The sequence below is a fragment of the Rhodococcus sp. P4_F5 genome (genome assembly GCF_056401315.1).
Genome location: NZ_JBFUJP010000025.1, coordinates 1 through 57,671, shown reverse-complemented (window position 1 = coordinate 57,671; position 57,671 = coordinate 1). Strand labels below are relative to the sequence as shown.

The following is a 57,671-nucleotide window of genomic DNA, read 5'->3' as shown; positions in this document are numbered from 1 at the left end:
GCACCGATCCTCGTGGTCACCGCCGCCGGCCGGATCCGTTCGGTCGACAAGGACGGTGTGGTCACCCCCGGTCAGGACCTCGCCGTCGAGTACGGCACCCGCACGGACGATGGCCAGGTGGAGATACGCGGCCGCGTCGCCCCGATCGACATCGGGCCGTCGCCGTCCTGGCGGAACCTGAGGGTGCCGATGGCGGACATCCCCGCCGACGCGGACGCCGTCCGGCTGGTCGCGGACGACCGCGACCTCACCCCGAAGCAGTGGCTGGCCGTGACGCCGCCGCGGGTGCCGCAGCTACAGACGCTGAACGAGGTGGTCGGGACCACCGCGCCGGTGCTGCTGGACTGGTCGGTCGGGCTGTCGTTCCCCTGCCAGCGCCCGTTCGCGCACGAGTACGGCGTCGCCGAGGTGCCGGAGTACCGGATCCTGCCCGACCGGGTGGGCGCGGACTCCACCAACGGCTGGCAGGACAAGATCGGCGGCGGCCCGCTCGGCTGGATCGACCTGCTGCTGACGTCACGGACCATGCCGAGCTACCTGAACAAGGACTGGGCGCGGGACTGGGGTTCGCTGGAGAAGTACGCCCCGCTCGACCCCGCCGCGGTGACCGGACAGGTCGACACCGAGCCGGTCACGCGGTCCGGACTGTGGAGCCCGGGGCCGCTCGCCGCGCGCTGACCGGGACCGCGAACGCGGGTGCAGGCGACCCCATACACGGGCGCCCGCACCCGCGTTCGCGATATCGGACAATCCCGACGCGGTGTGATCCGCCACGGCCGCTCGCATACCATCGTCAATCGTGCCCGAAGCCGTGACAGCTCCCCCTCGCCCGCCCGCAATATCGACCTCCGTGGACATGCGCGCGAAGTACCGGACCGCCCGGCTCATCGCGATCGTCACCGGGCTGCTCGGGTTCGTGCTCGCGGTCGCGACGCCGTTCCTGCCCGTCAAGCAGACCGCGGCGGCGCTGAACTGGCCGCAGGCCGGGGTGATCGGCAACGTCGACGCACCGCTGATGGCACAGGTGCCCATCGACCTGCAGGCCAGCGTGCCGTGCCGGCTCGTCCGGGACCTGCCGGCGTCGGGCGGACTGCTGCTGGCCACCGCGCCGCCGCAGGGCTCCGAGGCGTCGCTGAACGCGATGTTCGTCCGGGTCACCGAGAGCACCGTCGACGTCCTCGACCGCAACGTGGTGGTCGCCACCGCGCCGCGCGACGCCGTCGCGTCCGGCGGCTGTTCCGCGCTGACCATCGTCTCGGACATCGACCAGACCACCGCCACGTTCGAGGGCCTCACCGTCGACGGGCAGCCGGCGACCGGCACCCTCACCGGCGACCTGCGCCCGCAGCTGGTCGGCGTCTTCTCCAGCCTCGACGGCGCGGCGCCGTCCGACCTGACCTTCACCGCGAACATCGACAGCCGGTTCACCTCGTCGCCGACGTTCGTGAAGCTGGCCGCGATGGTGCTGGCCGTGCTGCTGACCATCTCCTCCCTGGTCGCGCTGGGCCGCCTCGACGGCACCGACGGTCGAGTGCACCGACGCTTCCTGCCTTCCAGCTGGTGGCGCTTCCGGCCCATCGACGCGACCGTCACCGCGGCCCTGGTGCTCTGGCACTTCATCGGCGCCAACACCGCCGACGACGGCTACCTGCTGACCATGGCCCGCGCGTCCGAGCACGCCGGCTACATGGCGAACTACTTCCGCTGGTTCGGTGTCCCCGAGGCGCCGTTCGGCTGGTACTACGAGGTGCTCGCCGCGATGGCGAAGATCTCCACCGCCAGCCCGTGGATGCGGCTGCCGGCGCTGCTCGCCGGAATCCTCTGCTGGATGGTGATCAGCCGCGAGGTGATCCCGCGCCTCGGGCGGGCGGTGCGGCACAGTCAGGCCGCCGTCTGGACCGGCGCACTGGTGTTCCTCGCATTCTGGATGCCCTACAACAACGGCCTGCGCCCCGAACCGATCGTGGCCCTCGGCGCCCTGCTGACCTGGTGCTCGGTGGAGCGGTCCATTGCCACCGGACGCCTGCTGCCGGCCGCCGTCGCCATCGTGATCGCCGCGTTCTCCCTCGGCGCCGCCCCGACCGGCCTGATGTGTGTGGCCGCGCTGCTCGCCGGCGCCCGGCCGATGCTGCGGATCCTGGTCCGCCGCCACCGCGAGGTGGGGCTGTGGCCGCTGCTCGCGCCGCTGATGGCCGCCGGCACGGTCGTGCTGGTCGCGGTGTTCGCCGACCAGACCTTCGCCGGGGTCCGCGAGGCCACCCGGGTGCGCACCCTGATCGGCCCGAACATGAACTGGTACGAGGAGTTCCTCCGGTACTACTACCTGTTCGTGCAGACCGTCGACGGTTCGGTCTCGCGCCGCTTCGCCTTCCTGGTGATGATGCTGTGCCTGTTCACCACGCTGTTCGTGCTGTTGCGCCGCAAGCGGATTCCCGGCGCGGCCGTCGGCCCGTCCTGGCGGCTGCTGGGCGTGGTGTTCGGAACGATCTTCTTCATGATGTTCAACCCCACCAAGTGGACCCACCACTTCGGTGTGTACGCGGGCATCGCCGGTTCGCTGGCCGCGTTGACCGCGGTCGCGGTGTCGGCCAGCGCGCTGCGCTCGCGCCGTAACCGCACCATGTTCGCGGCCGGGCTGCTGCTGGTGCTCGCGTTCTCGTTCTCCGGCATCAACGGCTGGTGGTACGTCTCGAGCTACGGCATCCCGTGGTTCGACAAGACCGTCTCGCTCGCCGGCTTCGAGCTCAACACCGCGCTGCTCGCGCTGTTCGTGGCGGCGATCCTCCTGGTGGGCTGGCAGTACTTCCGCGAGGACTTCATCGGCACCGAGGTGAAGGCCTCCACCGAGAAGGGCCGGCGGATCAAGAAGTTCGCGGCGATGCCGCTGACCGTGGTCGCCGCGGCGATGGTGCTCTTCGAGATCCTCTCCCTCGCCAAGGGCGCGGTCGCGCAGTACCCGGCGTACTCGCTGGCCCGCTCCAACGTCGACGCCGTCACCGGCTCGAGCTGTGGGCTGGCCACCGACGTGCTCACGGAGGCCGACGCGAACGCCGGACGCCTGCAGCCGGTGCTCGACCCGGCGCAGCCGCCGACCGACCCGAACGACCCGCTGGCCGGCGTCGCCCCGACGGGCTTCAGCCCCAACGGCGTGCCGGAGGACCTGACCGCGGACTACACCGAGGTCAAGCCCGGGCAGTCGAACACCGACTCGCAGTCGGTCGGCGCCAACTTCGCCACCGGCTCCAACGCCGGCACCTCCGGCGGCACCGGCGCACAGGGCGTCAACGGCAGCACCGCGAAGCTCCCGTTCGGCCTGGACCCGGCGACCACCCCGGTCCTGGGCAGCTACCAGCCGGGCGTGCAGGAACCCGCGAAGGTCACCACCAGCTGGTACCAGCTGCCCGAGCGCACCGAGGACGCCCCGCTCGTGGTCGTCACCGCGGCCGGTCGGATCTGGTCGGAGACCAAGGACGGCGAGTCCACCTACGGGCAGTCGCTGCTGCTCGAGTACGGACACCGCGACGCCGGCGGCGCCGTCACCGCGCTGGGCACCTACCTGCCCAAGGACATCGGGCCCGCGCCGTCCTGGCGGAACCTGCGAATCCCGCTCGACGAGCTGCCCGCGGAGACCAACGTGGTGCGGGTGCTCGCGCACGACCCGAACCTCACCGGCGACCAGTGGCTCGCGTTCACCCCGCCGCGGGTGCCGCAGCTGCAGACGCTCAACGACTTCGTCGGTTCCACCCAGCCGGTGCTCCTGGACTGGGCGGTCGGGCTGCAGTTCCCCTGCCAGCGCCCGTTCGACCACCTGTACGGCGTCGCCGAGATGCCCAACTACCGGATCAAGCCGGACCGCCCGCTGGCGGTGAGCTCCACCGACACCTGGCAGTCGCAGGAGAACGGCGGACCGCTCGGCTGGACCGAGATGCTGGCCGAGCCGTCGACCGTGCCCACCTACCTCAAGGACGACTGGGGCCGGGACTGGGGCGCGCTCGAGCGGTACAACCGGTTCTTCCCCGACGCCACCGCCGCGACCGTCGACACCAGCGAGGTCACCCGGTCCGGCTTCTGGAACCCCGGGATGATGCGGGTCTACTAGCCCGCCCGCACTTTCCCCAATGTCACATTGGTTGCCCACAGGGTCCCCGATGTGACATTGGGGACCGGGCCGGGCGGGATCCTGGCGCGGGACGGACGGTTGTCCACAGGTCCGGATTCCATCCACAGGGCACCCCGAATCGGGGCTCGACGGACTCGTACCGTGCATCGTCTCGGGCAACCTGAACGGGTGAATCGAGCTGACCGCGAGGCCGAATACGCGAGGATCGTCGCCCACAGCCTCAACCTGGTCATCCGGTCGAGAACTCTGAAGGCACTCGGCGTCTCACCGAAGGCGATCTCCAGTCGCTGCCTACCGGGCGGACCTTGGCAGCGGGTGCTCCCCGGCATCGTCCTGCTGCACAACGGTTTCCCGACGCAGCTCGAGCGGGCGACCGCAGCGGTGATGTACGGCGGCGACAACTGCGTCCTCTCGGGCCACGCGGCCCTCGCTGCACACGGCTACCGACGCTCCGCCTCCATGAATGGGCTGCTGCTGCTGATCCCAGCTGAACAGCACAGGGCAGCTTCTGCTTTCGTCCAGACCGAGCGCACATGGCGGATACCGCAGGCTCCGATCCGGCGAGGCTCGCTCCGCTGCGCACCGGTCACCCGAGCCGTGCTGGACGTCGCGCGCCGCTTGCGACGAAGGGATGCCTGCCGGGCGCTGCTCAGCGAAGTCATCCAGCGGGGCGACACCTCGGTCGAGGAACTGGCGATCGAACTTGCCGAGGGGTCGCGGCGCGGCACCGCGCTGCCACGATCGGTTCTGCGTGAACTCGCGGCCGACGCCCACTCCGTCGCCGAGATCGCAGCGCAGCAACTCTATCGGCGCAGCGGTCTGCCGCCGATGGTCCACAATCGTGAGATCGAAACCGGCACAGGCAGCTTCATCGCGAGGCCGGACGGTTGGATCGACTCCGTCGCGATGGCCTGGGAAATCGACTCCCTCGAGCATCACCTGAACGTCCGCGATCACGAACAGACGCTGATCAGGCGGGCACGGATGCAGAGCCACGGCATCATCGTGCTCACGCACCTGCCGCGGACGGTGCGGGACCAGCCGGACCTGGTGCTCCACGAGCTCCAGCAGAACTATCTCTTGGCGCAGTCGAGGCCCCGGCCCGACGTGCGCCTGCGGCCGGCATCCTGACCGCACTGACCACCCACGTCCCGGTTCCCCGATGTCACATTGGGGACCCTGTGGGTAACCAATGTGACATTGGGGAGGAGAAGGGCGGGACGGTCAGAACGGGATCAGCGCATGCTTCCGCGGGTTCTTGGCGACCGTCTTGCCGCGCAGCAGCGTCAGCGCCTTGCGGATCTCGAGGCGGGTGGTCGACGGGTCGATCACCGCGTCGATGTAGCCGCGCTCGGCCGCGACGTACGGGGTCGCGACGTGCTCGTTGTAGAAGTTGATCAGCTCCCGCCGCACGGCGGGGGCGTTCTCGCCGGCCGCCTCGATCTGCCTGCGGCCGATCACCGCGACCGCGCTCTCCGCGCCCATCACCGCGATACGGGCGGTCGGCCAGGCGAAGTTCACGTCGGCGCCGAGCTGCTTGGAGCCCATCACCGCGTAGCCGCCGCCGTAGGACTTGCGGACCACGACGGTCACCTTCGGCACGGTTGCCGAGACGTAGGCGAACAGGAACCGGCCACCGCGCTTGATGACGCCGATCTTCTCCTGCTCGACGCCCGGCAGGAAGCCCGGAGTGTCCACGACCAGCACCAGCGGGATGTTGTACGCGTCGCAGACCTGCACGAAGTGCGCGGCCTTGTCTGACGCCGCCGCGTCCAGCGCGCCGGAGAGGTGCATCGGCTGGTTCGCGACCACACCCACCGGACGGCCGTCGACCCGAGCGAAGCCGGTGATGATGTTCTGTGCGGTCTGGCTGCGGACCTCGTGGAAGTCGCCGTCGTCGAAGATCTTCAGCAGCACGTCGTGCATGTCGTAGCCGGAGTTGTCGGCGTCGGGCATGAACGTGTCGAGCGAGAGGTCGTCTTCGGTGATCTCCGGCTCGAGACCGGGGTTGACGATCGGGGGCTGCTCGGTGCAGCTGGACGGCATGAAGCTCAGGTACTTGCGCGCGTACTCGAACGCGGCCTTCTCGTCCGGCGCGACGTGGTGCACGTTGCCGTACTCGGCCTGCTTGCGGGCGCCGCCCAGATCGTCGAGGCTGACGTCCTCGCCGGTCACGGACTTGATGACGTCCGGACCGGTGACGAACATGTACGACTCTTCGGTGGCGATCACGACGTCCGTGTTGATCGGCGCGTAGACGGCTCCACCGGCGCACTTGCCGAGGATGATCGAGATCTGCGGGCACAGCCCGGACAGCGGCTCGTGACGCCGGCCCATCTCCGCGTACCAGGCCACCGACGCGACGGCGTCCTGGACGCGGGCGCCGGCGGACTCGTTGATGCCGACGACGGGGCAGCCGATCTTCATTGCGAAGTCGAGGATCGCGGAGACCTTGCGGCCGAAGATCTCGCCGGCCGCGCCGCCGAAGACGGTCTGGTCGTGCGCGAACACCGCGACGGGCCGGCCCTCGACGGTGCCGTGCCCGGTGACGACGCCGTCGCCGTACGGGTTGGCGGGATCGCCCGCCATCCGGGCGAGCTGGCCGACCTCGACGAAGCTGCCCGGGTCGAGCAGCATGTCGATGCGTTCGCGCGGAGTGGGCAGGCCCTTCTCCGCGCGCCGCGCGATGGCCTTCGGGTTGCCCGGGGCCTTCGACGCCTCGAGCTTCTCGCGAAGTTCCGCCAGCTTGTCTGCGGTGGTGGTCACTCAGTTGCTCCGGTTCTCGGCCTCGATCAGGGCCAGCTTCTTGGTCAGGTCAGCCCCCACCTTGGCAATGTACGGCTCGTCGACGATCTGGATGTGATCGCCGCCGACGTGGATGATCTCCAGATTCGAGGCGACCTTCCCCCAGCCGCCGTCGGGTGCACGCGTCCCGAACGCAGGCTCGAGCGCGATCGCGTCGTCGTGGTACCGGTCCGCGAGGTACAGCACCACGTCCCCGTCGTACTTGTCAGGCTTCGCCGTCTGAAGTGCCCGGTTGTCCAGCCACGAGGTGCGCTGGTGCTTGATGATCCCGCCCGGGATCTTCGCGCCACTCATCTTCAGCAGCTCCATGAGGATCTGGATCTGATCCTCGTCGGATTCGGCCGCGGCCAGCTTGTCGTACGGCAGCGGGGCGTCGACGTTGTACGTCTTCTTCGCGAACGCGGCGTACCGCTGCCAGCGCTTGCGGATCTCCTCGGGGGTCTCCTCGACCTCCTCGCCCGCCATGACCGTGTCGATCAGGCCGATGATCCGGACGTCCTTGCCCTCCTCGCGCAGCATCTTGCCGACCGCGTAGGACAGGACGCCGCCGAGCGACCAGCCGTACAGCACGTACGGGCCGTCGCCCTGGATCTCCTTGATCAGCGGCAGGTACTCCGCCGCCCGCACCTCGATCGAGCCCTCGGTGCGCTCGAAGCCGTACATCGGGGTGCCCGCGGGCAGTCGCCTGAGCAGCGGCTCGTAGGCGACGGTGGACCCGCCGGCCGGGTGGAAGACGAAGACCGGTACGGCAGTGGAACCTTCGGGACGCTCGCGCAGGGTTCGCACCAGCCCCTCGATCTTGACGCCGTCCTCGAGGTGCTCGCGCACCTTCTCGGCGAGCTGCTCGACGGTCTCGGAGTCGAGGACGTCGTCGAAGCTCACCTCGCCGCCGGCCCGCTCGGTCAGTCGCGCGGCCAGCTTCTCCGCGGTGTCGTCGTCCAGCACCGGGAGGATGTTGAAGATGCCCTTGGCGGACTTGCCGGTCACCACCGCCCAGGTGGCGAACGTCAGGCGCTCGGCGGCATCGCGCGGCGGGACGTTGATCTCCCCGTCCGACTCGTCCTGCCCCGCCCCGGCGACAGTCTCTTCCGCCTCGGCGACGATCTCCTCGGCCTCGGCGACGGGGCTGGTGGTCTCGTCCGCCAGCGCGGAATCGAGTGCGGCGGCGGCGAGCTCGGCCTCGGCCTCGGCCTCCTTGTCGCGACGCTGCTGCTCGGCGAGCGCCGCTACCTCCTCACGGTTCTCGATCGCGTAGCGCAGGTACTTCTCGACCTCGCGCAGGTTCGCGTCGCGCACCGCCTGCAGCTGCAGCTGCGGGATGTCGAACTCGTACTCGACGCGGTTCTTGATCCGGACCGCCATCAGCGAGTCCAGGCCCAGCTCGATCAGCGGGATCTCCGCGGGCAGGTCCTCGGGCGAATACCCCATGGACTCGGCGACGATCAGCGCCAACCGGTCCTCGAGCCTCTGGCCGCTCTCGGGGTCCCAACGGTCCCCGAACGACTCCTCGACAGCGGGCAGCTCCTCCATCGGCGAGCTGGACCGCTCGGCCGGCGCGGCGACCACGAGCTCGGGAAGCGCCTCACCGGAGGTGACGACGGCGTCGAGCAGCAGCACGAAATCCGCACCCTGCTTGCCGTGCACCTGCAGCGACGCACCGCCGGGGTGCCGATTCAGCGTGGTGGTCAGGGTGCCGGACGCCGGCAGCTCGCCGTGCGCGACGGCGGCCGTCAGCGTGACGTCCGCGAGCACCTGCGCCGCGGCCGCGGCGACCAGCTCGTTCAGGTCGGTGACGGCATCCGCCGCGACCTCCCAGACGTGCCGGCCGTCGGGCAGCGCCACGTGCGCGCCGGGCGGGCGACCGCTGCCGGACGCACCGATCCGGATGTCGAGCCAGTGCTCCTTGCGCAGGAACGCGGTCCGCGGTGGGTTGGCGAAGGCGCCGGCCTCGAACAGCGACGGCAGGTCCACCTTGTGGCCGTGCACGTAGAGCTGCGCCAGGGCGGTGAGGACGCCCAGCTCCTCGTCCTCCTTGCGCTTGAGGGTCGGGATCAGCTGCGCGTCGTGCAGGCCCGCGTCGAACGCGGTCGCCGCCACCGACATCAGCGTGGCCGGGTTCGGTGCCAGCTCCACGAACGTGGTGTGCCCGGCGTCGACCGCCATCCGCACCGCATTGGTGAAGTACACGCTGTGGCGCATGCCCTTGGTCCAGTACTCGACCTGGTGCACCGGGTCGTGACCCGCGCGGTAGAAGGTCTCCTTGTCCACCGAGGAGTACAGCCCGGCCGTCAGCTTGTGCGGCTCGATGCCGGCCAGCTCCGCGGCCAGCTCGCCGAGGATCGGGTCCACCTGGGAGGTGTGGCTGGCGCCCTTGGTCTGCAGGATCCGGCCGAGCTTCTGCTCCGCCTCGGCGCGGGCCACGATGGCCTCCACCTCGGGCTGCGGTCCGCCGATCACGGTGTGCGTCGGGGCCGCGTACACGCAGACCTCGAGGTGCGGGAAGTCGCCGAGGACGGACTCGATCTCGGCGGCGCTGTACTCGACGAGCGCCATGAGGCGGATGTCGTCGCCGGAGAGCACCGACTCGCCCTCGCCCATCAGCCGCGACCGGGCGGTGATGACGCGGACCGCGTCCTCGAGCGAGAGCCCGCCGGTGACGTACGCCGCGGCGGCCTCACCCATCGAGTGCCCGACTGCCGCATCCGCGTCGGCGCCGTGGTGGCGGAGCACCGCGGCCAGGCCGATCTGGATGGTGAAGATGCCGACCTGCGAGGTCTCGACGTCGTAGTCGACCGAGTCGTCGAGGAACTTCTCGGCCATCTTGTAGCCGGCCTCGTACTCGATCAGCTCGTCGACCTCGTCGACCGCCTTCCGGAACACGGCGTTGTTCAGGTAGAGCTGCTTGGCCATCTTGCGGTGTTGCGAGCCGAAGCCCGAGAACACCCAGACCGGACCGTTGGTGGCGGGCGCGTCCGCGGAGAACACGCCCTGACCGGGCTTGCCCGCGGCGACGGCCCGCAGGCCGGTGATGGCCTCGGCGCGGGTGCGGGCCAGCACGACGGCGCGCGAACGGCCGTGGTTGCGGCGGGCCAGCGCGCGGCCCAGGTCGGCGAGCTCGGTGGTGCTGCCTTCCTCGGTCTCGAGCCAGTCGGCCAGGTCCGCGGCGGCCCGACGGCGGCGCGAGGGCAGCGCGGCGGAGACGGCGAGCAGCACCGGCATCGGCTCCGCGTCGACCGACTCTACGGCGACGGGCTCGATGCCCATCGACTCGGCGGCGTCGGCGAGCACGCCGGCGGCCTCGGCCACGACGTCGAGCGACTCCGTCGCCTGTGCGTCGTTCCGGTCGTCCTGGCCACCAAGAGTGCTCACGGGCGGCGCAGCCGCCTCGTACTCGCGAACCACCACGTGCGCGTTGGTGCCGCCGAAGCCGAAGCCGGAGACGCCCGCGACGGCGTGGCCGGTGTACCGCGGCCAGTCGGTGGCCTCGGGGATCACCTGGAGGTGCGCCTTGTCGAAGTCGATGTACGGGTTGGGTCCCGCGTAGTTCAGGGAGGCGGGGAGCTTGTCCTCGCGCATCGCCAGGACGACCTTGATCAGGCCGGCGGCGCCCGCCGCGGCCTCGAGGTGGCCGAAGTTCGTCTTCGCGGAACCGAGCAGCGCCGGCTTGTCGGCGTCGCGACCCCGGCCGACCACGCGACCGAGGGCGTCCGCCTCGATCGGGTCACCGAGGATGGTGCCGGTGCCGTGCGCCTCGATGTAGTCGACGCCGGACGGGGCGATGCCCGCGTCCCGGTACGCCTGCCGCAGCACGGCGGCCTGCGCGTCGGGGTTCGGGGCGAGCATGCCGTTGGAGCGGCCGTCCTGGTTGACCGCGCTGCCCGCGATCACCGCGAGCACCGTGTCGCCGTCGCGTTCGGCGTCCTCGAGCCGCTTGAGCACGACCAGGCCGCCGCCCTCGGCGCGCACGATGCCGTTCGCGTCGGAGGAGAACGCCTTGATCTTGCCGTCCGCGGCGAACATCCCGATCTCGTTGAAACCGAGGCTCGCGGCGGGCGCGACCAGCATGTTGACTCCGCCGGCCAGGGCCAGGTCGGACTCGCCGGAGCGCAGCGACTGCACCGCCTGGTGCACCGCCACCAGCGACGACGAGCACGCGGTGTCCAGCGCCACGGACGGGCCGCGGAAGTCGAAGAAGTAGGAGACGCGGTTCGCGACGATCGCGGTCGAGGTGCCGGTCAGCGCGTACGGGTGCGCGTGCACCGGGTCGCTGACGGCGAGCAGTTGGTAGTCGTTGGCGGAGCTGCCGATGAACACGCCGACCTGCTCGCCCTTGAGCCCGCTGGCCGGGATCCGGGCGTGCTCGAGCGCCTCCCAGGTCAGCTCCATCGCCAGGCGCTGCTGCGGGTCGACGTTCTTGACCTCGAGCGGCGACAGCGCGAAGAACTCCGCGTCGAAGCCCTTCACGTCGTCGAGGTAGCCGCCCTTGGTGTTGGCCTTCGCGATGGCGTCCGCGACCATCGGGTCCGCGGCGAACTCGTTCCAGCGGCCCTCGGGCAGCTCGGTGACGGCGTCCCGGCCCTCGATGAGCAGCTGCCACATCTCGTCGGGTGTCTGCCCGGTCCCGGGGAACCGGGTGGACATGCCGACGATCGCGATGTCGTGCGACTGCGAGGTGTCCTTGATCGCGTAGTACGAAGCATCCTCGGCGACGTCCGCGACCTCCGGCTCACCCTCGACGATCAGGGTGGCCAGCGAGGCGATGGTCGGGTGCTGGTAGACGACGGTGGCGGCCAGCGTGATGCCGACCAGCTCCTCGATCTCGCCGGACAGCGCGACGGCGTCGCGGGACGACAGCCCGAACTCCTCCATCGGACGATCGTCGGAGATCTGACTCACCGGTTGCCCGGTGGCCTCGGCCACCCAGTTCCGTAGCCATTCGCGCAGCTGCGCGACTGTCATCTCTGTTTCAGCCATCACTCATCACGCTACCCGTCGGGAAGGAACTGGAAGTCACACGCTGTCGGGGAAGGCTGTCTGCGTGTATCCGCCGCGCAGGGTGCCCTCGATGTACGCGGCCTTGCAGGCCCGCCGCGCGATCTTGCCGCTGGAGGTACGCGGGATCGAGCCCGCGGGCACCAGCAGGATGTCGCGCGCCGTGACGCCGTGGCGGGTGGAGATCGCGGCCCGGACCGCGTCCGCGATCGGACCCTGCTCCGCCTTGCCGGCGCCCGGTGCCCGCTCCGCGACGAGCACCAGCTGCTCGGACGCGTCGTCCTCGTCGAAGGTGAGTCCGCCGGCACCGGCCTCGAACACCTCCTTGGGGAGCTGGTTGGCGGGAACCGCGAACGCCGCGACGAAGCCGGGGCGCAGCGCGGTGCTGGCCTCCTGGGCCGTCGCCTCGAGGTCCTGCGGGTAGTGGTTGCGGCCGTCGACGATCACCAGGTCCTTGACTCGACCGGTGATGTACAGCTCGCCGTCGACGTAGACGCCGTAGTCGCCGGTGCGCATCCAGGTCGCGTCGTCGGGCGCGCCGGCGGCGTGGCTGCCCCCGTCGAGCGTGGAGGAGAGCCGGTTGTGGAAGGTCTGCTCGGTCTCCTCGGGACGGCCCCAGTAGCCCTTGCCCATGTTCTTGCCGTGCAGCCAGATCTCGCCGACGTGATCGTCGGGCAGTTCGCCGCCGGTCTCGGCGTCGACGATCGCGGCCCACTGGCTGCGCGCGACGTAGCCGCAGGACACCTGGGCGATGGCGCCCGGGGCGTCCTTGTCGACCTTCACCATGCGACCGCGGTTCAGCTCGTCGCGGTCGACGTAGATGACCTTGGCCTCGTCGCTGTGCTTGGTGGAGGAGACGAACAGCGTCGCCTCGGCCATGCCGTAGGACGGCTTGATCGCGGTCTTGGGCAGTCCGAACGGACCGAACGCGTCGTTGAACTTGCGCATCGACGAGGTGGTCACCGGCTCGCTGCCGTTGATCAGGCCGATGACGTTGCTCAGGTCGAGGCTCTCGCCGTCCTTGGGCAGGCCGCGGGCGGCGGCGTGCTCGAACGCGAAGTTCGGTGCCGCGGCGAAGGTGCCCGCACCGTCGGTGATGGCGGCGAGTTCCTTGATCCAGCGGTAGGGACGCGCCACGAAGGCGCGCGGGCTCATGATGGTGATGTACTTGCCGCCCAGCGCCGGCAGGATCACCGTGAGCAGCCCCATGTCGTGGAACAGCGGCAGCCAGGTGACGCCGCGGGAGTCGGTGGTCAGTTCGATGGCGTCGACCATCTGCAGCGCGTTGGTGCCGACCGCGCGGTGGGTGATCTCCACGCCCGCGGGCACCCGGGTCGAGCCCGAGGTGTACTGCAGGTAGGCGATGTCGTCGAGGTCGATCTCCGGGTAGACCCAGGTCTCGCCGACGGTGTCCGGGATCGCGTCGACGGCGATGATCCGCGGCCGTTCCGCCGCGGGCAGGTGACGGAACAGCTGGCGCACGCCCGCGGCCGACTGCGTCGCGGTGAGGATCGCCGACGGCTTGCAGTCGCCGAGGACGGCGTAGAGACGGTCTCCGTGACCGGGCTCGTCCGGGTCGAACAGCGGCACCGCGATGGTGCCCGCGTGCATGGCAGCGAAGAAGGAGACGACGTAGTCGAGGCCCTGCGGGGCCAGGATGGCCACCCGCTGACCGGGCTCGGTGACCTGCTGCAGACGGGCCGCGACCGCGCGGAGACGGTGACCGAACTGATCCCAGGTGAGCTCCTGGACCTCACCGTCGCGCTCGCGGGAGTAGTCGATGTAGCGGTATGCCAGCTCGTCCGAGTTTTCCCGGGTGTGCCGTTCGACGTGGTCGACGAGGGTACTGCCAGGCATCATCCTGATCTGACCGTCTTCGTCGATGTAGTCATCGAATTGCTGGTTCATACCTTCTTCTCCTCCAAGGCAAGCCCTCGGTGCGACGTGGTCCCGACAGGCTCATCCCCACGGGCCGCGGGGGGATCGTGCAATCGTCTCTACTGGTTGTTTCGCATATCTCGTAACGGTAACGAATCGGTTCGTAGTCCAAACCAACAGCATGTTACAGACACCGCGCGGTGCGAGGGCGAATCTGCTCACTCGCCCTTGAGCTCGGTGATAACTGGCGCGAAGGCTTCCATCTGCGTCGGGAAGATGCCGACGTAAGACATCGAGGTACGGGCGCGAACCGCGCGAATCTGGTCGGCGATTTCCTCGTAACTGCCGAATGCCAGGTACGGCGAATTCAGAATGTCCTCGACGGTGAGCTTCACGTCGACCTCGATGTTCGGCGGGTAGCCGTTGTCCAGGGCGGCCAGCGCCATCTCCGCCATCGCCTCCCGATCGTCGGTCGGCACGATGGTGGTGATCGTCCAGTTCAGCTCGATGTCGTCGAACCGGTCGCCGGCCGCCTCCCGGATCTTGTCCACCCGGGCGGCGGTGGCCTCCATGGTGATGCCGGACAGCAGCATCTTGCCTTCCTTGTTGCTCGGGGCGGCCACCGAGATGATGTCGGCGTACTTGGCCGCCAACGCGAGCATCTTCGGGCCGCCGCCGCCGACCACGATCGGCGGGCGCGGGCCCTGACGCGGCCGCGGGCTGCCCTTGAGCCCGTTGATCTGGAAGTACTTGCCCTGGAAGTTGCACTCCTGACCACGCAGCAGGGTGTCCAGGATCTGCAGCGTCTCCTCCAGCTTGGCGATACGCACGCCGGGGCTGTCGTAGGCGATGCCGCCCTTGTCGAACTCTTCCTTCATCCAGCCCGCGCCGATGCCCAGTTCCAGCCGTCCACCGGAGAGCACGTCGATGGTCGCGGCGTCCTTGGCCAGGACGGCGGGGTGACGGAAGCCGTTTGCGAGCACCGCGGTTCCGATGCGGATCTTGTCCGTGGCGACGGCGAGCGCGCCGAGCGCGGCGATCGGCCCGACCTGGTTGCCCAGGTGGTCGGGAATCATGAAGCTGTCGTAGCCGAGTTCCTCGGCCTTCTGCGCCAGCTTGACGAATCGGCGGGCCCCGCCCTCCTCGGCGTTGCCCTCACCGCCCGCGGCGAACCGGAACTTGCGCGGCGCAGCGGCGTCGGCGGAACTCATCGATCACTTCTCCTGAAGACTGGGCAGAACGGCGGGGGCCAGGCCTGGCCGTGGCAGGTGGCCGACTGGTCACTCTATCGGGTCCGTGTCCCCCGGTCGCTAATCGTGCGCGGGGGTCGGCGCGGATCGCACCTTGTCGGCGGCCCAGTCTGTCATCCAGACCGTGGCCGTGGTGCCGCTTTGATCCACCACGAAGGTGTTGTAGAGGGCGTGGACGGGATTGTTCACGTACTCCCCGATCCGAGCCAGGCTCGCGAGCATGTTGCCCGGCTTGAACGCGTTCGGCGGGGCGTCGCAGATGCCGTCGGTGGGCGCACATATCTGCACCACCCGGTCGGCCAGCGCACCGAATCCGCCGGGCCGGGGGCCGGTCATGGTGATACCCGGCACCTTCAGCCCCGCCAACGAGAGCTCCGCGCCGACACCGGCCACCGGCGGGCCGATCGTCGGGGCGGCCACCGGGTCGCGCCTGCCGTCGGCGATCACCCCGACACCCAGCACCAGGTCCTGCGGGACCGGGCCGTTACCGGCCCCGATGCTCGCCGCGAGGTCACCTGCGATGACCGCACCCTGCGAGAACCCCATCAGCACGAAGCTGGTCAGCGGGCACTCGGCATGCATCGACGCCATCACCTCGGTGGCCTTCGCCGTGCCCTCGCCGCGGCTCTTGTTGTACGACATCTGGCCGTCCGGCGGCAGCGCCACCGGGTTCGAGAACTGCGCCACGTACGGAACCGTGTAGACCTGCGCGCGCTGACCGGGGAACTCGGCCTCCAGCGGGCGGGTGACGTTGAGCATCAGCGAGGCCGGGTTGGCCGTCGGGTTGAACGGGTCGTCCACGGAGCTGGACTCCCAGGTGCCGGGGATCGACACCACCTGCACGTCGGGACAGGACGCCGGCTGCGCGCTGGGCCGTTCCGGCGGCGCCGGCGGTCCGGGCGGCGGCGACGGCACCCGGCCGGCCAGCAGGTACCAGGCCACCAGCGCCACGAGGGCGACCAGGAGCGCCACGATGACCACGACCAGCAGTCGCAGCAACCGGCCCCCTGCCGACTTCCGGCCCTTCCTCGCGGCGCCCATCGTCGACTACTTGCAGTACGTCTTGGTCGCGGCGGCGATGTAGACGCCGGCGGCCCGCGCCGCCTCTTCCGGTGAGACCGTCGCGCCGCTCATCCCGGCCTCGACGCCCGCCATGCCGGTCACGTACGCGGTGACCTCGTCGGCCGGCCGGTTGTTGGCCTGCGCCGCGCAGATGTAGTTCGCGGTGGAGATCGCGATGTCGCCACCCTCGGCGGGCGTCACGCCGCCGGCCTTGAGCGCGTCGAGGAATTCCTGGCCCCGCTCGTCGACCGCGGGGGCCTCGGTGGGACCGGGGAAGCCACTGGGCACCGACTCCGGAGTCTCCGGCGGGGCCGTCGCGGCGACCGCGGGCGGCGTGTAGGGCGGCACCTCGATGTCGGTCTTGAGCGGCGGCACCGTCGCCGACCCGGGCGACTGGGCGGTCGTCAGGGTGGGGGTGCTGCTCGCCGTCGAGTCGTCGCTACCGCAGCCCGCGAGCACGCCGACGGAGACCGCCAGCATCGCGCCGAGGGCCAGGGCYCGCGCCAGGGGCTTACGCGTGGAATCGAGCATTGTCTGTGTCAGTCCTCGGGGTCGGGGTGGTGGCCGCCGCGTTCGGCTGCCGTGCGAATCGGAATCGAGCGTACCGACAACAGCGGGCCGGGACCGGAGACGAACGCCGGTCACGACCCGCTGCCTGGTGATCTAGCGGAAGTGGAGGTCGCCCCGGTCGCCGGCCGTGGTGATGCTGCCGCCCTGGAAGTCCTGCTGGACCCCGCCGGGAATGTCGCGCGCGTCACCGATCGGGAAGCCGAGTCGACCGTTCTCGTAGCCCTGGCTCTTCCAGGCGTCGAAGACCGGCCCGTTCTTGACGGACCAGGCACCGCTGAGCGGCGACCAGTAGATGTTGCCACCGTCGAACGCGTTGAAGCGGCCGCCGTCCTTGACGGGGATCTCGCTGGTCTTGGGGAAGCCGAGCCAGCCGTTCTCGTAGCCCATCGAGCCGTACTTCTGCATGATCAGGCCCTGCACGGCGTTGGCACCGTTGGCCGGGCTCCAGTACATGGCCCCGATCTCGAAGCCCTGCACCGCGCCGTCCTTGCCGGGGGTGTTGATCTCGTCGGCCGACGGGTACCGGAGCGGACCGCCCTCCCAGCCCTGCTTGGCCCACTCGTCCCTGATGGCGCCGCGGACCGCGTGTGCACCGGTCTGCGGGGTCCAGTAGATCGAGCCTGCCTGGAAGTGGTTGTACCGGCCGCGACCGTCCGGGGTGCCGTTCTCACTGGTGGTCGGCATACCGAGCGGGCCGCCGGGGCCGCCCATGGCCTGGTAGGCGCCGCCGATCATGCCGGCCACCACCTGGGCGCCGGTGCCACCGGAGAAGAAGATCCGACCGTTGCGGAAGTCCTGCGCGACACCGCCGGGCACGCCGTACTCGCCGGTGACGCAGCCACCGAGCCAGGGGTTGGCGTTCGCGACGGACGCGATGGCGCCGCCGGGCGCACACGCCGGGGCGTCCACCGGGACGCCGAGCGTGTTGGCCACCTGCGGCCAGGCCTGGTGCAGCTCGAACTGCCAGTACGGCCACGAGTGGGTTCCGGACGGGCGGTAGTTCACCTGCGCCGGGATGCCGAGCTTGTTCAGCTTGGTCGCGAAGTTCTGCGAGGTGAGCCGGGACAGGATCTCGAGGCCCATGCCCGCGTAGTTGGTCGACACGCCGGGGATGCCGGACGGCTGGTCGTAGGGGCCGGTCATGCCGCTGCCGCTGGAGATGTACAGGCTGGTGCCCTTGAGCTTCTCGGCCTGCACGTACGGGTCGTGCGCCGCCCACTCGGGGTTGCTCGGCGGTCCCCACATCTTCGCGGCGTTGTACTTGCCGGCGTCGGTCATCGCGTACTGGACGGCCTGCGGCATGCCCAGCGAGGTGGTGGTCAGGATGCCGGAGAAGGAACCGGCGAACTTGAAGAAGCCCGGGTTGCGGGCGGCCAGCGCCATCGCGGCGGTGCCGCCCATCGACAGGCCGATGACGCCGCGGGTGTCGGTGGTCCGCAGGCTGTTCTCGAGGACCGGCGGGAGTTCCTTGGTCAGGAACGTCTCGAGCTGGTAGTTCTTTCCGTTGTCCGGCTCCAGCCAGTCGGAGTAGAAGCTGGACTCGCCGCCGACGGGCAGGATCACGTTGACGTTCTTGTCCGCGAAGAAGTTCGCGGCGTCCGTCTCGATGGTCCAGCCGCTCTCGTCGTCCCGCGCGCGCAGGCCGTCGAGCATGTACAGCGCCGGGAAGGTCGCGTCCGGCTTGGCATTCCAGTCACGCGCGAGCAGCACCTGCACCTGGAAGGGCGAGCCCATCGCCGGGGAGTCGACCCACAGGGCCACCCGGCGGTCGGTGATCCACTGCACCTTGGAGACGCCGGGGATCGACTGGTTCGGGGCCGGGGCGGACCGGGCGGTCGCGGCACGCGGCGGCGGGGCCGGAGCCTCCGTGGTCGTCGTCGGAGCCTCGGTGGTGGTCGTGGTCGTCGGCGCCGCCGTGGTGGTGGTGGTGGCCTTCGGCGTGGTGGTGGCCTTCTGCGCGGTGGTGGCCTTGGGCGCGGTCGTCTCGGCGACAGTCGTCTTGTCCAGCGGGACCAGACTCTCGTCGTCGGAGTCCGTGGTGGTGGGCGCCGCGGAGGTCGTGGTCGTCGTCGTGGTGTCGGCGGGGGCCGCGTTCGCCACGGTGGTGAGCCCGGCGGCGGTCGGCAGCACCAACGCGGCCGCCAGCAGCCCCAGGGCGCGCCCGCGACGAGTCCTGCCAGACGCCGTCCCCTCGGGCCCGAAGCCCGGCTTCCTCAGTGCTGGTCGCATCTGACGGTGACTCACTTTCTGCTCTTCGGCCACACTGCTCATCGGCTCGACACTCGGATCTCGGTCAACCCCCGGCCCGGGCGACGCCACACGTGGACGCCAGCCGCTCGTGATTCTTTCTACACGTCGGCGAACGGCCGAGCCGGGTGACTCGCTGTGACCGGTGGTGCAATTGTTACTTCGGTTCAGCTTCCGGAAAACGACAATGCCGCCCCACACGGCCGGTAGGTCGGGTGGAGCGSCATCATCGAGTCACGGTGCTGGGGCGAACCCGGTCACCAGGCGTTCAGGGTGTCCAGGATCTGGCCCCGGGCCTTGAACAGCTCGGCGGACCAGTACGGCCACGAGTGCGTTCCGTTGGACGGGAAGCTGTACGTCGCCGGGATGCCGAGGGTGGCCAGGCGGACCTGGAAGGCCCGGCTGTTCGCCAGCGCCAGCGCCTCGAGCGCCATGCCGTTGGCGGTGTTGTAGTAGTCGATCGCCTTGCTCGGGTGGTCGTACTGACCGGGCAGGCCGCTGGCCGAGGACACGTACATCGACAGGTCCTTGAGCTTCGGCGCGAAGACGAACGGGTCGTTGCGCAGCCACGACTTGCTCCACGGCGGGCCCCACATAGAGTCCACGTTGTAGCGGCCGGCGTCGAGCATCGCGACGCGGATTGCCTCACGCATGCCGGGCGCCGAGATGTTCAGGTAGCCCGAGAGCGATCCCGCGAACTTGAACTGGTCGCGGTGGTACGCGGCCAGGGTCAGGGCGGCGGAGCCACCCATCGACAGGCCGAGGATGCCGTTGTTGGTCCGCGAGACGCCACGCGTAGCGAGGTAGTCCGGCAGTTCCTTCGTGAGGAAGGTCTCCCACTTGTAGGTGACCTCCTGACCGTTGAAGTTCGACGGCGCCATCCAGTCGCTGTAGAAGCTGGACTCGCCACCGACCGGCATCACCAGGGTGATGTTGTCGTTGCGGTACTGGTCGAGCGCATTGGTCTCGAACGTCCAGGCGTTGCGGTCGCTACGGGCGCGCAGGCCGTCGAGCAGGTACAGCGCGGCGCTGCCACCACGGGCAGCCCACTGGATCTGGACCTTGATGGGGCCCATCGAGGACGGGACCATCACCTCTTCGAATCCGCCCGACGGGGCGCGGTGCGTGATCGGTGCGGCGCCTGCGACAGCGGTACCCGCAATACCAGCGGCTAGGGGCAGGACGAGCGCCGCGGCCGACAGGCCGAGAACGCGTCGCTTGAGGCGTTCAGAGAACCTCGGTCTGCCTATACGCATGAATACTGCTCTCTTTCTTTTACTGCGGTGCCCGCCAGCGGCGGCACGGCGATCGGCGTCGGCCACGTCATTCCGTTCCCCACACATGTGAAAACGGCAGTGGTACTGCTCAAGGTCACACTGCGCTCGGTGGACTGTATGTCACCGAACCGACTCTGACAACAGAGCCGCTGTGGCTGTCTGTGACCGCGTTGCACACTCTCATTTCATCGGCCCACGAGGACCCATCGTTACACAAACGAGATAAATTCGCCGTGCACGATCACCCCTACCTGGGCTCGACCGGCGGCGGTGGCGTGAGCCCACACCGCTCGATCTCGTACTCCGGGACGCGGTCGAATCTGTACCCCGCATAGTCGAAGGCCTTCTTCAGGTTTCGGACGAACAGTGGCCGGGTCAACTCGCCCCGGTACGACTGCAGCAGCTCCTCGGTTTCCGGACAGGTCAGCGCGACCTTCGCCTGCCGCACCCAGTCCTCGTCGAGGTACCAGGGCAGCCAGGGATGCACGTCGACCATCCCGGTGTCCGCGACGACCCAGTCCGGGTAGAGGGCCTTGTCGTGACCGATCCGGCCGTCGTCGAGGCGCTCGGTGTGGGCGGCCAGCGGGTACGCCAGCCCCATCTGGTCCAGCACCCGGACGTCGAGGCCGACGTTCATGCTCGTCATGCCCAGGTTCAGGAAGTAGACGACGTGGCCGACGCCACCCTCCGGGATCGGCGCCGGCGGCGGCACCACGTCCCAGTAGGTGTACGCGGCGGCCGGCAGCAGCACCCCACCGTCCGGGGTGTTCGCGATCGCCTCGACCATCGCGCGCATCCGCGGGTAGTCGAGGTAGTCCTCGGACCGGATCGGGTGCTCGTGACCGGTGTTGAGTATGTAGAAGGCGCGCTCGTCGACGATGCCGGACTTGCCGACGACGGTGCCGTTCGGCATGCCGGTCACAGTGGACACCGAGATCGCCCACACGACCGTCGCGAGCCAGGCCAGCGACCCGGCCGCGAACAAGGCGGTCGCCGGGGTCTTGCCCCACTGCCCGCGGGCGGGTACCCGAACCGGCAGGACCGCGATGGGCAGGATCAGGCAGAAGAGCGCGGGCAGCAGGACCCGGCCGTGCATGAAGTCGCCGCCGACGCGCACCGAGTAGACAGCCAGCAACAGGCCGGCACCCAGCATGAGGAGGACCACGGCGGTGGGGGTGTGCAGCCGCTGAGTCAGCGGGGCACGGACGCCGGTCCGGTCTGCCGCCGCCTTCTCCTTGCTGTCGGCGGGCGAAACCTTGCGGCCGAGCAGCACCCAGCCGACGTAGCCGCCGACCACCAGCAGCGGCAGCCACAACCAGTACGGGCCCACGAGGTTCCACAGGTAGGCGAAGCCCTGCGACCACTTGGCGCCGCCCGCGTCCTTGGAGACGGCGGTGTTGGGGTAGGGCAGGGCGTAGTAGCCCATCCGCCAGATCTGGTAGCCGACCGGCAGTGCGCCGGCGACCGCGACGATCGAGGCGCGCCGCTGCCAACTGCCCGGTGTGAGGAAGATCATCAGCAGGGCCAGACCGGCCACGATCACCATCTCGGGGCGGACCAGCGGCCCCAGCCCGGCGACGAAGGCGAGCACCAGCACCCGAACGGTGGTCGGCTCCCGCTGCGACCACTGCACCAGCAGCAGCCACACCAGCGAGATCCAGAAGATGACCAGGCAGGTCTCGAGCCCGGAGGTGGCGAAGTCACGGGCGGGCGGGATCGCGATGTAGGCGAGGGCACCGGCGGGCAGCAGCAGGGTGGACCGGCCCAGTGCCCCGGCCCGGTTGTTCCAGAGAGAACCGGCGCCCAGCATGCCCAATGCGATCGCGGCACCGGAGAGGACCAGGGCCAGCGTGAGCACCACGTACTCGAGCCGGATCTCGGTCAACCAACCGAAGGCGTAGACCAGGTACGTCCATACGGTGCTGGTGTTGGCCTCCACCCGCTCGCCGGCGTTGAACACCGGCCCGTTGCCCGCCAGCAGGTTCCGCACCGTCCGCAGCACGATCAGGCCGTCGTCGGCGATCCACCGACGCTGCCAGGCGCCCCAGAAGAAGAGGGCAGCGGTCAGCGCGACCCCGCCCAGGTACACCCACCGGGTCAGAGACCTCGGCAGCGGCTGGTCGGCGGGGTCGCCGGCCGCCGCGGACCCCGCGGAACGTGCGGTGTCAGGCGAGGTAGACAGCGACACCCACCGCTCCGATCCAGGCCAGCGCGAGGAACTGCAGCACCCGGTCGCCCAGCGCGATCTCCTCCGGCTCGCCGGCCTCGCCGCCGTCGACGTCCACGGCGTAGCGCAGGATCGCGATGGTGAACGGGATCATCGAGATCGCGAACCAGTTGGTGCCGTTCGCCTGGTCCCGCTCGAAGGCCCACAGTCCGTAGCAGATCACCACGGCCGTTGCGGACAGCGTCCACACGAAACGCAGGTAGGTGCCGGTGTAGTACTCGAGGGACTTACGGATCTTGGCGCCGGTGCGCTCGGCCAACTGCAGTTCCGCGTAGCGCTTGCCCGCCGCCATGAACAGCGAGCCGAAGGCCATGATCAGCAGGAACCACTGCGAGAGCGGGATCTCGGCGGCCACACCACCGGCGATCGCGCGCAGCAGGAAGCCCGAGGACACGATGCAGATGTCGAGCACGGCCTGGTGCTTGAGGCCGAAGCAGTACGCGAGCTGGATGGCGATGTAGACGCCCATCACCAGCGCGAGCTGCCAGTTCGCCAGGAACGAGATGCCGATCGCGCCGACCAGCAGCACGACGGCCATCGCGTAGGCGAGGTTGACCGGCAGCACGCCGGCGGCGATCGGGCGGAAGCGCTTGGTCGGGTGCGCCCGGTCCGCCTCCACGTCCATCGCGTCGTTGACGAGGTAGATGCCGGACGCCGCCATGCAGAACACGACGAACGCCAACGCCACCGGCACGAGCACGTCGACCTCGGTGACGGACCCGGCCGCCAGCGGCGCGGCCAGCACCAGGACGTTCTTGACCCACTGCCGCGGGCGGACCGCCTTGACGATCCCTCCCAGCAACGTCTTGGGGGGCCCGGCGACCTCGGACGGCTCCTCGCTCATTTCTCTCCAAACTTCTTTTCGGCACGCAGAACCACTGCGGCCGAGGCTGCGCCCAGGGCGGATCCGGCGAGCACATCGGTCGGGTAGTGCACGCCGAGAACGAGCCGCGAGAGCAGCATCGGAGGCACCAGCACCGCGGGCAAGGGTAGACCGGTCAGACGACCGAGGAGTACCGCGGCGGCCGTCGTCGACGTCGCGTGCGACGACGGAAAGCTCAGCTTGCTCGGCGTCGACACGTTGACCTGCACCGAGGGGTCGTTCGGGCGGGCCCGGCGGACGACACGCTTGATCACGATGGACGCCGCGTGCGCGCCGACCGCGCCGACCGCGACACCGGCCCACTGGCGGCGGCGACGGGGGTCGACGACGGCGCCGACACCGGCGATCGCGACCCAGCCGAGCGCGTGCTCACCGAAGTGGGACATGCCACGGGCGGCGGCGATCACGCCGGGCCGGGCACCGACCGTGCCCTGCACCGCGTTGAGCACCCGCACCTCGGCCGCCGACTCAGGCCTTGTACTGGAAGACACTTTCCCACCTCTCCTTGCTGGTCAGCGCCGGCACCGCGGCCGCGTACTCGGCCTTGAGCTCCGGGAACCGGGTGGCCAGCTCGCGGCGCAGCCGCAGGGCCTCCTTCAGCAGCGCCCAGGCCTGGCGCGGGTCGCGCTTGCGGTAGACGACGCCACGACCGTCGGCGGTGGTCACGGTGACGCCGTCGACCTGCGAGAGCAGGAACCAGCGGGCGTCGAGCGTCGGGACGTTCAGCTGCGGGCGCTCGTGGTGCTCGTCGACGGCGGGCTTCAGGTTGTGCACCAGGCCCTTGCCGAGCCGGACGAGCTTCGCGAGCGGGCCGCGGGGTTCGCCCACCGCGCCGACACCGGCGCCGGACGGCAGCGGCAGGCTGGTCGAGGACGGCACCACCACTGCGTCGGGGAACTCCTCACGCAACGCGCGGACCTCGCCGAGCGCGGTGGGCAGCAGCTCGACGATGTGCTCCGGGCCGCCCAGGAAGTCCGCGATCGCGCGGTTCTGGATGGCGACGGTGGAGTACTCGAGGCAGAGCAGGTGCTTGACCGTGGCCTTGACGGTGTCGAGCACCAGGCCCCGGCCGTTGCCCGGCATGTACAGCGACGCCACCACCAGGCGGTTGCGCAGGTGGAAGTAGGCCTGCCAGTCGATGGCGTCGTCCTTGTCGGACCAGGCCATGTGCCAGATCGCCGCGCCCGGCATGGTGACCGTCGGGTAGCCGGCCGCCCGGGCGCGCAGCCCGTACTCGACGTCGTCCCACTTGATGAACAGCGGCAGCGGCTGGCCGATCTCCTCCGCGACGACGCGCGGGATCATGCACATCCACCAGCCGTTGAAGTCGACGTCGATGCGCCGGTGCAGCAGCTTCGAGTTCTCCCGGTCGCTGAGCGGGTACTTGGAGAAGTCGTGGTCGTACTCGACGTTGGGCGCCGCGGACCACATGAAGTTGCCGCGGTTGATCACCTCGCCCATCGTGTGCAGGTGGCTGCGCTCCTGCAGGTTGAGCATCTGCCCGCCGACCAGCATCGGCGACTTCGCGAACCGGGACATCGCCAGGGCGCGCAGGATCGAGTCCGGCTCGATCTCGATGTCGTCGTCCATGAACAGGATGTGCTGGCAGTCAGTGGTCTTCAGGGCCTCGTACATGATCCGGCTGTAGCCGCCGGAGCCACCGAGGTTGGCCTGGTCGTGCATCGCGAGGCGATCGCCCAGCACCTCCGCCGCGGCCGCGAAGCCCGGCTCGTCGCGGGCCTTGCGGGTGCCCTGGTCGGGCACGATGACCGCCTTCAGCACGTCCAGCACGAGCGGGTCGGAGCCCAGTGCGGTCAGGGCCTTGACGCAGTCCGTGGGGCGGTTGAAGGTCGGGATGCCCAGCGCGACACTGGCCTCGCCGGGCGCCTCGACAGGGGCGAACCAGCCGGCGCCCTCCACCGTCACCGCGGTGTCACTGGTGATGTCGAACCAGATCCAGCCGCCGTCCTCGAACGGCGCCAACTCGACCTCGAACTCGAGGGCGGTGTCCCCGTCCTCGAACTCCTTGCCCTCCACGTGGATTCGCGAGGAGTCGGCCTTGGAGCGGTACACGTCCACCCGGCAGTGCCCGCTGAGCTCGAGCCGCAGCACCACGGAGTCCAGGATGCTCCAGCGCCGCCAGTAGCTGGCCGGGAAGGCGTTGAAGTAGGTGCAGAACGACACCTCGGACTCGGCACCGATCGACAGCGCGGTACGCGAGAGGGCGTGCGCGCGAGCGGAATTGGTGCTCGACTCCTCGAGGTACAGGGTGCGCACGTCGAGCGGCTCGCCCGGTCGCGGCAGCAGCACCCGCTGCAGCAGCGCCTTGCCGCGCAGTTCGACGTGGTCGTCGGCGGCCGCGTCCGCCTCGATCAGGTGCCGCGCGCTCATTCGGCGGTCCCGTTGGCGAGGGGTGCACCGGTCTCGAGGTGGGGGCGCAGGGTGTTGTCGAACATGCTCAGGGCGCTGGCGATGGCCATGTGCATGTCCAGGTACTGGTAGGTGCCCAGACGCCCACCGAAGAGCACCTTCTGCTCCGCGGTCTCCTGCTTGGCACGGGCGCGGTACGCCTCGAGCTTCTGCCGGTCCTCGGGGGTGTTGATCGGGTAGTACGGCTCGTCCGTGGACTCGGCGAACCGGGAGAACTCACGCATGATGACGGTCTTGTCCGCCGGGTACTCCCGCTCGGGGTGGAAGTGCCGGAACTCGTGGATGCGGGTGTACGGCACGTCCGCGTCGTTGTAGTTCATCACCGGGGTGCCCTGGAAGTCGCCGGTCGGCAGCACCTCGGTCTCGAAGTCGAGGGTGCGCCAGCCGAGCTCGCCGTCGGCGTAGTCGAAGTAGCGGTCCAGCGGTCCGGTGTAGACGACCGGGGCGTCGGGGCTGACGGCGCGCAGCTCGTCCCGCACGTCGAACCAGTCGGTGTCGAGCCGGACCTCGATGCGCTCGTCGGTGACCATCTTCTCGAGCCACGCGGTGTAGCCGTCGACCGGCAGGCCCTCGTAGGTGTCGTTGAAGTAGCGGTTGTCGAAGGTGTAGCGGACCGGCAGCCGGCTGATGTTCCCGGCCGGCAGGTTCTTCGGGTCCGTCTGCCACTGCTTGGCGGTGTAGTCACGGACGAACGCCTCGTAGAGCGGGCGCCCGATCAGGGAGATCGCCTTCTCCTCGAGGTTGGTCGCGTCCTTGCTGTCGATCTCGCTGGACTGCTCCGCGATCAGCTTGCGCGCCTCGTCGGGGGTGAAGTACCGGCCGAAGAACTGCGAGACCAGGCCCAGGCCCATCGGGAACTGGTACGACTGCCCCTTGTGCATCGCGAAGACCCGGTGCTGGTAGCCCGTGAACTCGGTGAACTGGGTGACGTAGTCCCAGACCCGCTGGTTCGAAGTGTGGAACAGGTGCGCGCCGTACTGGTGCACCTCGATGCCGGTTTCCGGCTCGGGCGCCGAGTAGGCGTTGCCGCCGAGGTGGTTGCGGCGGTCGAGGACCAGCACCCGCTTGCCGAGCTGGGTCGCGGCCCGCTCGGCGATCGTCAGTCCGAAGAATCCTGAACCTACGATGATCAGGTCGTACGGGCCGGAGGTCACGGAGTTCTCGGTAACAGAGGTCACGGCGAACCAGGGTATCCGACAGGACTGTCGGCGCTGATCGGACGCCCGGCGCGCTACCGGAAGGTGCGTTCGACGTACACCCGCAGCGCGTCACGGACGAAGGTCGCGCCGGCGAGGCCGCCGTAGTTCGCGGCAAACCGCTGGTCGGTGACGTACATCTCCGCCAGGCCCAGGACGTAGTCCCGGTCCGGCGCCGCGCCGTGGCCCGGCGTCCCGGGGATGCCGCTCAGCCACTCGACGTGCCGGCGCGCCAACCGTCGGATTCCCATGTCCGTTCCTCACCTGTGTGCCGGTTCGACATGTCCAGGATGGAGGTTGACGTTGCGCCAAGGTCAAGGTCGAGTTGGCGCGTCCCCGGATCTACGCGCGGTGCAGCGCCCGCGCCCGCGCGGCGTCGACCGGGTGGCCTCCGGGAATCGGCAGAAAGTGCTCCAGCTGCCAGGCCTGTGTGGTGCCGGCCTGGCGACTGCTCGTCGTCACCCACGGCGGGTAGACGCGGATCGCCCGCTTGCCGCCCTCGCCGGCTCGCGAGAGCACGCCGCGCTCGCGCAGGACCTCGCGGGAGAACACGAACTGACCGAAGTGGTCGCCGTCGCGGCAGCTGACGACGAACAGGTCGACGGGGTCGGCGGCGTCGAAGGGCGCGATGGGACCCGGGCCGGGCCGCTTCCACAGCGTCACGAACTGCCCGACCTTCGTCGGTGTGATCCTGGCGACGCGGTACCTGACCTCCCGGCCGTCGAGGGTGTACTCGTACGCCCCGTACGCCGCACTCTCCGGCTCGGGCACCGGCCGCGAACAGGCGAACCCGCAGGGGTCGTACAGCCACGTCCTCGCCGCCAGCAGGTCGGCGTGAACCCCGGGCCAGGACGCCGGATTCGAGTTCTCGCGCCCGGAGGGGTCGGTCATGGTCGTCCTCGTTTCGTGCTCGTCGACGCGCTGGGCGCCGGTGGCGGGGCGCCGCGCCCGACCACTTCGGACAGCCTTGCATTGCTGGTAGCGGCCCCTCGCAGCCACTAGCGTTCCGGCCATGAGCACCGACTCGGGGGACGTGTCGACCGCACCGGAGCCCCACGACGCCGAACCGCACGGCCCGGGCCTCTACGCCAAGCTGAACTGGCTGCGGGCCGGGGTCCTCGGTGCCAACGACGGCATCGTCTCGACGGCGGGCCTGGTGGTCGGCGTCGCCGCCGCGACCACCGACCGCGGGTCGATCCTCACCGCCGGCATTGCCGGGCTCGCCGCGGGCGCGGTGTCGATGGCGCTCGGCGAGTACGTCTCGGTGAGCACCCAACGCGACACCGAGCGCGCGCTGCTGGCGAAGGAGCAGGCCGAACTGGCCGAGACCCCCGAGCAGGAACTCGCGGAGCTCACCGGGCTCTACGAGGCGAAGGGCCTGTCCCCCGCGACCGCGCGCACGGTGGCCGAGGAACTGACCGCGCACGACGCCTTCGCCGCGCACGCGGAGGTCGAACTGGGCATCAACCCCGACGAGCTCACCAACCCCTGGCAGGCCGCCGCGTCCTCGGCGGTCTCGTTCACGCTGGGCGCGCTGCTGCCGCTGATCGCGGTGCTCCTCACGCCGCCCACGGCGCGGATCCCGGTCACGGTCGTGGCGGTGCTGGTCGCGCTGGCGCTCACCGGCAGCGTCAGCGCCCGGCTCGGCGGGTCCGACCGCGGCCGGGCGGTGGCTCGGGTCGTGCTGGGCGGCGCGCTCGCGATGGCCGTCACGTACGGCATCGGGCAACTGGTCGGCGGCGTCGCCCTCTAGCTTTGATGTCCCGGCGTCGGCTTCGAGGTCCCGGCGTCGCCGTCAGGCGGGCGGCGCCAGCAGCACGGGGACCAGGAACTGCTCGATCATGGCGCGCTCGTCGGCCTCGTCCGCGCCGGGCACGGTGAGCAGCGAGACGATCACCCGGACCAGCCAGCGGGCCCGGCGCGAGACCTCCGCGTGGTCGCCGAGCCCGGCGTCGGCCAGGAAGGCCGTCCCCAGCACCTCGATGACCTCCGAGGTGCCGGCCAGTTCGGAGGCGATGCCCGCGTCGCCGAGCCCGAACCAGGCGGCCAGGGTCGGCGTCCGCCGCACCGCACGGACCGCGCCGAGCGTCGCCTCCACGACGCGTCGACGCGGGTCCGTGATGTCGGCGACCTGGGTCGACAGTTGCTCCCCCAGCCGCCGGGCCTCCCGGTGCACGAACGCCAGGTGCAACGACCGGCGGTTGTCGAAGTACCGGTACAGCGTTGCCCGCGAGCACCCCGCCGCCTTCGCGACCTCGGCCATGCCGGTGGTCGCGACGCCCCGCCGGACGAAGAGCTCCGCGGCGGCGTCGAGGATCCGTTCCGCCGCGATCTCGCTGCGCTCCTCGCGCAGCCACGGCGGGGCGGGACTGCCGGAGGCGGTCGGGGCGTCGGGGCCGGCCATCAGCTCACCGAGAACGGCACGTGGGTGGGCCGGCGCACGTAGTTGCCGGGCGCGTACTCGACGGCGTCGATGTCGACGGTGAAGTCGGGGTACCGGCTCAGCAGTTCCTCGAGCGCGACCCGGGCCTGCATGCGGGCGGCGGCCGCACCGAGGCAGTGGTGGCTGCCGTGGCTGAAGGTCATGATCTGACGCGGGGCACGCAGCACGTCGAACTCCTCCGCATCCGGACCGTAGGCACGCGGGTCGCGGTTGGCGGACCCGTAGACCAGCAGTACCTTACGGCCCGCCGGGATGGTGACGCCGCGGCCGTCGACATCGACGGTCACGTCCCGGGTGCTGGTGCGGGCCAGCCCCTGCACGGGCGAGGTGAGACGCAGCAGCTCCTCGACGGCGTCGGAGATCCGGGACGGGTCCTCGAGCAGCAGCGCGCGCTGGTCGGGCCGCTGGGTCAGCAGCTGGACGGCGCCGCCCAGCATCCCGGTGGTGGTGTCGTTGCCGCCGGTGACCATGGTGAACGCGAACCCGAGGATGGACAGCAGTCCGGAGATGTCGCCGTCCGCGCCCACCCCGGCGTCCACCAGGTGCGAGATGGTGTCGTCCCCGGCCTGCCCGGCCGCGGACTCGGCGCGTCGACGCTCGATCAGGCCGCCGAAGTAGCCCATCAGGTCTCCCACGGCGGCGGCCGCGTCGAGGGTGTCGCCGGTGGCGGTGGCCGCGACGATCGAGTCGGTCCAGCCGTCGAACCGGTCACGGTCCTCGGCCGGGACACCCAGGTAGTGCGCGACCACCATGCTCGGCAGCGGCTTGAACAGCGTGGTGACGATGTCGCCACCGCCGGCCGCACGCAGCCCCTCGAGGCGCTCGACCACGAACTCGCGCACCTCCGGCTCGACGGAGTTGACCTGCCGCGGGGTGAACCCGCGCGCGACGAGGCGCCGGAAGTCCGTGTGCTGCGGCGGGTCCTGCATCACCAGCGGCGGGTTGTCCCGCATGCCGATCTTGTCCAGCTCGCCGTACTGCGTGGTCAGCCCGTCCGCGGAGGAGAAGGTCTCGTGGTCGCGGGCGGCGGCGAACACGTCCGCATGCCGGGTGAGCACCCAGTAGTCGTCGCCGGGCGACTCCTCGGGAACCACATGGTGCACGGGGTCGTGCTCACGCAGCGCCGCGTACATGCCGAACGGGTCACGCCAGGACTCCCCGGACGGCGGCACATAGGCGGCCCGACCGGACATAGTTGTCGTCATGTTTCGAGAGTGAGACAGATGCCATTGTTTGTCAACGACGAGTTTCGGCAGGATCTCCCCCGGTTTCCGGGGGAGATCCTGCCGAAATGTCAGAACCGACTCAGTCCGTCATGCCGCACGCGATCCAGTTCCGGATCCGCCAGATGACGTTGTACAGATTCCACGGCGCCACGTCGTAGACGTCCCACCGCTGGCCGACATGGGCGGTCCACTCGGGGAGCTTCGAGCAGCACACGCGGTGTCCGAACATGCGAAAGAGACTGTTGCAGAATGCAGCACGCATCGAGATTCCTCTCGTCAGTCGCCGGCCCCGGATCAGGGCCAGCGTTGGTGCGTGCTCATGGGTCAAACGGTAACACCCTTGGCACCAACCCAATTCGGCAGGATCTGCCCCGGTTTCCGGGGGAGATCCTGCCGAAGGTGCCGTTCAGGAGAACCGCGGCGTCAGCCGGCGCTGCCCGCCCCGGGCAACGTGGAGCCCAGCACGCTGGCGTCGATCACCTGCGCCCCGGTGGTCGGGGTCCAGACGATGGCGCCGTGCGTGAACATCCGGAACTTGCCCGCCTCGTCGGGCATTGCCATCTCGGGGCCGATCGGCGCGCCGAGCACGCCGTTCGCGCCGCCGAGCTCGGCGTACTTCTTCTCGATCTCGGTCGGCGTCGGGACCTCGGGCGCGGCGTCGTCGGGCGCGGCCTGGCGCCCGTCTGGCGGGGCGACGGGTGCCGCCGGGGCCGGGACCAGGCCCTCGGTGATGGTGAACCAGTCGGACTTCAGCCCGAGTTCGATGCGTGCGGCGTTGCCGTCGACGTCCACCGTCTTCTCCGAACCGACCACCCTCATCCCGGTGACGCGGCCACCGTCGGCGCCGAGTCCGTTGCGCGAGGTGACGGCCACCGACTGCAGTTCTCCGACGCCGAACGCCTCGGCGATGTCGCCGGCGGTGAGGACCTGCGTCCAGTCGTGGACAGGCGCCGATGCGTCACCCCTGTCCTCCACCGCGGCGAACACGCCGCCGGCACTGAATCCTCCTGTGGAAGCGGAGAACTCGGCTGCAACCGGGTTGCCGTCACGAACCAGCGCGCGGCCCGCCGTGGAGCGCACCGCCTCGGTGGTCCGCGGGTCCTCCTTCGTCGAGCCGGGGTAGACCTGGCAGTCCTGGGTGTCACAGGTGTCCGCGTAGTCGTACCGATGCTCGGACGCCGCATAGGACCGCGCCGCAATTGCCTGGGCGCGCAACGCTTCTGCTCCTCCGGTGTCCGCCCACTCGGGCTTCGACTCGGCGGGCACCACGCCCAGCAGGTAGTCCTCGAGGTCGACGTGATTGACCACCCTCGGCTCCGCACCCTCCAGGGCTACGCCGAGCGAACCTCGAAAACTGTTGCCGCCACACAGTTTCAGGTTCTGGTCCGCCGGACGGTCCGCGGCGAGATCAACGGGGTCCACCCAGGGATGGTCCGTCGCACCCTGCCAGAGCACCTCCCCCTCGCAGCCCTTGGTCACGGCCACACTCGCACCGCCGCCGGGAGTCGCGGTGAGGTGTGCGACCTCGCCGGGCGCCACCGGGCGACCGGCGACGTTCATGCCGGCGTCGGAGTACACGTTCAGCCCCTGCCCGTCCAGGCCGACGAGTCGCACCGTGATCGGCCGCTGCGGGATGCTGTCCAGCGGGGTGCCGCCGTAGTAATGGTCGATGATCCGTTCCGCGGCCCAGCCCTGCTCGGCGGCGTAGCCGTAGGCGCCCCACTGCCCCATGCCACGGCCGTGGCCGTGGCCGTGACCGACCACGGTGAACGGGGTGTCCGCCGCGACAGCCTCGGTGACCGCGCCCGCGGTCTCGCGGGCGGCGACGATGCCGACCCCGGCCCCCACCACCAGCGCGGGTGCGACGCCCAGCGCGAGGGCGCGCGCCGCGAACGGCCGCCATCCGGCACGTATCGGGCGGCCCATGATGAACTTCTTGCGACGGGTAATGGCCATGTTCCGGTCTCCTCATCGACTGAGACGAGCATCAAGTCTCAAGCTAAGGTTGAGCCTTAGGCTATCTGTGGCTAGTGTGGCAAGAGTGGTCAGCAATGGCAACAGCTGTCACTCAAGCAACACTCGCAACACAAATGCAGGGTTCGGGGCCTCGAGCAGGTTCAGCGAAACAACGAGGGAGTCGTCTTGCCGCACCGCCGATCGAAGCCGTCGATCATCCTGGGGACGGTTGCCGCCGTAGCTATCGCGAGTCCGCTCGCGGTCTGGGGCGTCACCAGCACCTCCGGGGTCCGGTCGACCACCGAGTCCACCCAGTCCGTGCCGACCGAGATCGCGGAGGTCGTCCTCGCGCAGGTCCCCGACATCGTGATCCCGCTCAAGGAGCTGACCGGCCTCGACCTGCCCGACCTGCGCCTGTCCGACCTGAAGAAGCTGCCGCTCCCGCCGCTGCCGACGGAGATCGCGCTCCCGCAGAACCTGCCGCTGCCCGAGGGGCTGACCCTGCCCGAGAAGATCACCCTGCCCGCGCTGCCGGCACCCGTGCCCGCACCCGCACCCGGCGACATCGCCGCGCAGGTACCCGCGGCTCCCGCCCCGGCCGCACCCGCACCCGCACCCGCACCGACGCCGGAGCAGGAGTTCGGCACCGCGGTCAAGGAAATCAGCCGCGACACGCCGTTCAGCATGATCGCGCTGACCTCGGACCTGGGCGCCACCGCGGCCAAGGTCCGCGCGAAGCTCGCGGACGGCTCGTGGGGCCCGTGGTTCGCCACCGAGCAGGTCGACTCACGCAAGAACGATCGCACCCAGGGCGGGAAGACCGGCACCGAGCCGGTGTTCGTCGGCCAGACCACCGCGGTGCAGGTGCTGGTCACCAAGGCCGCGCAGGCCCTGGCGGCACTGCCCACCTCCGGCACCGCCGAGGCGCCGGCGCCCGCGGAGCTGCTGCCCAACCTGCTCACCCCGGTCGACCCCGCCAAGCCCGGCGACCCGGCGCCGGCCGCGGTCGGGTTCGCCCCGGCCGCCCTGAACACCCCGCTCCGTGCGCAGGAGCCCGCGCCCGCGCCCGCGCCGGAGCCCGCGCCGGAGCCCGCACCTGCACCGGAAACCGCTCCCGCACCCGCCTCCACCCAGGCACTCGCGGACGCCGTCACCGCCGTGCTCATCCAGCCCGGTTCCGGCAACGGGGACGCCGAGCTCGGTGACATCGCCTCGCCGCTCGGGGGTTCCGGGCCGAAGGTGATCACCCGCGCGCAGTGGGGCGCCGACGAGGGGATCCGCTGCGACCGACCCAGCTACGACGACTCCCTCGGCGGCGCGACGGTGCACCACACCGCGGGCAGCAACGACTACACCAAGGCCGAGTCCGCCGAGATCGTCCGCTCCATCTACGCGTACCACGCGCAGACCCTCGGCTGGTGCGACGTCGGGTACAACGTGCTGGTCGACAAGTACGGCCAGATCTTCGAGGGCCGCGCCGGCGGGCTCGACCGGAACGTGCAGGGCGCGCACGCCGGCGGGTTCAACGAGAACACCATGGGCATCGCGATGATGGGCGACTTCTCCGCCGTCACCCCGCCGCAGGCCACCGTCGACGCCGTCGGCAAGTTCCTGGGCTGGCGGCTCGCCAAGGCCGGACTGGATCCGACCGGTCGCACCACGATGTACTCCGAGGGCACCGAGTTCACCCCGTACGGCCAGGGCCAGGCCGTGGACCTGCCCGTCATTTTCGCGCACCGCGACGTGGGCAACACCAGCTGCCCGGGCGACGCCGGCTACGCGAAGATGAACCAGATCCGCAGCATCGCCAAGGCCAACTACGGTGGCGGGGGCGGCGTGCTGGCCGTCGCACCGGAGAAGCCGGCGGGCAACGCCGCCACGTCCGGGAACACGCAGACCGGCGCCCAGCCCGACGCCCAGGCCCCGACGATCGACACCGGGTCGGTCGAGCAGCTCGGCACGCTCGTCGGTGAACTGCTGAAGCTCACCGACCAGTCCCCGATCGCCCAGAAGTGGATCTCGGAGGGCGGCGAGCTCGGTCGCCTCGGGGCCTCGCTGAGCGGGATCCTGTCCGCGAAGGCCGGGAACTCGCTCGTGAAGTTCGACAACGGAGCCATCGCCACCTCCCCCAACGGCGGGGTGTGGACGGTGCTCGGCAAGATCTACGAGACGTGGAACCAGAGCGGCCTCGACGGCGGGGCCCTCGGGCTCCCGGTCAGCGACGAGTACGTGGTCCCGGACGGCATGCGCGCCGACTTCGAGTACGGTTCGCTGATCTTCAACCAGATCACCGGCATCGTCACCACGGTGCTCAAGACGTACAACCAGACCTACGCGAATTCCTATGCCGGCCTGCCGGCGGCGGACGCGGCGGCGCAGGTGCCGGCGGCGGCGCCCGTACCCGAGGCTCCCGTTCCCGCTCCCGCCCCCGAGGCACTGGCCCCGGCTCCGGCCCCGGTCGGCTGACCGACCTCAGCGCACCACCCGCATCAGACCGGCTGCCGTGCAGCCGGTCTGATGCGTTGTGACGCAGGGAAGTTCGCCGAGATCAGTTCGCCCACCAGCGTTCCAGCACCCGCGCGACGCCGTCCGCGGAGTTCGACGTGGTGACCTCGTCGGCCGCGGCGATCGCGTCGGGGTGCGCATTGGCCACCGCGACGCCGTGCCGGGCCATCGAGAGCATCGGCACGTCGTTGGGCATGTCTCCGAACGCGACGATCGCGCCGCCGTCGATGCCGAGCCGGCTCGCCAGCGCGGACAGCCCGGACGCCTTGGTCACCCCGGGCGCGGACAGTTCGATCAGCCCGTTGTTGGTCGAGTAGGTCAGGTCCGCGCGACCGTTCAGCAGGGGGGCGAGCCGCTCGACCATGTGCGAGCTGGCGATCCCGGGCAGCCGGATCAGCAGTTTCACCGCCGGGTACGCCACCACCTCGTCGTCGGAGACCTCGGTGTCGTCGGGGTTGAGCCAGGCGTGCTCGTAGTCGGGCGAGCTGACGAACTGCGGCGTGGCCGCGTCGTGCGCGGTGGCACCGATCCGTTCGGCGGCGAGCCCGCAGCCCGGCAGCGCCGACTTGGCGAGCTCCGCCACCCAGGTCAGCGTCTCCACGGACAGGGTCTCGGCGGCGAGCACCCGGTCGGTGGCGCTGTCGTAGAGCACCGCGCCGTTCGCGCACACCGTCATCGGTGCCATGCCGAGGCCGTCGACCACCGGTGCGATCCAGCGTGGCGGCCGGCCGGTGGCCAGCACGAACGGCACCCCGTCCGCGACGGCCGCGTGCACCGCGGCACGGGTGCGGGCGCTGACCATCTCGTCGTCGTCGATCAGGGTGCCGTCTACGTCGCTGGCGATCAGGAGGGGCTTGGGGTATCCGTTGTCCTGCACCAGACCCATCTTGCCGCACCGACCCGCGCGCGGCCGGACGGCCGGACCGGCCGGACGGCCGGACCGGCCGGACGGCCGGACCGGCCGGCCACCGGGACCGCAGCGGCACGTCGTTCAGGGTGACGGTGGACGCAGTACCGGCGCGGCCGGGGCCGGGAGTCACGGACTGTTGCGCGGGCAGCGTGGCGCCGTCGTCCGCCGTCTCGCCGGCGTCCGCGGACGCGCGAATCTCCTTCTGCTGTGTGCCATCTCGCCAAATCTGGCTGCGGCGGCAGGTCGATCACAGCCGGCCGTCGGCCGGCACCTCAGGACTGACCACCGGCCACGGGGTTCGTACGGCGGTCGGGAGGTAGTTGCTTCAGACCGGATGACACTACGAGGACGGACAGCACGATGGCTACGAGAAGCAGCCCCAGGACATCTCCCCACAGATGTCCCATGTGGTCGCCGCTGCCGAAGGACTGCACCGCCATTGTTGCGGCGTGGACGACGCTCGAGCACACGGTGAACCAGATCAGGCTGATGTTGGCCTCAGGACGTCGCGCCGCGTTCCAGAGGAAAATGCCCAGCGTCGCGTACAGGACAACGATCATCATGAAGTAGTCGGACTGGTAGGGAGCACCGAGATGCCATGCCCACCCCGTCGGCCACACCACAGCGAGCGGATAGAGAAGAAGCATCACCGCGCCAAAGACGACGAGCGCGATCTGGAGAAGTCGGTAGCTGTATGAGGACACCATTGCGCGCTCCAATAGGTATGGGCTCCGAGCAGGTCCTGTTTCTCGGACCCCTGAGGCGATCGTGGAATCAAACTACGAGGCGTGGGCCCGGCGGACCCGACGACCGTTCAGATCACCGAGTAGCGCGTCCCACCATGATCGGACGGACGATCGACGGCATGCCGCGCCACACAGCATCGTCGGCTGCGATGGTGAAGCTGCAGTCGCGCATCAGCTCCCCGGTGGCGCGGTTGCAGCGGCAGCCGCCCGCAAAGTGTCGCCACGGTGTGAGCAGAAAATCCTGGCACGCCGCGAGGAACCGCGAGCTCGCACGCACATGTTCGATGAACAGCAACTGCCCATCCGGGCGGAGCACGCGTGCGATCTCGCGAAGCGCGAGTTCGGGGTCGTTGACGGTGCACAGGACGAGCGTCGAGACGACGGTGTCCACGGAGGCATCCGCGAGCGGTAGACGCTCGGCAGGCGCGTCGACGATCCGCGCGACGCGCCCATGCCGCTGCAGGCGACGCGCGAGGCTTCGGCGCATCCCAGGCTCGGGCTCGACGAGCACGAGCTCGGCGATCTCGTCGGGATAGTGCGCGATGTTCAGCCCGGTCCCGGCGCCGATCTCGACGACGCGCCCGCGGGCGCCGCCCAGGAGCGTGCTCCGCCGGCGGCGCATGCCTGCGATCTCGCCCAGCCAGAGAAACGGGTCGTACGCCAGGGCGAAAATCCGCAGCCACGCCGCTGATGGCGGGCTCGCCTGGAGTTCGTTGGTTGATTCGATGCTTGCGTTCTCGGTCATGCGGCCAAACGTACGAGCGACCGCATGGTGCGCGCATCGCTCAGCGCGGCCATCTTCTGCAGGTGGCCCGTTCCGGCCATCTCACAGGAGTCCGAGACGGGCGGCCTCCGCGACAGCGGCCGTCCGTGAGGTGCGGCCCAGCTTGCGGCGGATATTCGCAACGTGGCGGTGAACGGTGTGCGGGCTCAGCACGAGCTGCTCGGCGATCTCGCGATCGCCGAGACCGCGAGCGACGCAGGCGAGGATCTCACGCTCACGGCTGGACAGTAGGACCGATTCCGGCTCGCTCGCATGGTGCGGCGGCGGCTGCACCGGTGCCAGCGCTTGGCGGCACGCGCGGACCACGGAATCTGTGTCGTCGTGCCAGGGGAAGTGCGCGCTTCCCGGCAGCGGGATGAATGTCGCGCCTGGAATGGCGGCCGCGACCTCACGCCCGAGCCGGAACGGCACAGCGCGGTCGCCACGACGATGCACAACCAACGCCGGCTGCCGGACGAGAGGGAGGTGCGCGCGTACGTCAAGGCGATAGACCAGATCCAACAACGCGGCAGCGGTTTCGGCGGTCGCCGCCTCCCGCTGCAACCGTGCGAAGAGTTCGTGCTCCGCAGGGTCGGCACCACCGAGGAAGATGTCACTGAGCAGGCGCGAGCCGAGTCCCCAGTGCGCGCGCACGGCCGCCAGGATCGCGTCCCCCACGCCCGGAGCTGTCAGCGCCGCACCGTCGGGGTACGACCCGTACAGCACCAGGTGCTCGACGCGCTCCGGAAACGCTGCGGCAAATGCGATGGCGGTGCAACTCCCGGACGAGCCGCCGATGAGCGACACGCGCTCGAGTTCGAGCTCGTCCAGAAGCGCGCGCAACGTCGCAACTTCCCCACCCAGGCTCAGATCCGCATCGTGCAAAGTGCGGTCCGACATGCCGACGCCGAGCCGGTCGTAGCGGATCAGTGTGTAGCCAGTCGCGACTCCCTCCCAGAATCGCCGAAAGCCCACGCTCTGCCAGTCGAGCTCGAGGTGACTCACCCACCACGCCGGAGCGACGAGCGGTGGACCGTCCCCGCGTATCTCGTACGCCACGCGGCGGGCGCCGCGGGGGAGGAACCGGATCTCGGACTTCTCCAGCATCGCCCGAGCCTACGACGTCCGGCTGCGCAGCGAATCAGAAGAAGTACTACCGCCCCACCGCCCCCACGGCCTTGAACAGCACTATTGCAGCCATTCCGATGGGCTGGATCGTGGCGTCCGGGGGGTCCGTCCTCGCCGGACGCCTCCTCCGAACGGGCGTCTTCTGTCCCTCGTCGACCGCGAAATGCTCTCCGAGTCGACCCTCGTGCGCCTACTCAGTCCGCCAGCACGCGCTCGAGTGCGTCGTCCGGGGGCGAGCCCACCTTCGGCGGCCGGTTCGAGAGCATGTCGGCGACGGCCTTCGGCCTGGCGAGCCACTCCCGCGCGGTGTTCCTGGCCACGGTGATCGTCCGGCAGTCGCAGTCACCCTTGACGCCGTCCGCATCGATCCCGGCGTGCCGGCACAGCGCCACCGCCCGGGAGACGTGGTTGCCCTGGCTGACGATCAGCGCCTTGCGCACCCCGAACGTCTGCGCGGCACGGGCGCAGGTGTCGTAGGTGTCCAGCCCGTAGTCGTCACCGACGATCAGACTGCGATCGACGCCCTGCGCCACCAGGTAGTCGGTCATCGCGGCGATCTCGTTGCCGGAGGTGCCGTTGGCGTCGCCGGAGACCAGCACCGCGCGCGCCTTCCCCTCCCGCACCAGCCGGGCCCCCACGTCGAGGCGGCCGGCCAGGAAGGACATCGGCTTGCCGTCGGCGACCTTGGCGCCGAGCACGATCACCACCGGGGCCTCCGGCGCGTCGCCGGGTTCGTGCACGTGCCCCGCGGAGGCGACCCCGATCCAGGCCATCGAACCGAGCACCACGACCGCCAGCAGGGCCACCCCAGACGCCGCGACGCGCACCAGTCGCCGGCGCACCGGCCTGCCGTCGGCCGAGCCGGTCAGGAGCCGTCCCGCGGCGCCTGCGCCCGGCGCGCGGCCTTGGCCTCCGCGTCCGCGGCGTCCATCCGGTTGGCCTCCTCGAGCGTCGGGGCACTGCCGCCGAGCCGGGCCGGCACCCAGTACTCCCCGGCGGGGTGCTCGTAGTTCTCCTGCAGCGACGTCAGCAGCTTCGCCATGACGTCGTGCAGCGCGGCGGTCAGGTCGGCGGCGGGCTCGAACGGCGCGATCGGCGCACCGACCGCGATGGAGATCGGAGTGTTGGTGCGGCCCAACCGCTTCGGGTGCCCCTTGGTCCACACCCGCTGAGCGCCCCAGATCACCACCGGGATGATCGGCACGTCCGCCTCGAGGGCCATCCGCGCCGCTCCGGACTTGAAGTCCTTGAGCTCGAAGCTGCGGCTGATGGTCGCCTCCGGGTAGACGCCGACCAGCTCGCCTCGGCGCAGGTCGTCGACGGCGGCCCGGAACGAGTCGGCGCCCGCGCCCCGGTCCACCGGGATGTGCTTGAGCGTGCGCATGATCGGCCCGGAGATCTTGTTGTCGAAGACCTCCTTCTTCGCCATGAAGCGGATGTACCGCTTGACCTTGCGCACCGGCAGGCCTGCGTAAGTGAAGTCCAGGTACCCGGTGTGGTTGACGGCGATCACCGCCCCGCCGTGGGCCGGGATGTGCTCCGCGCCGGTGACCGTGAACTTCAGGCCCTGGGCGGCGAACATCGTACGAGCGATGCCGATGATCGTTCTGTAGACGGGTTCCACGATTCCCGAGCCTAGCCGTCGGGCAGCTCCGCTGCCTGTGCGCCTTTTTGGTGACTGGGGCCACCGGAAAGGCGCACGGGCGGCGCAGCCGCCTACCCTTGAGGCGTCGAATCATCCGTAGGAGGCATACCAGTGCAGGTCACGAGCGTCGGACACGCCGGATTCCACATCCAGACCGAGGCGGGATCGATCCTCTGCGACCCGTGGGTGAACCCCGCGTACTTCGCGTCGTGGTTCCCCTTCCCCGACAACACGGGGCTGGACTGGGACRCACTCGGCAATGTCGACTACCTGTACGTCTCGCACCTGCACAAGGACCACTTCGACCCCGAGACGCTGAGCAAGCACGTCAACAAGGACGCGACGGTGCTGCTGCCGGACTACCCGGTGCCGGACCTCAAGCGCGAGCTCGAGAAGCTCGGCTTCCACAAGTTCTTCGAGACCGCGGACTCCGTCAAGCACACCGTGACCGGGCCCAAGGGCAGCCTGGACGTCATGATCATCGCGCTGCGCGCCCCGGCCGACGGCCCCATCGGCGACTCGGGCATCGTGATCTCCGACGGCACCACCACCTGCTTCAACATGAACGACGCCCGCCCGGTGGACATGGACGTGCTCGGCGAACAGTTCGGCAAGATCGACATCCACCTGCTGCAGTACTCGGGTGCGATCTGGTACCCGATGGTCTACGACATCCCGTCGCGCACCAAGTCGAACTTCGGCAAGCAGAAGCGTCAGCGCGGCATGGACCGCTGCCGCAGCTACATCGAGCAGGTCGGCGCCACCTGGGTGGTCCCGTCCGCCGGCCCGCCGGTGTTCCTGGACCCGGAACTGCGCTACCTCAACGACGACCGCGGCGACGAGGGCAACATCTTCCCCGACCAGATCGTCTTCCTCGAGCAGATGCGCCAGCACGGCAACAACGGTGGCCTGCTGATGATCCCGGGGTCGACGGTGGACCTGAGCGGCAGCGAGCTGGCACTCACGCACCCGATCCCGGACGCCGAGGTCGACAAGATCTTCTCGGACAAGGCCGCCTACATCGAGGACATGGCACAGCGTCTGGCGCCGGTGCTGGCCGCCGAGAAGGCGACGTGGGCGCCGGCCGAGGGCGAGCCGCTGCTCGCGCCGCTCAAGGCGAAGTTCGAGCCGATCATGGCGCAGTCGGACCTGATCTGCGACGGCATCGGCTACCCCGTCGGCCTGGTGATGGGCGAGGAGACCGTGGTCCTCGACTTCCCGAACCGGACCGTGCGCGAGCCGATCGAGGGCGAGGGCAAGTACCGGTACGGCTTCCGGATCGCGCCCGAGCTGGTGCGCACCGTGCTGCGCGACGACGAGCCGGACTGGGTGAACACCATCTTCCTGTCCACCAGATTCGAGGCGTGGCGGGTCGGCGGCTACAACGAATTCCTCTACACATTCTTCAAGTGCCTGACCGACGAGCGGATCGCGTACGCCGACGGCTGGTTCTCCGAGGCGCACGACGACTCCTCGTCGATCGAGCTGGGCGGCTACGAGATTCAGCGCCGGTGCCCCCACCTGAAGGCGGACCTGTCGAAGTTCGGCGTCGTCGAGGGCAGCAACCTCACCTGCAACCTGCACGGCTGGCAGTGGGACCTCGAGACCGGACGCTGTAAGACCTCGAAGGGACACGAGCTGCGCTCGACGAAGCTGTAGTCCCGAGGCCCCGCACCCGATTTCGGGTGCGGGGCGCGGGCCGGCAATTCTCGAATCGCTGCGCGTGTCGGGAATTACGCCGGGCGCCGCGTGGTTGCAATAGAACACGGCTATTCGAGGCGCGCCATGTCCACGGCCACCATTTTGCGGGCGAGCGGGCGATCGCGAAGACCGACGGCACTGCCCGGTCGCGAGCATGACGGAAGCCTTCCGGAAGGCTGGGCGACGACTGGCACTTTCGTCGGCGACACTCGTCGACCCTCCTTCCTCGAGAGGAAGGGCGAGGCAGTGAAACTCGCGACTACCTGGACATTCGGACTCCTGACCGCCGCCGCCGTGGTCTTCGGCGGCTTGGGCGGCGACTGGTCCGCGAATGCGGTCGGAACCACCCCGTGCCCCGTGATGCCGGTTCAGGCCGACGATCCTGACGACGACCACGAGCGACAGATGCGGGAGCAGGAACAGCGAGAACGCAACCAGGACCTCCGGGAACGGAGGGACGGAGGCGTGCCGCGTCTGTGCCTGCCCTACGAGGGCAGCTCCGCCGTCGCCTGAGTCGTCGAACCCGGCTGAGTGAGGGACTTTCCCGACCGGGTGGCGTGTCCCGGCTTGCGGCCGTCATGTGACTGTCGTCTCATGTAGCGAGACGGGCCGCCCCGAATCCGTCCGTCTCTGACCCACTGGGCTGACAGAGACCCCACCGGGAGAGGACGACACCATGACGACCGTGACGACCGACGTCGACGAGGTTCGGGAGATCGAGGGCGGTGCGGCTCCGCAGCGGTTCGCCCGCGGCTGGCACTGCGTCGGCCTGTCCAAGGACTTCACCGACGGGGAGCCACATGCCCTCAACGCCTTCGGCACCAAGCTCGTCGCGTTCGCCGACAGCGCCGGCGAGATCAAGGTCCTCGACGCCTATTGCCGGCACATGGGCGGTGACCTGAGCCAGGGCACCGTCAAGGGCGACTCCATCGCCTGCCCGTTCCACGACTGGCGCTGGGGTGGCAACGGCAAGTGCACCGCGATCCCCTATGCCCGCCGGGTTCCGCCGCTGGCCCGCACCCGGTCCTGGCCGGTACTCGACCAGGACGGTCTGCTGTTCGTCTACAACGACCCCGAGGGCAACCCTCCGCCCGAGGAGGTGCGTCCGCCCCGCATCCCCGGCGCCCTGGCCGACGACTGGACGGACTGGAAGGGCTTCAAGCAGACGATCGTGCACACGAACGTGCGCGAGCTCATCGACAACAACGTCGACATGGCGCACTTCTTCTACGTGCACGGCTCGTTCCCGACGTTCTTCCGCAACATCTTCGAGGGCCACGTCGCCGCCCAGTACATGAACGGCGTCGCCCGCGACGACATYCGGCCGCCCGCCAGACCCGGCGAGCCGCGGGTGCTCGGCAACTCCTCCGCCGCCGCCTACTACGGCCCGGCCTTCATGATCGACGAATTGACCTACCACTACGAGGGTTTCGACTCCGAGGCCATCCTGCTCAACTGCCACTACCCGATCGATGCGAACACCTTCGTGCTCACCTACGGCGTGATCGTGAAGTACTCCGAGCACCTCTCCCCCGAGGCCGCGGAGAAGCTGGCCGAGGGCATGAGCACGTTCATCAACAAGGGCTTCGAGCAGGACGTGGAGATCTGGCGCAACAAGACCCGGATCGACAACCCGCTGCTGTGCGAACAGGACGGTCCGGTCTACCAGCTGCGCCGCTGGTACGAGCAGTTCTACGTCGACGTCGCCGACATCACCCCGGACATGACCGACCGGTTCGAGTTCGAACTCGACACCACCCGGCCGGTCGAGTCGTGGAAGCGGGAGGTCGAGGAGAACCTCGCCCGCCGCGCGGCCGCCCAGGGCTGAGCCGTGCGGCCCGTGCAGTGCCGCGAGTGCGGGGTCACCGTGCTCGTGCAGAAGTTCAGTTGGGAACACACCGAGGTGCAGTGGACCGAGGAGGCCGTCGCGGCCTGCCCGGTGCTGGCACCGCTGGCAGCCCGGAGCGGCATCGCCACGCTGACCGGCGGCTGCGAGGCGATGCGGTCCTCGATCCGGGAGGCCGCCGTGGAGGGCCTTTTCGGCGACCTCGACTGAGCGGAAGCACCCGAACGGGCGGTTACCGGTTCGACCTCTCGACGGTTGGTCCGGCAACCGCCCGTTCGGCGAGCTGTACCCCGCCGAACAACGCGAGGTAGTCCTCGCGGCCGAACATCCTCGCGCTGTCGACCGCCGTGGGGTGCCCGGCGTTCGGGTCGGCGCCGGCCGCGGCGAGTGCCCGCACCACCGCCTCCTCGCCCTTGAAGATCGCGCCCGCGACCGGTGACTGACCGCGGCCGTTGAGCCGGTCGACGTCCGCGCCCCGCTCGATCAGCGCCTGCACCGCCTCGACGTGGCCGTGGTACGCGGCGAGCATCACCAGCGTGTCGCCGGTGCCGTTGGTGAGGTTCACCGGGACGCCCGCGTCGAGGTAGGCGGCGAGGGTGGCGGCGTCACCCGCCCGGGCCGCGTCGAAGACTCGCTGCGCGATCTCCTGCAACTGGGGGTCGATCGGTTCGTCCGTCATGTCGGCCGAAGCTACCCTGCCCGGCGCCGCACCACCCCTTCGACGGGCCCAGTCGCCGTGACCTACCGAATGTCGCATTCGTTCGCTCAGATTGAACGAATGCGACATTCGGTCGGCCGCAAGGGGGCTGCCGTCGGTGGCAGACGGTGGGGACGCCGTGGACTACCGGCGACGGCTACGGGGCGCGCAGGACATCGGTGCCGACGAACGGCTGCAGCGCCGCGGGCACCCGCACGCTGCCGTCGGCCTGCTGGTGGTTCTCCAGGATCGCGACCAGCCACCGGGTGGTGGCCAGCGTGCCGTTGAGGGTCGCGGCGGTCTGCGGCTTGCCGTTCTCGTCGCGGTAACGCACCGAGAGGCGCCGGGCCTGGAAGGTGGTGCAGTTCGAGGTGGACGACAGCTCGCGGTAGGCCTGCTGGGTAGGCACCCATGCCTCGCAGTCGAACTTGCGCGCCGCGGAAGAACCGAGGTCGCCGCCGGCGACGTCGATCACCCGGTACGGCACCTCGATGGCGGCGAGCATCTCGCGCTCCCAGGCCAGCAGCCGCTGGTGCTCGGCGTCCGCGTCCTCCGGCCGGCAGTAGGTGAACATCTCGACCTTGTCGAACTGGTGCACGCGGATGATGCCGCGGGTGTCCTTGCCGTAGCTGCCCGCCTCGCGGCGGAAGCAGGAGGACCAGCCGGCGTACCGCTTCGGCCCCGACGCCAGGTCCAGGATCTCGCCCGAGTGGTAGCCGGCGAGCGGCACCTCGGAGGTGCCGACGAGGTACAGGTCGTCCGCCTCGAGGTGGTACACCTCCTCGGCGTGCTGGCCCAGGAAGCCGGTGCCCTTCATGATCTCGGGGCGCACCAGCACCGGCGGGATCATCATCGTGAACCCGTTGGCCATCGCCTTCTGCGCCGCCAGCTGCAGCATGCCGAGCTGCAGCATCGCGCCGAACCCGGTCAGGAAGTAGAACCGGGCGCCGGAGACCTTGGCGCCACGCTCCATGTCGATCAGGCCCAGCGACTCGCCCAGCTCCAGGTGGTCCTTCGCCTCGAAGTCGAAGGTCGGCAGCTCACCGACGGTCTCGAGGGTGATGAAGTCGTCCTCGCCACCGGCGGGTGCGCCCTCCTGCACGACGTTGGAGATCGCCCGCTGCGCCGCGTCGAGGGCGGCGTCCGCCTCGTGCTGCGCGGCCTCGGCGTCCTTGACCTTCTGCGCCAGCTCCTTGGCCCCCTCGAGCAGGGCGGGACGGTCCTCCGGGGCGGCCTGGCCGACCTTCTTGCCGAGCGCCTTCTGCTCGGCCCGCAGGTTGTCCCCGGCGAGGACTGCTGCGCGGCGCGCCTCGTCGGCGGCCAACAGCGCATCGACCAGGGCCGGGTCCTCCCCGCGGGTGCGCTGGGACTCACGGACGACGTCGGGATTCTCGCGCAGGAACTTGAGGTCAATCACGCAGCAGACCCTACTTGGTCGGCGCCGGCGGCGATCGGGACCCGCGGGGAGGGCCGCCGCGCGGGCGCCAAGGTTCGGCCGCCGCCCAAGCCAACGGGCATGATGGAGGTGATGTCCGACGAATCCACACCCGAGACCCCGAGCGCCGACCCGACGGACGGCCCCCAGGACCGCGCCGAGGCCGCAGCGCCGGCGGACGCGCCCGCCGACGCGTCGGCGGACAACCCGCAGCAGCGGTACATGTCGGCCAGGACGACCCGGCGCGTGCTCGCCGCCGTCGCACTGGGCGCGGTCCTCGCCGCCCTGGTCACCGTGGTGTTCTCCGGCGGTTTCAAGAGCGAGACCGAGCTGATCAGCCACCCCAGCACCGGCGGGCCGATGTCCACCGGCGCGGTGGCGGGCACGGCGTTCGGCACCGCCGGCGTCGGCGACTGCCTGACCTGGACCAAGGACGACGCCAGCGACCTGTCGAAGGTGGACTGCTCTGCCAAGCACCTGTTCGAGGTGGCCGCCGAGGTGGACCTGAGCGTCTTCCCCGGCACCGAGTTCGGACCTGGCTCCCGGTTCCCGGGGGTGCTGCGTTTCTCCCAGCTGCGCGACGAGCACTGCGCGCCCGCGGTCAACGAGTACCTCGGCGCCCGGTACGACCCGCACGGCAAGTACAGCGTCGGCCTGATCAACCCCGGCGAGGCCGGCTGGGCGGCGGGCGAGCGCACGGTGCGCTGCGGTCTGCAGAACTCCGGCACCACCGGCACGCTGCAGCCGATCACCGGGACGGTGTCCGGCCAGGACCAGTCCAAGGCGTGGCCCGCGGGCACCTGCATCGGCATCAACCAGAACGTGCCCACCGACCCCGTCGACTGCGCCGAGGCGCACGCCTTCGAGGCGATCTCGGTGGTCGACCTGGGCGCGAAGTTCCCGGACGGGTTCCCGTCCGTCGAGGACCAGGACAAGTACCTGGAGGAGACCTGCACCCAGGCGTCGAACGAGTACCTCGGCGCCGACGGGCTGCGGAACAAGACCCTCACCCTGTTCTGGGACAACCTCGACCTGACCAGCTGGCTGGCGGGCAGTCGCAAGGTGAACTGCTCCGTCGGCAAGGAGGTCGACACCGGCGGCTTCGCGTCGATCGTGAACTCCACGAAGGGCGACATCCTGATCAACGGCGCACCGCCCGTCGCGCCGCCGCCCCTCCCGGAAGGCCGCTCCCTGCCCACCCCGCTGCCCGGCGCCGGCCCCGCACCGGCCGGCTGACATGCCGGTACGTATGACCGAGGCCGCCTTCGAGGAACTGGTCTCCGAGGCGCTGGACCTGATCCCGCCCAAGCTCGCCCGGGCCATCGACAACGTCGTGGTCCTGGTCGAGGACCGCGACCCCGAGGAGCCCGGGCTGCTCGGGCTCTACCAGGGCATCGCCCTGACCGAGCGGGACAGCCACTACGGCGGCTCGCTGCCCGACACCATCACCATCTACCGCGAGGCCCTGCTCGAGGTGTGCGAGAACGAGGAGCAGGTGGTCGAGGAGGTCGCGATCACCGTCATCCACGAGATCGCGCACTACTTCGGCATCGAGGAGGAGCGGCTCCACCAGCTCGGCTGGGGCTGAAACGGATCGCCGCAATGGGATGGGGATCCGGTGGCCGGTACCCTTACCGCGACAACCTGGCGATCGAGACGTTTGGTAGGACAATGGGTGAACCCGCCGGCGAGCCGGCTCAGCACGATGCCGCCGGCGACTGGCGCCAGATGAAGGACGTCGAGCTGACCCCTATCCTCTCGGCGTCGCTCGACGCCTTCTACGAGCTCGGCTACCACGGGACGACGGTGCGGGAGGTGGCCCGCCGGGTCGGGGTGACGGTTCCGGCCCTGTACTACCACCACGACAGCAAGGAAGGTTTGCTGATCGCGCTGCTCGAGTTGTCGACGGCCGATGTGCTGGCGCGGGCGCACGACGCCGATGCGGCCGGTGGTGACGATCCGGTCCAACGGCTCGCGAACGTCATCGAGGCGATCGTGTTGCGGATGACGAACCGGGCCCGCCTCGCGTCACTCGAGGGCGAGGTGCGGTACCTGAGTGCGGAGAACCGGCAGCGGTACCGCGCAGTGCGCAAGGGCATCGAGGAGGTGGTCCTCCGGATCGTCCAGGACGGCACGGCCAGTGAGGCCTTCGATGTCGACGATCCCGCGGAGACCACCCGCGCACTGCTCGGCATGTGCCAGTCCATCCCTCGCTGGTACCACGCGGAAGGCACCCTCTCTCCCGAAGAGGTCGCGAAGAAGTACGCCGCGATCGCGATGAAAACCGTTGGGGCGCACTAGGCGACTCCGCCACCCGCGAGTCCTTTCGGACCCTGCGGACCGGAAGGGCTCGGAGGGCCGTCAGCGACCGAAGACCGCCTGCCGTTTGCCCAGGAACGCGGCGACGCCCTCGGCGAAGTCGGCGGCGGCGAGCAGCTCGAGCTGGCCGGCCCGTTCCCGGGCGAACGCCGGGTCGAGCTGCCCGAGGGTCGCGTCGTTGATCGCGGTCTTGGTGGCCGCGAACGCGTCCGACGGTCCGTCGACGAGCCCCCGGACGAGCGCCTCGACGTCGTCGGCGAACGTCGCGTCCGGGAACACCCGCGCGATCAGACCCGCGTCGAGGGCGTCCGCGGCGGGCAGTCGCTCGGCGAGCAGCGCCATCCGCATCGCGCGGGCCCGGCCGATGGACGCCGCGACCAGCGCGGTCGCACCGCCGTCGGGCATCAGGCCGATCTTGGTGAACGCGAGCAGCAGGTAGCTGGACTCGGCGGCGACGGTCAGGTCAGCGCCGAGGGCGAGCGAGACCCCCACCCCGGCGGCCGGGCCGTTGACGGCCGCGACGACGGGGCGTGGAAACGCGCGCAGAGCAGCGACGAGCCGGTTGGCGGCGTCGATGGTGGACGGGTCGGGCGGGCCGGACAGGTCGCCGACGGTGGACAGGTCGGCGCCGGTGCAGAACGCCCGGCCTGCGCCGGTGAGCACGACGGCACGGACCGCGCGATCACCGGCGTGCTTGTCCAGGGCGTCGGCGGCCGCATCGAGGGTCTCGGTGGTGACGGAGTTCATCCGGGCGGGCCGGTTGACGGTTATGCGCAGGACGCCGTCGGCCAGGCCGACGAGGACGTCATTGGTGTCGGTGCTCATGAACTGTCCTTCTCGGGGAGTCAGGATCGGAAAGTGCGCGCCACTTTGCCGGTGGCGCTGCGGGATTCGAGTCCGCACAGTGCGGCGGCGGCCCCGGTCGAGGGGATGGATGGCGGGTTCGGTGTACCAGACCCCACTGAGCGGTCGCTGGCTAACGTCATCCGTTGACCACCTCCCGGGTAGCGTGATAGGTATCTTAGCGAGCGTTCAGTAAATCAATTTCGCAGAAGATCCCCCGAGGAGCAACCCATGGCCGACGAGTCGACCACCGCGCCCGAGCCCGCGGCGCTGTACGAGCGCCGAGGCAGCGTCGCGATCATCACCCTCAACCGCCCGCGCGCACTGAACGCCGTCAACGCGGCGCTCTCGACAGCTGTCGGGACCCTGCTCGACCAGGCCGACTCCGACGATGAGGTTCGGGCCATCGTCCTCACCGGCGCCGGGCGGGCCTTCTGTGCCGGCGCGGACTTGAAGGCGCTCGGCAGTGGCGCCCCCCTCGACGCCGAAGGCCACCCGGAATGGGGTTTCGCGGGCTTCGTCCAGCACTGGGTGAGCAAGCCGACGATTGCGGCGGTCAACGGGTTCGCCCTCGGCGGCGGCACCGAACTGGTGCTCGCGTCTGACCTTGCGGTCGTCGACGAACAGGCACAACTGGGGCTGCCGGAGGTCACGCGCGGGTTGTTCGCCGCGGCCGGCGGCGTGATCCGCCTGCAGCAGCAGGTCCCCCGCAAGGTCGCCCTCGAACTCGCGCTCACCGGCGCGCCCATCACCGCCGCTGACGGCCTGAGACTGGGTCTGGTCAACCGCGTCGCGCCCGCCGGCACCGCCCTCGAGGTCGCCCTCGAACTCGCCGAGAGCATCGCCGCGAACGCGCCGCTGGCCGTGCGCGAATCGAAGTCGATGATCCACCGGACGGCTTCCGACTCGGACTGGGAACAGGACGTGTGGGACCGGAACGCCGAGGCCGTGAAGCTCGTCTTCACCAGCGCCGACGCGCAGGAAGGCCCGAAGGCCTTCGCCGAGAAGCGCCCGCCTGTCTGGCAGGGCCGCTGACCACCCCCCGATCTCGGCCCGGTGCTCCGCTGAGCCCCTGCCTCCGGGGCGCCGGGCCGCACCACCTTCCTCCCTCCCCCGAAAGGTTCCCCTCATGACCAACGCTGTCATCGTCGACGCCGTCCGCCTCGCATCCGGACGAGGCAAGCCCGGCGGCGCCCTGTCCGGGACCCATCCCGTCGAGATGCTGTCCCACGTGCTGCGCACCCTCGTCGACCGCAACGGCCTCGACCCCGCCCAGGTCGACGACGTCATCGGCGGCTGTGTCCAGCAGGTCGGCGAGCAGGCCCTCAACATCTCCCGCACCGCGCTGCTCGCCGCAGGCTTCCCGGAGTCCGTGCCCGCCACCACCATCGACCGCCAGTGCGGGTCGAGCCAGCAGGCCGCACACTTCGGCGCCCAGGGCGTCATCGCCGGCGCCTACGACATCGTGATCGCCTGCGGCGTCGAGTCGATGAGCCGTATCCCCATGGGCACGTCCTCCATGGGCCAGGACACAGCCGGCGCCGGCATCGCCGCCCGCTACCCGGAGGGCCTGATCCACCAGGGCATCTCCGCCGAACTGATCTCCGCGAAGTGGAAGCTCGACCGCGAGGCCCTCGACGCGTTCTCCGCGCAGTCGCACCAGCGTGCCGCCGCAGCGATCGCCGCGGGCGCGTTCGACAAGGAGATCGTGCCGATCACCGTCACGAACGCCGCCGGTGAGACCGTCACGCACACCGTCGACGAGACGGTCCGCACCAGCACCACCGCCGAGGGCCTGGCCGGCCTGCGTCCGTCGTTCCGCACCGACGAGTTCGCGGCCCGGTTCCCCGACGCCCCGTGGCAGATCACCCCGGGCAACTCCTCCCCCTTCACCGACGGCGCCTCCGCCGTGCTGATCATGAGCGAGGAGATGGCGAACAAGCTGGGGCTCACCCCGCGCGCCCGGTTCCACTCGTTCTCCGTGGTCGGCGACGACCCGATGCTCATGCTCACCGCCCCCATCCCCGCCACCCACAAGGTCCTGGCCAAGGCGGGCCTGAGCATCGACGACATCGACGCCTACGAGGTCAACGAGGCCTTCGCGCCGGTGCCGTTGGCCTGGGCCCACGAGTTCGGCGCCGACCCCGCCAAGCTCAACCCCCTCGGTGGCGCCATCTCCCTCGGTCATGCACTCGGGTCCTCGGGCACCCGACTGATGACCACCCTGCTCAACCACCTCGAGGCCACCGGCGGACGCTACGGCCTGCAGACCATGTGCGAGGGCGCCGGCATGGCCAACGCCACCATCATCGAACGACTCTGAGACACGCCACTTCCCGAAAGGAACACCACATGATCGTCAACGACAGCGTCGCCCTCGTCACCGGCGGCGCCTCCGGCCTCGGCCTGGCCACCGCCAAGGCCCTCCTCGCCGACGGCGCCCAGGTGGTCATCGTCGACCTCCCCAGCTCCAACGGCGAGGTCGTCGCCAAGGAACTCGGTGACCGGGTGCGCTTCGCCGCGGCCGACGTCACCGACGAGGCCGCCGTGACCGCCGCCCTCGACCTGGCCGAGTCCCTCGGCACCCTGCGAGTGCTGGTGAACTGCGCCGGCATCGGCAACGCCGTCAAGACCGTCGGCAAGCAGGGCGCCTTCCCGCTCGACTCCTTCACCAAGATCATCAACGTCAACCTCGTCGGCACCTTCAACGTGCTTCGCCTTGCCGCCGAGCGTATCTCGAAGACCGAACCCATCGACGGCGAGCGCGGCGTCATCATCAACACCGCCTCCGTCGCCGCGTTCGACGGCCAGATCGGCCAGGCCGCGTACTCCGCCTCGAAGGGCGGCGTCGTCGGCATGACCCTGCCGATCGCCCGCGACCTCGCGTCGCTGCTGATCCGCGTCGTCACCATCGCACCCGGCCTGTTCAAGACCCCGCTGCTCGGCTCGCTGCCCGAAGCCGCACAGGCCTCGCTCGGCCAGCAGGTGCCGCACCCGTCCCGTCTCGGCGATCCGTCGGAGTACGGCGCCCTGGCCGCGCACATCGTCTCGAACCCGATGCTCAACGGCGAGACCATCCGTCTCGACGGCGCCATCCGCATGGCCCCGCGCTGACCCACACGTGATCGAGGAGGGGCCGATGTCCGCACCGCCCGAAACCATCACCAACTGGCGGGAATTCGAGCCGATGCAGCTCGGCCCCATCCTCGACCACGCCCTGGATGCCTTCCACGAGAACGGCTTCCACGGCACCACGGTCCGCGACCTGGCCCGTCGGGTCGGGGTAACGGTGCCCGCCCTGTACTACCACCACGAGAACAAGGAAGCGGTTCTCGTGGCGTTGCTCGACACCGCGGTCCGCGACCTGATCGACCGCTGCGCCGCCGCGGTCGCCGACGGCGGTGACGATCCGGTCCTGCGCTTCGCCTACTTCTTCGATGCGGTGGTGCTGAACATGACGCACCGCTCCCGACAGTCCGCGCTCGACTCCGAGCTGCGGCACGTCGCGCCGGAAAACCGCCGCAACTACGCGGCGACCCGCAAGAGGCTCGAACTCATGGCCCTCGACCTGGTGACGGACGGCGTCGACCGGAGGGTCTTCGTCGTCGACGACATCCCGGAGACAGTGCGTGCGCTCCTCGGCATGGGTCAGTCGATCGCCCGCTGGTTCCAGATCGACGGCCCGTTGACCCCCGACGCTGTTGCCGCCCGCTACACCGCCATCGCCCTGCGCGTCGTCGGACATCCCACCGCTTCCTGACAACCCGTACCGCTCGGCAGCAACCGGGGAACCCGCACCGTCAACGCCTGATCCAGCAAGGAGCAAGGACAATGCAGCGCAACCACTTCGAATCCGACCACGAGGACTACCGCGGCACCGTCCGCGAGTTCCTGGCCCGCGAGGTCGAACCCCACTACCTGCAGTGGGAGGAAGACCGGCTGATCGACCGAGGGTCCTACGTCGCCGCGGGCAAGTCCGGCATCCTCGGCCTCGGCGTCCCCGAGGAGTTCGGCGGGTCGGGTGTCACCGACTACCGGTTCCGGCAGGTCGTTTCCGAGGAGATCGCCCGCACCGGCACCACGTCGTTCGGGTCCAGCCTCTCCCTGCAGGACGACATCACGATCCCCTACATCCTGCACCTGGGTACCGCGGCACAGAAGGATCGCTGGCTGCCGAGTATGGCCGCCGGCGAGGTGATCGGCGCCATCGCGATGACCGAACCGGGCGCCGGTTCCGACCTGCAGGGCGTCAAGACCACCGCGGTCCAGGACGGCGACGAGTGGGTGATCAACGGCCAGAAGACCTTCATCACCAACGGCATTCACTCCGACCTGGTGATCGTCGTGTGCCGCACCGACCCGAACGCGGGAAGCAAGGGCTTCTCGCTGATCGTCGTCGAACGCGACACCCCCGGCTTCAGCCGCGGACGCAAGCTGCACAAGGTGGGGCTCGCCGCGCAGGACACCGCAGAGCTCGTCTTCGAGAACGTCAGGGTGCCCGCGGAGAACCTGCTCGGTACCGAGGGCCGCGGCTTCATCCACCTGATGGAGAACCTGCCGCTGGAGCGGATCGGGATCGCCGTCGGCGCCATCACTGCCGCCCGGGCCGCCTACGAGTGGACCAAGAGCTATGCGTTCGAGCGCAAGGCGTTCGGCAAGCCGATCGGCGACCTGCAGAACTCGCGGTTCGTGCTCGCCGAGATGCTCACCGAGATCGAGGTCACCGAGTCCCACATCGACCGCTGCGTGATCGCCCTGAACGCAGGCGAACTGACCGCCGTCGACGCGTCCAAGGCGAAGTGGTGGGCCACCGAGCTCCAGAAGCGGGTCGTGGACCGCGGAGTGCAGCTGCACGGCGGCTACGGATTCATGATGGAGTACCCGATCGGCCGCGCCTACGTCGACACCCGCATCCAGACGATCTACGGCGGCACCACCGAGATCATGAAGGAGATCATCGGACGGGACATCGCCGCCGAGTTCCGGTGACACGAATTCTCTGAACCATACCGGCGGGCAACCTGCTTGGAGGGAGATCGCCCGACTTCCGCTACTCCGACTCGCTCGGCGTCGAGGCAAACGGCAACGTCTGCCCTGGTTCTCAACAACCAAGCGGCCCTGGTCTGATGGAGCCTCTGAGCCCGTACATCCGGCAAGCAGCGGTTCCACCGGGCGTGCACACGGCGACCTGCCATGTGCACGCCCAGTGCTCGCTGTCGGCCTGTCCGGCGCCCAGGACTCGTCAGTAATGCTCGATGTGGGCCCGGATCGCTCCGTCGGCTCGCACCCAGCCCTTCCCTCGCGCGTACTCCCGCATTGCCTGGAAGCCGGCCCGCCAGTCGTCACCGGCACCATCCGCATCGGCCAGTCGTGCGACCGCCGCAGCGGATATCCAGGCATTCCCGCCGACTGTCTCCCCCACCGATGCAGCCTCGAGAGCCTCTCCTACCCGAACGGTCCCGTAGTCGGCCGGCGCACGCACCGCAAAGCCGGTGAAGGTGTCCCGATTCTCCAACCGAACGGCACCGAACTCGTTTACCACCAATTGCATAACTGGTCCTCAGTCCTGAGTGTGCTGGGACGGCAGGGACTTTCCTGCCAAGGTTCGTTCGCTCCCGGGGTCTCACGGCTGCCTCCGACTACGAGACGCGGATCCCGGAGGTCCCCGAAGGGGACGATGCGTGCGCGACTCCAGGTCAACCTTTCTCGAAACTCGAGTGGCGGAGCCAACTTCAGCGACCGGAGCGTCATCCCGCGCCACGACGCACCCCAAATCCTCCAACCCGCTGCCCTTCGCCCCGCTGTCCGCGACTCCCGGGACTGCGAGTCCGGACCCCGAACATACCCCGACTCGAGAGTCCCAGCGTCCTAGCGCCTTTCGGCATCCTCCACCCGCGCGACCTTGCCCGCAAGACCTTCGCTCCAGGTCTTGACGCGGCACAAAACTAAAACTAACGTCACTTTTAGTTATTGTGACTCGCACCACCGGAAGGAACATCACATGGAACTGGGCGTCATGAGCCTCGGCGACCACCTGCCCAACCCGCACACGGGGATTCGCACTTCACAGGGCGAGCGTCTGCGCTCCGTCGTCGACAGCTCGGTGGAAGCGGAGAGCTTGGGATTCTCCATGATCGCGCTGGGAGAGCACCACTTCAACGACTACATCATCTCTTCACCGCAGCTCATGCTCGCTGCAATTGCCGAGCGCACCGAGCGGATCCGGCTGGCCACTGCCGTGACCCTGCTGGCCACCTCGGACCCCGTCCGCGTGGCAGAGGATTTCGCAACGCTCGACCAGCTGTCCGGAGGTCGGGCCGAAATCGTCGTCGGACGCGGCATCAACCCCGAAACCTACGCGGCATTCGGCGGCCTGGACCCCAAGCAGGGCCACGCCATCATGAGCGAGAAGGTCCAGCTGCTGGATCAGCTCTGGAACTCGAAGGAGCCCTTCAACTGGTCCGGCGAGTTCCGCGGACCGCTCGAGAACGTACAGCTCAAGCCCTCACCGCTCGCGAGCGCACCCCGCGTGTGGATGGGCACCGGCACCACCGAGGAGTCCGTCCGACGCACCGCCGCACAAGGGCTACCGCTGATGCTGCCGAGCATCTTTGCCCGCATCGATACCTGGGGCCCGCTCGTGAGGATCTACCGCGAGCTCATGGAGGAGCAGGGCAAGCAGGCGATGGTTGGCTCCTGCAGCTACGTTCACGTCGCACCTGACAGCCAGACCGCACGCGAGCAGTGGCGCCCCTACTTGACCGGGTATGTCACGTGGGCACGCCAACTGCTCGGCAACAAGTCCCCCGTGAACTACGAGGAACTGATCGAGGGAACGGCTATGTGTGGCAGCCCGGAAGAGGTCCTCGATCGAATGGGCACGTTCAAGGAGACCATAGATCCCGACATCCACCTCGCCGCCTTCGACTGCGGTGCACTCCCGCACGAGATGCTCATGGACACGATGGCGCTGTTCGCCGCCGAGGTCATGCCCAAGCTGTAAGTGCATCCCCGTCAGCGATATCGATACAATCGAGGCCTACAGCGACAAGATCAAAGGGGCCATCAAGGTGCACACAACGAGTACCGGGCACCAGCACGTGGGCACGAAGGGGCAGCAGACCGCACAGCTCATCAAGACCGCTGCACGCACCGTCTTCAAGCGCGACGGCTATCTCAATGCCAGGATGACCGATATCGCTGACGAGGCCGGCAAGTCTCCGGCCACGCTCTACAACTACTTCGACAACAAGCGGGAGATCCTCCACGCGATGTTGGAGGACTTCTTGAACCGCGTCCTCGATCAGGGGAACCCTGATCCGCAGGGCGTGTACACCTCGGAATCACTGAGATCGGCCATCGCCGTGTTCTGGCGCACCTACACCGAGTTCCTTCCTGAACTGGTCGGAATCACGCACGCTGCGTCGGTCGAGGACGAGTTCCTGCAAGCGTGGATGCAGATTCGTGAGGTAGGCGTCAAACAGATTGCCGGACGAGTCAAAGTGCTTCAGCGAGAAGGGATGGTGGATCCGAAGCTGGATCCGTACGTCACCGCATCAGCGCTCTCCTCCATGCTCGAACACAGTTGTTATCTGTGGCTGGGCATGGGTGTACAAGGGATTGGGCGACCTGGGTCGGATGACGAGGCGATCGACACCCTCACCTACCTGTGGTCGCGCGCGCTGGGAATCGAATGACCTGCGATTCCGTAGTGCGCACGGGGTAGGTCAGAGAACGTCCGCGAGTTCCTTGAGCAGCGCGGCCTTGCCCTTCGCACCGACGATCGTCTTGACCGGCTTGCCACCCTTGAACAGGATCAGCGTCGGGATCGACTTGACCTGGAAGTCGCGGCCGGAGGCCGGGTTGGCATCGATGTCGAGCTTCGCGATGGTCAACTTCTCACTGTTCTCACCGGCAATTTCCTCGAGAACCGGGGCAACCATCTTGCACGGGCCGCACCACGTAGCCCAGAAGTCGACCAGAACAGGCTTGTCACTTGCCAGGACGTCCTGCTTGAAGGAATCGTCGGTGATGGTGACGGTATTCGACACGATTACTCCTCGAGGGTGGGAACGAGCGTAAAGGTAAGGCGATCAGAGGTCAGGGCGCGCCGACGACATCGACACTGTGACCGGCAGCGTCGAGCGTGTTGGCGGTGATGTCCCCACGATCGGCAAGCCAGCGTTCGGCATCGATCGCCGCGGAGCATCCGGTGCCGGCAGCGGTGACGGCCTGACGGTACGTGTGATCGACCAGGTCACCGGCAGCGAACACGCCGTCGACGGAGGTCGCGGTGGAACCCGGGGCGACGCGGACGTAGCCGGCGTCGTCGAGCTCGACCTGGCCCTTGACGAGTTCACTGCGCGGATCGTGACCGATGGCGACAAACATGCCCGTGATGTCGAGGGTGGAGGTTTCACCGGTGACGGTGTCGCGGACCTCGAGGCCGGTGACACTGTTCTCGCCGAGCACCTCGACGGGTTCGGTGTTGGTCAGGAAGCGGATCTTCTCGTTGGCCTTGGCGCGTTCGAGCATGATCCGTGAGGCGCGGAACTCCTCGCGGCGGTGCAC

Annotated in this window: 50 protein-coding genes (1 of these 50 running past the window's edge); 19 read left to right on the top strand and 31 right to left on the bottom strand. The window is 69.5% G+C overall.

Going from position 1 to position 57,671, the window contains the following annotated elements; translation table 11 throughout:
- From AC1DU4_RS12665 to AC1DU4_RS12655, 3 genes are all read left to right on the top strand, one after another.
- Positions 1-678, top strand: the 3' portion of a protein-coding gene (locus AC1DU4_RS12665; protein ID WP_477840289.1) for an arabinosyltransferase domain-containing protein. 2,577 nt of this gene lie to the left of the window's left edge; the window shows 678 of its 3,255 coding nt (coding positions 2,578-3,255); its start codon lies beyond the left edge, outside the window; its stop codon occupies positions 676-678.
- 178 nt (positions 679-856) lie between these two features.
- Positions 857-4,099, top strand: a complete 3,243-nt coding sequence (locus AC1DU4_RS12660; RefSeq protein ID WP_477840296.1) for an arabinosyltransferase domain-containing protein — start codon at positions 857-859, stop codon at positions 4,097-4,099.
- 189 nt (positions 4,100-4,288) lie between these two features.
- Positions 4,289-5,251, top strand: a complete 963-nt coding sequence (locus AC1DU4_RS12655) for a hypothetical protein (protein ID WP_477840294.1) — start codon at positions 4,289-4,291, stop codon at positions 5,249-5,251.
- 93 nt (positions 5,252-5,344) lie between these two features.
- On the opposite strand, the gene AC1DU4_RS12650 is transcribed toward AC1DU4_RS12655, so the two are convergent.
- From AC1DU4_RS12650 to AC1DU4_RS12580, 15 genes are all read right to left on the bottom strand, one after another.
- A complete protein-coding gene (locus AC1DU4_RS12650) occupies positions 5,345-6,886 on the bottom strand; it encodes an acyl-CoA carboxylase subunit beta (protein ID WP_477840287.1) in 1,542 nt (513 codons plus the stop codon).
- Positions 6,887-11,884: a polyketide synthase Pks13 gene (gene pks13 / locus AC1DU4_RS12645; protein ID WP_477840292.1), complete on the bottom strand. Its 4,998-nt coding sequence runs from the start codon at positions 11,882-11,884 to the stop codon at positions 6,887-6,889.
- Positions 11,885-11,935: 51 nt separating this feature from the next.
- Positions 11,936-13,825, bottom strand: a complete 1,890-nt coding sequence (fadD32, locus tag AC1DU4_RS12640; RefSeq protein WP_477840285.1) for a long-chain-fatty-acid--AMP ligase FadD32 — start codon at positions 13,823-13,825, stop codon at positions 11,936-11,938.
- Positions 13,826-14,013: 188 nt separating this feature from the next.
- Positions 14,014-15,006 carry an LLM class F420-dependent oxidoreductase gene (locus AC1DU4_RS12635; RefSeq protein WP_477840283.1) on the bottom strand — a complete coding sequence of 331 codons (993 nt, stop codon included), beginning with the start codon at positions 15,004-15,006 and terminating at the stop codon, positions 14,014-14,016.
- 99 nt (positions 15,007-15,105) lie between these two features.
- Positions 15,106-16,086, bottom strand: a complete 981-nt coding sequence (locus AC1DU4_RS12630; RefSeq protein ID WP_477840281.1) for a cutinase family protein — start codon at positions 16,084-16,086, stop codon at positions 15,106-15,108.
- Positions 16,087-16,092: 6 nt separating this feature from the next.
- The gene (locus tag AC1DU4_RS12625) at positions 16,093-16,638 is read right to left on the bottom strand and encodes a DUF732 domain-containing protein (RefSeq protein WP_477840279.1); all 546 of its coding nucleotides are present in this window, start codon (positions 16,636-16,638) and stop codon (positions 16,093-16,095) included.
- A gap of 132 nt (positions 16,639-16,770) precedes the next feature.
- Positions 16,771-18,906: an alpha/beta hydrolase-fold protein gene (locus AC1DU4_RS12620; RefSeq protein ID WP_477840277.1), complete on the bottom strand. Its 2,136-nt coding sequence runs from the start codon at positions 18,904-18,906 to the stop codon at positions 16,771-16,773.
- A gap of 275 nt (positions 18,907-19,181) precedes the next feature.
- A complete protein-coding gene (locus tag AC1DU4_RS12615; RefSeq protein ID WP_477840275.1) occupies positions 19,182-20,180 on the bottom strand; it encodes an alpha/beta hydrolase in 999 nt (332 codons plus the stop codon).
- A gap of 268 nt (positions 20,181-20,448) precedes the next feature.
- Complete coding sequence (locus tag AC1DU4_RS12610; RefSeq protein WP_477840273.1) at positions 20,449-22,389, bottom strand: arabinofuranosyltransferase AftB family protein; 1,941 nt, start codon at positions 22,387-22,389, stop codon at positions 20,449-20,451.
- Complete coding sequence (locus AC1DU4_RS12605; RefSeq protein WP_072844476.1) at positions 22,367-23,272, bottom strand: decaprenyl-phosphate phosphoribosyltransferase; 906 nt, start codon at positions 23,270-23,272, stop codon at positions 22,367-22,369. Before AC1DU4_RS12605 ends, AC1DU4_RS12610 begins: the two co-directional genes overlap by 23 nt.
- Positions 23,269-23,802 carry a phosphatase PAP2 family protein gene (locus AC1DU4_RS12600; RefSeq protein ID WP_174556688.1) on the bottom strand — a complete coding sequence of 178 codons (534 nt, stop codon included), beginning with the start codon at positions 23,800-23,802 and terminating at the stop codon, positions 23,269-23,271. Before AC1DU4_RS12600 ends, AC1DU4_RS12605 begins: the two co-directional genes overlap by 4 nt.
- Positions 23,780-25,702, bottom strand: a complete 1,923-nt coding sequence (locus tag AC1DU4_RS12595) for a glycosyltransferase (RefSeq protein WP_477840270.1) — start codon at positions 25,700-25,702, stop codon at positions 23,780-23,782. The genes AC1DU4_RS12600 and AC1DU4_RS12595 overlap by 23 nt, the downstream gene beginning before the upstream one ends.
- Entirely contained in the window at positions 25,699-26,919 is a 1,221-nt protein-coding gene (gene glf, locus AC1DU4_RS12590) for a UDP-galactopyranose mutase (protein ID WP_072844473.1), read from the bottom strand. Before glf ends, AC1DU4_RS12595 begins: the two co-directional genes overlap by 4 nt.
- A 53-nt stretch (positions 26,920-26,972) precedes the next feature.
- A complete protein-coding gene (locus AC1DU4_RS12585; RefSeq protein ID WP_477840268.1) occupies positions 26,973-27,188 on the bottom strand; it encodes a TipAS antibiotic-recognition domain-containing protein in 216 nt (71 codons plus the stop codon).
- A 91-nt stretch (positions 27,189-27,279) separates the two neighbouring features.
- A complete protein-coding gene (locus AC1DU4_RS12580; protein WP_477840266.1) occupies positions 27,280-27,828 on the bottom strand; it encodes a MepB family protein in 549 nt (182 codons plus the stop codon).
- Positions 27,829-27,949: 121 nt separating this feature from the next.
- On the opposite strand from AC1DU4_RS12580, the gene AC1DU4_RS12575 reads away from it, so the two are divergent.
- Positions 27,950-28,690, top strand: coding sequence for a VIT1/CCC1 transporter family protein (locus AC1DU4_RS12575; RefSeq protein ID WP_477840264.1), 741 nt, complete (start codon positions 27,950-27,952; stop codon positions 28,688-28,690).
- 42 nt (positions 28,691-28,732) lie between these two features.
- Here AC1DU4_RS12575 and AC1DU4_RS12570 read toward each other — a convergent pair whose 3' ends face one another.
- From AC1DU4_RS12570 to AC1DU4_RS12555, 4 genes are all read right to left on the bottom strand, one after another.
- Entirely contained in the window at positions 28,733-29,341 is a 609-nt protein-coding gene (locus AC1DU4_RS12570) for a TetR/AcrR family transcriptional regulator (RefSeq protein ID WP_477840262.1), read from the bottom strand.
- On the bottom strand, positions 29,341-30,585 hold the full coding sequence (locus AC1DU4_RS12565) for a cytochrome P450 (protein WP_477840260.1): 1,245 nt from the start codon (positions 30,583-30,585) through the stop codon (positions 29,341-29,343). Before AC1DU4_RS12565 ends, AC1DU4_RS12570 begins: the two co-directional genes overlap by 1 nt.
- A 100-nt stretch (positions 30,586-30,685) precedes the next feature.
- Positions 30,686-30,835 carry a hypothetical protein gene (locus AC1DU4_RS12560; protein WP_477840258.1) on the bottom strand — a complete coding sequence of 50 codons (150 nt, stop codon included), beginning with the start codon at positions 30,833-30,835 and terminating at the stop codon, positions 30,686-30,688.
- 194 nt (positions 30,836-31,029) lie between these two features.
- Positions 31,030-32,562, bottom strand: coding sequence for a SpoIID/LytB domain-containing protein (locus AC1DU4_RS12555; RefSeq protein ID WP_477840256.1), 1,533 nt, complete (start codon positions 32,560-32,562; stop codon positions 31,030-31,032).
- Positions 32,563-32,748: 186 nt separating this feature from the next.
- Between AC1DU4_RS12555 and AC1DU4_RS12550 the strand changes: the two genes are divergently transcribed.
- A complete protein-coding gene (locus tag AC1DU4_RS12550) occupies positions 32,749-35,028 on the top strand; it encodes an N-acetylmuramoyl-L-alanine amidase (protein ID WP_477840254.1) in 2,280 nt (759 codons plus the stop codon).
- A gap of 82 nt (positions 35,029-35,110) precedes the next feature.
- On the opposite strand, the gene AC1DU4_RS12545 is transcribed toward AC1DU4_RS12550, so the two are convergent.
- The 6 genes from AC1DU4_RS12545 to AC1DU4_RS12520 form a co-directional block, all read right to left on the bottom strand.
- Complete coding sequence (locus tag AC1DU4_RS12545) at positions 35,111-35,953, bottom strand: HAD family hydrolase (RefSeq protein WP_477840252.1); 843 nt, start codon at positions 35,951-35,953, stop codon at positions 35,111-35,113.
- A gap of 296 nt (positions 35,954-36,249) precedes the next feature.
- Positions 36,250-36,684, bottom strand: a complete 435-nt coding sequence (locus tag AC1DU4_RS12540; RefSeq protein ID WP_477840250.1) for a DUF6632 domain-containing protein — start codon at positions 36,682-36,684, stop codon at positions 36,250-36,252.
- A gap of 112 nt (positions 36,685-36,796) precedes the next feature.
- On the bottom strand, positions 36,797-37,468 hold the full coding sequence (locus AC1DU4_RS12535) for a class I SAM-dependent methyltransferase (RefSeq protein WP_477840248.1): 672 nt from the start codon (positions 37,466-37,468) through the stop codon (positions 36,797-36,799).
- Positions 37,469-37,549: 81 nt separating this feature from the next.
- Positions 37,550-38,593, bottom strand: coding sequence for an alpha/beta fold hydrolase (locus AC1DU4_RS12530; RefSeq protein ID WP_477840246.1), 1,044 nt, complete (start codon positions 38,591-38,593; stop codon positions 37,550-37,552).
- A 215-nt stretch (positions 38,594-38,808) separates the two neighbouring features.
- Positions 38,809-39,456, bottom strand: a complete 648-nt coding sequence (locus AC1DU4_RS12525) for a SanA/YdcF family protein (RefSeq protein ID WP_477840244.1) — start codon at positions 39,454-39,456, stop codon at positions 38,809-38,811.
- A 23-nt stretch (positions 39,457-39,479) separates the two neighbouring features.
- Positions 39,480-40,238 (bottom strand): lysophospholipid acyltransferase family protein, encoded by a 759-nt coding sequence (locus tag AC1DU4_RS12520; RefSeq protein WP_477840242.1) that lies wholly within the window; start codon positions 40,236-40,238, stop codon positions 39,480-39,482.
- Between the two features lie 132 nt (positions 40,239-40,370).
- Here AC1DU4_RS12520 and AC1DU4_RS12515 point away from each other — a divergent pair, with 132 nt between their 5' ends.
- The 4 genes from AC1DU4_RS12515 to AC1DU4_RS12500 all read left to right on the top strand — a co-directional run bounded on the left by AC1DU4_RS12515 (position 40,371) and on the right by AC1DU4_RS12500 (position 44,016).
- Positions 40,371-41,918: a Rieske 2Fe-2S domain-containing protein gene (locus AC1DU4_RS12515; RefSeq protein ID WP_477840239.1), complete on the top strand. Its 1,548-nt coding sequence runs from the start codon at positions 40,371-40,373 to the stop codon at positions 41,916-41,918.
- 288 nt (positions 41,919-42,206) lie between these two features.
- On the top strand, positions 42,207-42,473 hold the full coding sequence (locus AC1DU4_RS12510; RefSeq protein WP_477840237.1) for a hypothetical protein: 267 nt from the start codon (positions 42,207-42,209) through the stop codon (positions 42,471-42,473).
- A 163-nt stretch (positions 42,474-42,636) separates the two neighbouring features.
- A complete protein-coding gene (locus AC1DU4_RS12505) occupies positions 42,637-43,788 on the top strand; it encodes a 3-ketosteroid-9-alpha-monooxygenase, oxygenase component (RefSeq protein WP_477840235.1) in 1,152 nt (383 codons plus the stop codon).
- Positions 43,789-43,791: 3 nt separating this feature from the next.
- Positions 43,792-44,016, top strand: coding sequence for a hypothetical protein (locus tag AC1DU4_RS12500; RefSeq protein WP_477840233.1), 225 nt, complete (start codon positions 43,792-43,794; stop codon positions 44,014-44,016).
- A gap of 22 nt (positions 44,017-44,038) precedes the next feature.
- On the opposite strand, the gene AC1DU4_RS12495 is transcribed toward AC1DU4_RS12500, so the two are convergent.
- Together AC1DU4_RS12495 and serS are read right to left on the bottom strand one after the other, a co-directional pair.
- Positions 44,039-44,485 carry an ankyrin repeat domain-containing protein gene (locus AC1DU4_RS12495; protein ID WP_477840231.1) on the bottom strand — a complete coding sequence of 149 codons (447 nt, stop codon included), beginning with the start codon at positions 44,483-44,485 and terminating at the stop codon, positions 44,039-44,041.
- Positions 44,486-44,660: 175 nt separating this feature from the next.
- Positions 44,661-45,920, bottom strand: a complete 1,260-nt coding sequence (gene serS / locus AC1DU4_RS12490; RefSeq protein WP_072844458.1) for a serine--tRNA ligase — start codon at positions 45,918-45,920, stop codon at positions 44,661-44,663.
- 240 nt (positions 45,921-46,160) lie between these two features.
- Between serS and AC1DU4_RS12485 the strand changes: the two genes are divergently transcribed.
- The 3 genes from AC1DU4_RS12485 (at position 46,161) to AC1DU4_RS12475 (ending at position 48,239) form a co-directional block, all read left to right on the top strand.
- Positions 46,161-47,174 (top strand): septum formation family protein, encoded by a 1,014-nt coding sequence (locus AC1DU4_RS12485; RefSeq protein ID WP_072844608.1) that lies wholly within the window; start codon positions 46,161-46,163, stop codon positions 47,172-47,174.
- 1 nt (position 47,175) lies between these two features.
- Positions 47,176-47,526, top strand: coding sequence for a metallopeptidase family protein (locus tag AC1DU4_RS12480; protein ID WP_477840229.1), 351 nt, complete (start codon positions 47,176-47,178; stop codon positions 47,524-47,526).
- A gap of 83 nt (positions 47,527-47,609) precedes the next feature.
- The gene (locus AC1DU4_RS12475) at positions 47,610-48,239 is read left to right on the top strand and encodes a TetR/AcrR family transcriptional regulator (protein ID WP_477840227.1); all 630 of its coding nucleotides are present in this window, start codon (positions 47,610-47,612) and stop codon (positions 48,237-48,239) included.
- A 60-nt stretch (positions 48,240-48,299) separates the two neighbouring features.
- Here the strand turns inward: AC1DU4_RS12475 and AC1DU4_RS12470 are convergent, their stop codons facing one another.
- On the bottom strand, positions 48,300-49,082 hold the full coding sequence (locus AC1DU4_RS12470) for an enoyl-CoA hydratase (RefSeq protein ID WP_477840225.1): 783 nt from the start codon (positions 49,080-49,082) through the stop codon (positions 48,300-48,302).
- Between the two features lie 249 nt (positions 49,083-49,331).
- Here AC1DU4_RS12470 and AC1DU4_RS12465 point away from each other — a divergent pair, with 249 nt between their 5' ends.
- The 5 genes from AC1DU4_RS12465 to AC1DU4_RS12445 all read left to right on the top strand — a co-directional run bounded on the left by AC1DU4_RS12465 (position 49,332) and on the right by AC1DU4_RS12445 (position 54,089).
- Positions 49,332-50,135, top strand: coding sequence for a crotonase/enoyl-CoA hydratase family protein (locus AC1DU4_RS12465; RefSeq protein WP_477840223.1), 804 nt, complete (start codon positions 49,332-49,334; stop codon positions 50,133-50,135).
- Positions 50,136-50,229: 94 nt separating this feature from the next.
- The gene (locus tag AC1DU4_RS12460; protein WP_477840221.1) at positions 50,230-51,423 is read left to right on the top strand and encodes a thiolase family protein; all 1,194 of its coding nucleotides are present in this window, start codon (positions 50,230-50,232) and stop codon (positions 51,421-51,423) included.
- A gap of 29 nt (positions 51,424-51,452) precedes the next feature.
- A complete protein-coding gene (locus AC1DU4_RS12455; RefSeq protein ID WP_072844451.1) occupies positions 51,453-52,214 on the top strand; it encodes a 3-hydroxyacyl-CoA dehydrogenase in 762 nt (253 codons plus the stop codon).
- Positions 52,215-52,239: 25 nt separating this feature from the next.
- Positions 52,240-52,860: a TetR/AcrR family transcriptional regulator gene (locus AC1DU4_RS12450; RefSeq protein ID WP_477840218.1), complete on the top strand. Its 621-nt coding sequence runs from the start codon at positions 52,240-52,242 to the stop codon at positions 52,858-52,860.
- A 71-nt stretch (positions 52,861-52,931) separates the two neighbouring features.
- Positions 52,932-54,089: an acyl-CoA dehydrogenase family protein gene (locus tag AC1DU4_RS12445; RefSeq protein WP_477840216.1), complete on the top strand. Its 1,158-nt coding sequence runs from the start codon at positions 52,932-52,934 to the stop codon at positions 54,087-54,089.
- Positions 54,090-54,342: 253 nt separating this feature from the next.
- Here AC1DU4_RS12445 and AC1DU4_RS12440 read toward each other — a convergent pair whose 3' ends face one another.
- Entirely contained in the window at positions 54,343-54,651 is a 309-nt protein-coding gene (locus tag AC1DU4_RS12440; RefSeq protein ID WP_477840214.1) for a hypothetical protein, read from the bottom strand.
- 450 nt (positions 54,652-55,101) lie between these two features.
- Between AC1DU4_RS12440 and AC1DU4_RS12435 the strand changes: the two genes are divergently transcribed.
- Together AC1DU4_RS12435 and AC1DU4_RS12430 are read left to right on the top strand one after the other, a co-directional pair.
- Positions 55,102-56,103, top strand: a complete 1,002-nt coding sequence (locus AC1DU4_RS12435; protein ID WP_477840213.1) for an LLM class flavin-dependent oxidoreductase — start codon at positions 55,102-55,104, stop codon at positions 56,101-56,103.
- A gap of 97 nt (positions 56,104-56,200) precedes the next feature.
- On the top strand, positions 56,201-56,797 hold the full coding sequence (locus tag AC1DU4_RS12430; protein WP_477840211.1) for a TetR/AcrR family transcriptional regulator: 597 nt from the start codon (positions 56,201-56,203) through the stop codon (positions 56,795-56,797).
- A 30-nt stretch (positions 56,798-56,827) separates the two neighbouring features.
- Here the strand turns inward: AC1DU4_RS12430 and trxA are convergent, their stop codons facing one another.
- Together trxA and AC1DU4_RS12420 are read right to left on the bottom strand one after the other, a co-directional pair.
- Complete coding sequence (trxA, locus tag AC1DU4_RS12425) at positions 56,828-57,151, bottom strand: thioredoxin (protein WP_114722025.1); 324 nt, start codon at positions 57,149-57,151, stop codon at positions 56,828-56,830.
- 49 nt (positions 57,152-57,200) lie between these two features.
- Positions 57,201-57,671, bottom strand: a 471-nt coding sequence (locus tag AC1DU4_RS12420; RefSeq protein WP_477840208.1) for an NAD(P)/FAD-dependent oxidoreductase, incomplete at its 5' end; no start/stop codon positions are given.

Coding starts and splice junctions, on each gene's coding strand:
- AC1DU4_RS12660 (WP_477840296.1), top strand. CDS start 857: ATGCGCGCGAAGTACCGGACCGCCCGGCTCATCGCGATCGTCACCGGG.
- pks13 (WP_477840292.1), bottom strand. CDS start 11,884: ATGACAGTCGCGCAGCTGCGCGAATGGCTACGGAACTGGGTGGCCGAG.
- fadD32 (WP_477840285.1), bottom strand. CDS start 13,825: ATGAACCAGCAATTCGATGACTACATCGACGAAGACGGTCAGATCAGG.
- AC1DU4_RS12635 (WP_477840283.1), bottom strand. CDS start 15,006: ATGAGTTCCGCCGACGCCGCTGCGCCGCGCAAGTTCCGGTTCGCCGCG.
- AC1DU4_RS12630 (WP_477840281.1), bottom strand. CDS start 16,086: ATGGGCGCCGCGAGGAAGGGCCGGAAGTCGGCAGGGGGCCGGTTGCTG.
- AC1DU4_RS12620 (WP_477840277.1), bottom strand. CDS start 18,906: ATGCGACCAGCACTGAGGAAGCCGGGCTTCGGGCCCGAGGGGACGGCG.
- AC1DU4_RS12615 (WP_477840275.1), bottom strand. CDS start 20,180: ATGCGTATAGGCAGACCGAGGTTCTCTGAACGCCTCAAGCGACGCGTT.
- AC1DU4_RS12605 (WP_072844476.1), bottom strand. CDS start 23,272: ATGAGCGAGGAGCCGTCCGAGGTCGCCGGGCCCCCCAAGACGTTGCTG.
- AC1DU4_RS12595 (WP_477840270.1), bottom strand. CDS start 25,702: ATGAGCGCGCGGCACCTGATCGAGGCGGACGCGGCCGCCGACGACCAC.
- AC1DU4_RS12585 (WP_477840268.1), bottom strand. CDS start 27,188: ATGGGAATCCGACGGTTGGCGCGCCGGCACGTCGAGTGGCTGAGCGGC.
- AC1DU4_RS12580 (WP_477840266.1), bottom strand. CDS start 27,828: ATGACCGACCCCTCCGGGCGCGAGAACTCGAATCCGGCGTCCTGGCCC.
- AC1DU4_RS12575 (WP_477840264.1), top strand. CDS start 27,950: ATGAGCACCGACTCGGGGGACGTGTCGACCGCACCGGAGCCCCACGAC.
- AC1DU4_RS12570 (WP_477840262.1), bottom strand. CDS start 29,341: ATGGCCGGCCCCGACGCCCCGACCGCCTCCGGCAGTCCCGCCCCGCCG.
- AC1DU4_RS12565 (WP_477840260.1), bottom strand. CDS start 30,585: ATGACGACAACTATGTCCGGTCGGGCCGCCTATGTGCCGCCGTCCGGG.
- AC1DU4_RS12560 (WP_477840258.1), bottom strand. CDS start 30,835: ATGTTCGGACACCGCGTGTGCTGCTCGAAGCTCCCCGAGTGGACCGCC.
- AC1DU4_RS12555 (WP_477840256.1), bottom strand. CDS start 32,562: ATGGCCATTACCCGTCGCAAGAAGTTCATCATGGGCCGCCCGATACGT.
- AC1DU4_RS12545 (WP_477840252.1), bottom strand. CDS start 35,953: ATGGGTCTGGTGCAGGACAACGGATACCCCAAGCCCCTCCTGATCGCC.
- AC1DU4_RS12540 (WP_477840250.1), bottom strand. CDS start 36,684: ATGGTGTCCTCATACAGCTACCGACTTCTCCAGATCGCGCTCGTCGTC.
- AC1DU4_RS12535 (WP_477840248.1), bottom strand. CDS start 37,468: ATGACCGAGAACGCAAGCATCGAATCAACCAACGAACTCCAGGCGAGC.
- AC1DU4_RS12530 (WP_477840246.1), bottom strand. CDS start 38,593: ATGCTGGAGAAGTCCGAGATCCGGTTCCTCCCCCGCGGCGCCCGCCGC.
- AC1DU4_RS12495 (WP_477840231.1), bottom strand. CDS start 44,485: ATGACGGACGAACCGATCGACCCCCAGTTGCAGGAGATCGCGCAGCGA.
- AC1DU4_RS12485 (WP_072844608.1), top strand. CDS start 46,161: ATGTCGGCCAGGACGACCCGGCGCGTGCTCGCCGCCGTCGCACTGGGC.
- AC1DU4_RS12480 (WP_477840229.1), top strand. CDS start 47,176: ATGCCGGTACGTATGACCGAGGCCGCCTTCGAGGAACTGGTCTCCGAG.
- AC1DU4_RS12475 (WP_477840227.1), top strand. CDS start 47,610: ATGGGTGAACCCGCCGGCGAGCCGGCTCAGCACGATGCCGCCGGCGAC.
- AC1DU4_RS12470 (WP_477840225.1), bottom strand. CDS start 49,082: ATGAGCACCGACACCAATGACGTCCTCGTCGGCCTGGCCGACGGCGTC.
- AC1DU4_RS12465 (WP_477840223.1), top strand. CDS start 49,332: ATGGCCGACGAGTCGACCACCGCGCCCGAGCCCGCGGCGCTGTACGAG.
- AC1DU4_RS12460 (WP_477840221.1), top strand. CDS start 50,230: ATGACCAACGCTGTCATCGTCGACGCCGTCCGCCTCGCATCCGGACGA.
- AC1DU4_RS12455 (WP_072844451.1), top strand. CDS start 51,453: ATGATCGTCAACGACAGCGTCGCCCTCGTCACCGGCGGCGCCTCCGGC.
- AC1DU4_RS12450 (WP_477840218.1), top strand. CDS start 52,240: ATGTCCGCACCGCCCGAAACCATCACCAACTGGCGGGAATTCGAGCCG.
- AC1DU4_RS12445 (WP_477840216.1), top strand. CDS start 52,932: ATGCAGCGCAACCACTTCGAATCCGACCACGAGGACTACCGCGGCACC.
- AC1DU4_RS12440 (WP_477840214.1), bottom strand. CDS start 54,651: ATGCAATTGGTGGTAAACGAGTTCGGTGCCGTTCGGTTGGAGAATCGG.
- AC1DU4_RS12435 (WP_477840213.1), top strand. CDS start 55,102: ATGGAACTGGGCGTCATGAGCCTCGGCGACCACCTGCCCAACCCGCAC.